The sequence below is a fragment of the Sulfuricella sp. T08 genome (genome assembly GCF_000971475.1).
In the GTDB taxonomy this organism is placed as follows: domain Bacteria; phylum Pseudomonadota; class Gammaproteobacteria; order Burkholderiales; family Sulfuricellaceae; genus Sulfuricella.
Window position 1 is genome coordinate 15819 of the sequence record NZ_DF967553.1, and the last position, 47654, is coordinate 63472.

Below are 47654 nucleotides of genomic sequence, written 5' to 3' on the forward strand. Positions count from 1 at the left end.
TTGGGAAGGCGTGGTCGAGCGTGGCAAGCGCGCCCTGAACGACATGGTGGTCTATGGCGTCAAAACCACCATTCCTTATTACCAGCAAATTTTGCAGCACCCAGATTTTCGCAGTGGCAAGTTCGACACCAGTTTCGTCGAAGCCCACCCCGAACTGACCAATTACACTGTGCGCCTGCCCAAGGAACAACTTGCGGCAGCCATTTCGGCGGCAATCGCGGCCCATGTGGGACTTTAATTTCAACTTTTGAATTGTAACGCTAGGATAAAGCATGGCTAAAGTTTTCATCAGCGATCTGGTACTGCGCGACGGACATCAATCCCTGATTGCGACTCGCATGCGCACTGAAGATATGCTGCCGATCTGTGCCAAGCTGGACAGTGTGGGTTTCTGGTCGCTGGAAGCCTGGGGTGGCGCGACATTCGACGCCTGCGTGCGTTTTCTGCGCGAAGATCCGTGGGATCGCCTGAAAAAACTGCGCAAGGCATTGCCCAATACCCGCATCCAGATGCTGCTTCGCGGCCAAAATCTGCTCGGCTACCGCAATTATTCAGATGACGTAGTGCGCGCCTTCGTAAAAAAATCGGCCGACAACGGCGTGGACGTATTTCGTATTTTCGACGCCATGAACGACCTGCGAAACCTGCGTGTTTCCATCAAGGCGGTAAAAGCTAGCGGCAAGATTGCCGAAGGTGCGATCAGCTACACTACGAGCCCAGTGCACAACATCGGTTACTTTGTTAATTTGGCCAAGGAATTTGAAGCGATGGGCTGCGATACCCTAGCCATCAAGGACATGGCCGGCCTCCTCACCCCCGCCACTACAGCGGAGCTGGTCAAGGCGATTGCCGCCGCGGTAAAGATGCCCATCCACATGCACAGCCATGCGACATCCGGCCTGTCGGCGATGTGTTTCCTGCGTGCAGTGGAAAATGGTGCAGCTATTCTGGATACCTGCAACTCCTCGTTTGGCGAAGGCGCCAGCCATACCTCTACAGAAAGCATGGTTGCCGCGCTGGCGGGCACCGAGTACGACACGGGCCTGAGCCTGCCGCTGCTACAGGAAATCACCGCGTATTTCCGCGAGACCCGTAAAAAATACTGGCAGTTCGAAAGCGAATTCACTGGCGTGGATACCCGGGTGCTGGTCAACCAGGTTCCCGGCGGCATGATTTCCAACCTCTCCAACCAACTGAAGGAACAGGGTGCTCTCAACCGCATGGATGAAGTGCTGGCGGAAATCCCACGGGTACGTGAAGATCTGGGCTTTCCTCCGCTGGTTACGCCGACATCACAGATCGTCGGTACCCAGGCCGTCTTGAATGTGCTGACCGGCGAGCGTTACAAATCTGTCACCACCGAAGTCAAAAACTACTTGCAAGGCCGCTACGGTAAGGCTCCCGGCGAGGTCAATGCACAGGTACGCAGCATTGCCATCGGCAATGCCGAAATCATCACCTGCCGCCCGGCCGACCAACTGGAAGACGAGATGGACAAGCTGCTTGGCGAGATCGAGGGCATTGCCAAGAGCGAGGAGGATTTGCTGACCTATGCCATGTTCCCGGAACTGGCTCGCACCTTCTTGCAGGAACGCGCTGCCGGCACGCTGAAACCGGAGCAGTTGCTACCTATCGGCAGCAATCTTTCCTGCGGCCCGTTTTATGCGCCAAACGAGTTCAACGTTTCGCTGCACGGCGAAACATACCATATCCACATCAGCGGCTCCGGCCATCCCGGCGAGGAGCAGCGCTCCTTCTTCGTCTCCGTCGACGGCGTGCCGGAAGAGCTGATCGTTGAGGCATTGAGTGAAATCGAGGTGTTCGGCGGCACTGGCGGTGTGGTAGCCGGCGGCAGTGCCAAGGCCAAGGAAAGCGGTGGAAAAAGCAGCGGAGGGAAACGTCCTCGCCCGACGCGCCAAGGCCACGTCACCACCGCCATGCCGGGTGCCATCGTCGACGTCCTGGTCGAGATCGGCAAGAAGGTCAATGCCGGCGACCCGGTACTGGTGATCGAGGCGATGAAAATGGAAAACGAAATCCAGGCACCGATCGGCGGCACGGTCATCAGTGTTTGGGTGGCCAAGGGTGACAGCGTCACGCCTGATGAAGCACTGATGGAAATCCAACCGGAATAATATAAGATAGTCCTGAGGTTCGAGTGCTGAGTCCTGAGTAAAAGCACTTTGACTCAGGACTCAGGACACCTTAACTTGAAACTCATTCTAGCCTCCACCTCACCTTACCGTCACGAACTGCTGACGCGCCTGAAAATTCCTTTTGAGGTCTGCTCACCGGAAGTGGATGAAACACCACTGGCCGGCGAAACACCGGAGCAGACCGCCTATCGCCTGGCGATCGCCAAGGCCAAGGCACCTGCCAAGGATTTCCCCGACGCCCTGATCATCGGCTCCGACCAGGTCGCCACTCTGGATGGCCTCCAGCTTGGCAAGCCGCATACACATGAAAACGCCGTCAAGCAACTCACTATGATGCGTGGGCGAAGCGTAGTGTTCCATACTGCGCTGTGCCTTTACAACAGTCGCACCGGCAACACCCAGGCCAGGGAAATTCCGTTCACGGTGCATTTCCGCAAGCTTACCGATGCACAAATAGAACGCTATTTGGTCAAGGAGCAGCCTTACAACTGTGCCGGCAGCGCCAAATCGGAAGGCTTGGGCATTGCCCTGATCGAAAAAATGAGCGGTGACGACCCCAACGCATTGATCGGCTTGCCGCTGATCGCCTTGATTGAAATGCTTGAAAATGAAGGCATGCCGGTAATTTAAATGGCTACCGGCACTCTCTACCTGATTCCGACCACGCTGGGAGAAAGTCCGCTTTCTTCGATTATCCCCGAGCAGGTTCGCAACATTGCGGCGTCGCTAACCGTTTTTGTCGCAGAAAACCCCAAAACCACCCGGCAATACCTGAAAAAGCTGGAGCTTGCCACGCCGCTGCAGGACATCGAAATATTTACCCTGGACAAGCACACCAAGCCGGAGCAGTTGGAGCGGTTTCTCCTGCCTGCACTGGCTGGAAAAGATATGGGACTGGTATCGGAAGCGGGATGCCCCGCTGTCGCCGACCCAGGCGCGCTACTGGTTAGACTGGCGCACAAGAAAGGGATCAAGGTAGTGCCGCTGGTGGGACCATCATCCATTTTACTGGCGCTGATGGCTTCAGGCATGAACGGACAGGCTTTCGCCTTTCATGGCTATCTGCCCATTCAGAAAGCGGAACGTTGCAAGAAGATAGCCGAACTGGAAAAAGAGTCGGCCGTCAGAAACCAGACCCAGATTTTTATCGAAACGCCCTACCGCAATCAGGCGCTGCTGGAAGACCTCGTACAGACCTGCGAACTTGGCACTGAACTGTGCGTTGCTACCGACATCACGCTGGACAGCGAGCATATCGAAACCAGGGCCATCTCGGAGTGGCGTAAAAAACTGCCTGACATCAACAAAAGACCCACCATTTTCTTGCTCTATCGTCCTCGCTCAAGTTAACACTTCCTTGAATGACACAATCCAGTCGAGACGGATTTCTTCCCCACTGTTATCATTGCGGCGGAATTTCAGCCATTCCGCGCCATCACGAGTGGCCACATCCAGCGGCATAACTTTCTCGATCCTGACCTGACCCTCCATCCGGTATTCCAGTATCAGCGGTATCCGGCGCAGAACGCTGAGCTCCAGCCGCTCATGCTGCATGCAAGCAATCGGCAGGTACTCCTGATCCATACTAGCGCAAGCCCAAGCCGCCACTCGCCAATGGATTGACGGCACTCGCCGTGGCCGCGCCAAAGCGTTTGGCAAAACGCTCCGCGATGCCTTCCTGCGGGGTGAAATCGATGATTTCCTCGGCCTTGATGATATCGCGCGCCACATAATCGGCACTGCCAAGGCCATCGGCCAAGCCGAGCTGGATGCTCCTTTCGCCGCTCCAGAACAAGCCGCTGAACATATCCGGCGTTTCCTTCAGACGCTTGCCGCGCCCCTGTCGCACCACGGTGATGAATTGCTGGTGGATTTCATTCAACATCGTCTGGGCGTACTCTTTCTGACTAGCGCTGACTGGCGAAAAAGGATCGAGGAATCCCTTGTTTTCGCCCGCAGTCAGAAGCCGCCGTTCGATTCCCAATTTTTCCATCGTACCGGTGAAGCCGAAGCCATCCATCAGCACACCAATGGAACCGACGATGCTGGCCTTGTCGACAAATATCTTGTCGGCGGCGGCGGCAGCGTAATAGCCGCCCGAGGCGCAGATATCCTCCACTACGGCATACAAAGGGATTTGCGGATATTTTGCACGCAAACGCCGAATTTCATCGTTGATGTAGCCAGCCTGAACCGGGCTGCCGCCAGGGCTGTTGATCAGCAGAATAACCCCCTTGGTTCCCTTGTCCTTGAAGGCTTCGCGCAAACCACCGTTCACCCTGTCGGCATAGGTGTCGCCTCCCGCAGCGATCACACCGCGCAGTTCCACCACAGCGGTGTGCTTGCCGGATAGAGGGGTCTCCCCCTTATTGAACCAACCCATTACCGCGAACAGCGCAATGAACATGAACACTAGGGTCAGCAGCCGGAAAAATATCGTCCATTGCCGCGACCGGCGCTGTTCCTGCAAAGCTGAGAACGCCAGCTTCTCCAAGGTCTTCCGCTCCCAGCTCTCAGGGTCAGCCATGATCATCCTTTCAATTTCAAGTGGTTATAATTCTAGCATTTTCAGGCATGATAGCTCAGCCACCGGCTCAATTCGTCGAAATCATCGGCGCAGGCAAGCGGTGACAGGGCCAACAGGCTATCCCGCGGATGCGCTCCGTAGCACACGCCGACTGCGGACACCCCGGCATTGTTGGCCATTTGCAGGTCATGGCTGGTGTCACCAATCATCAGAGTCTTCGCCTGCGGTACACCGAGTTCGTCCATGATTTCCAGCAACATACATGGATGAGGTTTGGAAAAACACTCGTCAGCGCAGCGCGAAGTGTGAAAATATTGACCCAGGCCGGTTTGCTCAAAAACACGATCAAGTCCACGCCGTCCCTTGCCGGTTGCCACTGCAAGCAGAAACCCCTCTTCATGCAATGCAGCTATGGTTTCGGCCGCGCCGATAAATAGAGGAATTTCAGTGTCCTGCGCAAGGTAATAATGGCGGTAACGTTCCACCAGCACCTCGTAACCCGAGAGAGGCAATTCGGGGAACAGAGCGGCAATCGCCTCGTTCAAGCCCAGGCCAATGATGTGGCGAGCCTCACTTTCGCTGGGCACCGGCAAGCCGACATCACGGCTGGCAGCCTGAATGGAAAAAGCAATGGCTCCAGCGGAATCCATCAGAGTGCCATCCCAGTCGAAAACCAGCAAATCAAATTGTTTCGGCATATCCTTACTTACAACTCCGTATCCAAATGGCGGAGAAACCGTTCTAGGTCTTCCGGCAAGGGCGCCTCCAAGGACAGCAGCTCCCCAGTCAGGGGGTGTTTGATCACCATCTTGAAGGCATGCAAAAACATCCGCTTCAAACCGCGCTTTTGCAACGCCTTATTCAAGGGAAAATCGCCATATTTGTCATCACCAGCAATCGGGAATCCCAGATGTGAGAGATGGACACGGATTTGATGGGTGCGTCCTGTTTTGAGTTCCGCTTCAAGCAGACAGAATTCAGGCCAGGATTTTTTCAGGGTAAAAATCGTGTGCGCGCTTTGCCCTTCCTCGTTCACGCTTACCCGGCGTTCGCCTGAGCCGGTCACGTACTTGTGTAACGGCAACTTCACGCTTTGTTTGGCGTTTTGCCATTGCCCCTTAACCAGGGTGAGATAGCGTTTTTCCGTCTCGCCTTCGCGCATTGCACGGTGCAACTCGACCAGAGCGCTACGTTTTTTCGCCAGCAGCAGGACGCCGGAGGTTTCCCGGTCCAACCGGTGCACCAATTCAAGAAACTTGAATTCGGGATGCTCCAGGCGCATCTGTTCGATCACGCCGCGGCTGATGCCGCTGCCACCATGTACCGCCATGCCGGACGGCTTGTTAAGTGCCAGCAGCGCATCGTCCTGATACAGGATATGCCGGGAAAGCATCTGTGGCGCTGCAGCTTTGGGTTCCCCGTTATCGGTTGGCCGCGATGAACGGACGGGCGGAATACGCAGAACATCACCCAATACCAGGCGACAGGTAGCATCGACGCGCTTGCTGTTGACGCGCACTTCACCGCTACGCAGGATGCGGTAAACATGGCTTTTCGGCACACCCTTAAGATGCTTGAAAAGGAAGTTATCGATGCGCTGGGATTCGCTACTTTCGTCGATCGTTACCCAGGTTACAGATTCTTTGCTTAAATCATTCAATTTGCTTATACTTGAAAATTGCGCTGGAGGGAGCGGACGTTAAATTCGCCGTTACCGAGCCGATTCACGAACGCTAGGATGCGGAATCGGTCGCTACCAGCCTGAAAGTCCTGTCGGTTAATTTCGCTCACCACAAGAAAAAGTAGCGATGGTAAACGAATTGCGCGCTCAAAGCACTCGCAGATTTTCAAGTCTCGTTTCAATAACGGGACTTAAAGTACGACAAACTCGCACCTTAAGGCTTAATTTTAATCGTAAATAAGTTAATGACTAGAATAACAAGATAGTCCGTTCAATTTTACGCCAGCCAGTTTAGCGCAGCGGTTTGTCTCCCCGTGTGAAAAGAGCGCGGGAGAATATACAAATGAAACGCATGTTGTTTAATGCAACGCAAGCCGAAGAGTTACGCGTTGCTATTGTGGACGGTCAAAAGCTCGTTGACCTCGACATTGAATCAGCCGGAAAAGAGCAACGTAAAAGCAATATCTACAAAGGTGTCATCACCCGCATCGAGCCCAGTCTCGAAGCCGCCTTCGTGGATTACGGAACGGAACGTCATGGCTTTCTGCCTTTCAAGGAAGTTTCCCGTGTTAATTTCCTGCTTCCGGAAGGCACGGACATTTCCCGCGCCCGCATTCAAGATGTACTGAAAGAAGGCCAGGAACTCATCGTTCAGGTGGAGAAGGACGAACGCGGCAACAAAGGCGCTGCGCTCACCACCTTCATCAGCCTCGCTGGCCGTTATCTGGTTCTGATGCCAAACAACCCGCGCGGCGGTGGCGTATCCCGCCGTATAGAAGGTGAAGAGCGCAACGAGTTGCGCGACATCATGGCGCAGCTGGATGTTCCCGCCGGCATGAGCATCATCGCGCGCACCGCAGGTATCGGACGCACGCAGGAAGAGCTGCAGTGGGATCTGAACTACCTGATGCAGCTATGGCGTGCGATTGAAAGCGCCTCCCTACAGCAAAGCGGCGCCTTCCTTATCTACCAGGAAGGCAGCTTGGTCATACGCGCCATCCGCGACCTGTTCCAGCCCGACATCGGCGAAATCCTGATCGACACCGAAGCGATCTACGACCAGGCTGTGCAGTTCATGAGCCACGTCATGCCCGGCAATGTGAACAAGGTCAAGCTGTACCGGGATGACGTACCCCTGTTCTCGCGTTTCCAGATCGAGCACCAGATCGAAACCGCGTTTGCCCGGGAAGTCCCCCTGCCCTCTGGAGGCGCCATAGTCATCGACCATACCGAAGCGCTGGTGTCGGTGGACGTCAACTCGGCCCGCGCCACCCGTGGCGCGGACATTGAGCAGACCGCGTTCAACACCAACCTTGAAGCCGCCGAGGAAGTGGCGCGCCAATTGCGCTTGCGCGACTTGGGCGGTCTGGTGGTGATCGATTTCATCGACATGGAAAGCACCCGCAACCAGCGTGAAGTTGAAAATCGCCTGCGTGATGGCCTGCATTACGACCGGGCTCGTGTCCAGATGGGCAAGATATCCCGCTTTGGCCTGCTTGAACTGTCTCGCCAGCGTCTGCAACCCTCGCTCGGCGAAACCAGCCACATCGGCTGCCCGCGCTGCAATGGTACCGGTCACATCCGCGGCACCGAGTCTTCCGCCTTGCATATCCTGAGGATACTGCAGGAAGAAGCCATGAAGGACAGCACGACATCAGTTCATGCCCAAGTTCCAGTGGACGTGGCGACCTTCCTGCTGAATGAAAAACGTGCAGAAATTCACGAAATCGAATCGCGATTCAAGACCAGCATCATGCTGATCCCGAACATCCACATGGAAACACCGAATTATTCCGTGGTCAGGCTGCGTAGCGATGAAATTGGTAGCGAGGAAACACCAAGCTACCGCATGGTTGACATGCCGGCTGAAATTGCCACAGAAAAAACCTTGTCCGCGGAAGACAAGCCGCAACGCCAGATTGCCGCGGTGCGCGGCATCACAACCGGACAGCCGGCACCGATGGCGACCGAGGAAAAAACCAAGCAAACATGGTTTGGCAAGGTCAAGACATGGCTGCAAGGCCTGGGTGGCGCTCAGCCGGAAGAAGAGGTCAAGCCCAAGGCACGTCCGGCAAGAAGTGACAAGCGCCGCGAACCACGTAATGAAGGCCGTGGTGAAGGTCGAAATGAAGGCCGCGGTGAAGGCCGTGAAGTCAAACGCGACCGGGATGCGGAGCGAGGTGAGCCTCGCCGCACCGAACGCGGAGAAGGTCGTGGCGGACAAAAGCCGCGGCCGCCTGCTCAGCCGCAAGTTAAGAGGGAAAAAGAGGCTATCGCCCCTCAGGCGGCTGCCCCGGCAACTGATGTCAAGACGGGAGAAACCGAAGGCCAGGAGCCCAGGAGTAGACGTGGTCGACGTGGCGGGCGGCGTGAGCGCGGTGAACGCACAGAGCGTCCGGAAGCGCCACGCAATCTTCCTGAAAGCACCGAAGTTTCAAGCGAGAAAGCGCCTGTAGCTATTGCTCCAGAGACGGCAAGCACGAAAATCGAAAAGGCAGAAGCCACACCTGAGAAAGAGTCCGAAACCCATCTACCCGTAACCGTTCAGGAGCACACTGCAGTTTTAGTGGTGCCTACCGAGCCATCCAAACCGGTTGAAGCGGAATCCGTTTCTGCCGCCCCAGCCGAAGCAGCACCAGTTGCCCCAGCCGAAGTTGCACCAGTTGCCGTGGCCGAAGTTGCACCAGTTGCCGTGGCCGAAGTTGCACCAGTTGCCGTGGCCGAAAGCAAGCCGCGTGCTCCACGTCGCCGCGCCCCACAAGCCGTGTCGGATGATCAAATCGCTTCCAGCGGATTGGTCATGGTGGAAACCAGCCCGGACAAAATCAAGGCGGTTGTAGAAGAAGCGGTAGCCAACACACCGGAACGGGTACGTCCACGCCGTGCGCCACGCCCAAAAATCGTGGAAGAAAGCACCCCACTGGTCCAGGTCGAAACGCAGCCCAAGTAAACTCGCTCTCGCACCCACCGGGAAGCTACCTTCACGTAGCTTCCCGGTGGATCGTGCAACCTTGCATCACCCCTTTACGATCTTTCTTGCCAGGATTTCTTCCAGCAAGCCCAACCCCGCATCCTCAACCATATTCAAAACGTTTTCAAACCCCTGGCTCCCCCCATAATAAGGATCTGGCACCTCACGTTGGCTGAATTCCCTGCTGAACTCCATGAATAGCTTGAGTTTGTGCTTCTCCTGCGGCGGGCAGATTTGCAACAGATTGGCCAGATTGTCCCTGTCCATCGCCAGGATATAATCGAATTCCTGAAAATCCCCGGGGCCAACCTGCCGCCCGCGCAGGCTGCTCAAATCATAACCCCGTCGCAATGCGGCCTGCTGGGCTCTTCTGTCGGGCGACGAGCCGATATGGTAAGCATGAGTGCCGGCCGAGTCGATAATGATATTGTCGGTCTGAACTGCCTTAGAGACCTGGTGACGAAATACCCCTTCCGCAGTTGGAGATCTGCAAATATTGCCCATGCAGACGAATAATATTTTAATTTTTCCCAATTCCATCTACCCTATAAAAACTTCAAACAAAATATTCACAGCAAAACTTATCATAAATACGCATGGACTAAAATTATATGAAATTTGTGCTGAATAGCGCGATTCAAAATCAATAATAATAGTTGACCAAATAACTAAACTATTATTACAATACCTACACTTTTCTGAAATCGCCGTGGAGAATACTATGTCCGCCAACTTATTCAATGCCGCCGCTACAGGCGACACCAATCAAATCCGCGCCCTGCTGCAAGGTGGCGCGGACTGCAATAGCCGCAACACCGACGGAGCCACATTGTTGATGCTGGCCGCCGGAGCGGGCCACCTCGAAGTGGTGAAAGCACTGATCAAACTTGGTGCGGACGTCAACGCGACAGACCCACTAGGCTGGACCGCACTGATGAAAGCACTGTACAACCACGAGCTTAATCGTGGCTTTCCTGAAATCGTTAGCGCATTGATCGACGCCGGAGCCGATATCGAGACCCAGATTGGCTACGGCACTCGTCCGTTGATGCTTGCCGCGGGCTACGGTGAAGCGGGCGTTATTGATGCCCTGTTAAAGGCGGGAGCGGATGTCCGTGCCAAGAACGAAGGTGGCCGCACGGCGCTGATGATGGCGAAGGACAAGGATTACGTCGAGGTCATTAACCAGTTGCATGAGGCCGAACTGGAACTCAGCGATGATCTGTCCTGCGGTTCACGCACGCCGCCAGGCGTCAACGTAGTCACTTTTATGAAAAATCCGGACCATTGATCTTTCACCCACAGCCAATAGCTCTGGTAATGCTTACGTTTTAAACATCAGCGCCTTGATCTGATTCAATTTGTCGCGTAGCTGCGTGGCACGTTCGAACTCAAGATTCCGGGCGCAAGCCAGCATTTCTTTTTCCAGCTGCTTGATTTCCTTGGTCAGCTTCTTCTCGTCCAGGTGCTTGTAGGCAGCAAGCTCCTGGGCGACCTTCAGCTCCTTCTGGGCGGTATCGATATCGAACACGCCATCGATGATGTCCTTGATACGCTTGGTGACCCCTCTCGGTGTGATGCCGTGAGCGGTGTTGTGGGCAACCTGCTTTGCCCGGCGGCGCTCGGTCTCATCCATTGCACGGCGCATTGAATTGGTAATTTTGTCGCCATAGAGAATCGCGGTGCCATTGATGTGGCGTGCAGCCCTTCCGATGGTCTGGATCAGTGCACGCTCGGAGCGCAGGAAGCCCTCCTTGTCTGCGTCCAAAATTGCAACCAATGATACTTCTGGAATATCAAGGCCTTCTCGCAACAAATTAATCCCAATTAACACATCGAACACGCCCAGTCGCAGGTCGCGGATGATCTCGACCCGTTCTACCGTGTCGATGTCCGAGTGCACGTAGCGAACCTTGATTCCATGGTCAGACAGATAGTCGGTCAAATCCTCGGCCATGCGCTTGGTCAGAGTGGTGACCAGCACACGCTCGCCTAACGCGATCCGGGCATTGAGCTCGGAGAGCAGATCTTCCACCTGGTTGGTCGCCGGACGGACCTCGATCTTCGGATCGACCAACCCGGTTGGCCTCACCACCTGCTCCACCACTTGGCCCGCATGTTGCGCCTCGTAATCGGCGGGCGTAGCTGAAACGAAAATGGACTGCCGCATCACCTTCTCGAACTCGTCGAAGCGCAGGGGCCGATTATCGAGTGCAGAGGGCAGGCGGAAACCATATCCCACCAGATTTTCCTTGCGCGCCCGATCACCCTTATACATGCCGCCGATCTGCGGGATGGTGACATGGCTTTCGTCGAGGAACATCAGTGCGTTAGGCGGCAGATAGTCGATCAGCGTGGGCGGCGGATCACCCGGATTTCTGCCGGACAGATGGCGCGAGTAGTTCTCGATGCCTTTGCAGAATCCCAGCTCGTTGAGCATCTCCAGGTCGAAGCGGGTGCGCTGCTCAATCCGCTGCGCTTCCACCAACTTGTGCTCCTTCTGGAAAAACTCGATTCTTTCGCGCAGTTCGGCCTTGATCGCCTCAATCGCCCGCAGGGTGGTGCTGCGCGGCGTAACGTAATGGCTCGATGGATAAACCGTATAGCGCGGAACCTTGCGTTGAATATGACCGGTCAGCGGGTCAAACAGGGAAATACTCTCGACTTCATCATCGAAAAGACTGACCCGCACCGCTGTTTCTGCGCTTTCCGCCGGATAAATGTCGAGTACATCGCCACGCACACGAAAAGTGCCGCGGCGAAAATCGATCTCGTTGCGATCGTACTGCATTTCGGTGAGGCGCTTGATGGCGTCGCGCTGGGACATCGTCTCACCTTGGCGCAGGTGCAGGATCATACCGTGGTAGTCTACCGGGTCGCCGATACCGTAAATGCACGAAACCGAGGCGACGATCACGCAGTCCTCACGCTCCAGCAGCGACTTGGTGGCGGATAGCCGCATCTGTTCGATGTGCTCGTTGATACTGGAGTCTTTTTCGATGAACATATCCCGCGACGGAACATAGGCTTCCGGCTGGTAATAATCGTAATAGGAAACAAAATACTCCACCGCATTTTCCGGAAAAAACTCACGCATCTCGGAATACAATTGCGCCGCCAGGGTCTTGTTGTGCGCCATAACGATGGCCGGACGGCCAAGACGGGCGATGACATTGGCCATGGTAAAGGTCTTGCCGGAGCCAGTCACGCCAAGCAGGGTCTGAAACGCCAGTCCATCATTCAGGCCTTCGACCAACTGTGCGATCGCATTGGGCTGATCCCCAGCGGGTTCGAAAGGCTGGTGAAGTTTGTAGGGACTATTGGGAAATGTGACGATCACGGGTAAAATTGCTCAATTGACAACTTTAAATTGTATCATGCAGGCACTGGCTCGCATTGCTCTCACTTAAGGATAGAATCTTGGAACTGTCTCAGCGCGTTCAGGCAATCAAACCTTCCCCCACCTTGGCCGTCACCGCCCTTGCCGCACAACTCAAGTCACAAGGAAAAGACATCATCGGCCTAGGTGCAGGCGAGCCGGATTTCGATACACCACAGCACATCAAGGATGCCGCCATTGCGGCGATCAATGCCGGATTTACCAAATACACCGCAGTTGATGGCACGCCCAGCCTTAAACTGGCGATCATCGCCAAGTTTAAACGTGACAACAACCTGGACTACGGCCCCAAACAAATCCTCGTTTCCTGTGGTGGCAAACAAAGCTTCTTCAACTTGGCCCAAGCGGTCATCAATCCTGACGACGAAGTCATTATCCCAGCTCCCTACTGGGTCTCCTACCCAGATATCGTAATCCTGGCAGGCGGCAAACCAGTCATCATTGAAGCGGGGATCGAACAGGGCTTCAAAATAATGCCACAGCAACTAGAAGCCGCCATCACACCAAAAACCCGGATGGTAGTGCTGAACAGCCCAAGCAATCCTACTGGTGCTGTTTACACCTTCGAAGAACTCGTTACTTTGGGAAATGTGCTGCGTGCCCATCCCCATGTACTGATCGCCAGTGATGACATGTACGAGCACATCGTGTTGGATGAGCAACAACCATTTACAAACATACTTAATGCCTGTCCGGATCTCTACTCGCGAACTTTGGTACTAAATGGCGTATCCAAGGCTTATGCGATGACGGGGTGGCGTATCGGTTATGCCGGCGGGCCTGCATTCATCATCGAAGCCATGGCAAAGATTCAGTCTCAAAGCACCTCTAATCCCACCTCCATTTCCCAGGTGGCGGCTGAAGCCGCACTCAACGGCGACCAGGGCTGCATCAAACCGATGCTTGCCGCCTTTCGTGAACGGCACGAGTTCGTGGTAGATAAGCTTAATCAAATTCCTGGCCTGCACTGCCTGCCCAGCGGCGGCGCATTTTACGCCTTCTCCGATGCGCGTGAGGCAATCAAGAACTTGTATGCCAAGAATGTCATCAAGGCGCCAACCGACATCGCACTTGGCAATTACCTGCTCGAAAGCGTGGGCGTTGCCGTCGTGCCAGGCTCGGCATTTGGATCAGAAGGCTATTTCCGTATCTCATTCGCCACTTCGATGAAAAACCTGGAGATGGCCCTGGAACGTATCCAGAAGGCGCTTGAATAGTAAACCCGCTACTGAGTTATTGAAGGGCGCTAGGAACGGCGCCCTTTATTTTTTCTTGCCCCCGAACCAACTTTCCAGTTTGTCAGCAGCCTGCACCCCCAGGGACGTCCCCACTCCGGGGCCGAGGATCGCCGTACCCACCACGGCTCCGGTCACCGCCGCGCCGGTGGGGAACATGACCGGGTCCTGCAGCGTGCCGGAAACCTTGAGCGGGACACTTATCAGGGAAATGCCCTGCTTCACCTCGACATAAACCTTGCCGTCCAGTTGTTTGGAAGGCGAAATATCCACATCCCCGTTGGCATTGAGCACTCCAGAAGAAATGTTCAGCTTGCTCAAGTGGATATTCTTCCCTGCAATGCGATAAATCCCGCCGAATTCATTGAACTCTGTCTGCCCGCCGCGCACTTCCTTGGTCTTGATCGGTTGTGCCGCTCTTGCCAGATCGAACCCGTGCAACACCCCATTGCGGATAGAAAAATCACCATCCACATTCGGACTATCCGCAAGCTGTGATGCGTTCCTGGCCTTCATGGCAAACTTGGCTTTGACGTTGAGTTGGCCGCTCACACGGGCTTTGGAATTGAACAGCGGCAACAAGGATTCCAGCGCCACACGCTGCCCCTTCAGATCGCCGCTAAGCTTCCAGCCCGATTTCCAGTTGAGCTCAGCCGCGCCCTTGAGCGTACCACCATAGAGCTTGCCATCGATATCTCTGAGCCGTAACGCTTCATTATCGACGACTCCGGCAATGTTCAGCACGTCGAACTGAAACGCCGGCCCCACGGGGAAGCGCCATTGCTGAGCTGAGAGCTTTAAATCAAAGTCGCTGCCCGATATGGGCGTAGCACCCAGCTTGAGCTTGCCGTCATCGCTCGCAAGCAGCACATTCTTCAAGTCACCGTCCGAATTCATGTTTACTGCCACACTGAAAAGGGGTAACGCAATGCCTGGAGAATCCAGCGTGACGTGATTCAAACCAATTTTTTCGATTCTTACAGTTTGCGGGCCACCATCCGATTTGAACCAGACTGGCATCTTACCCAGTATGTCCGTACGGATAGAAACCGTGTCCAGCTCGATATCGCGCAAAATCTTGACCGGGCTAAACAACGAACTTAAATTCGGGCTGACCTTGATCGAAGCTATCCTGACTTCCTGTTGAGCGCCGATGGTGATTCTTTCTAGCGCAACATGTAGCAAGGGAACCAGCGAGAAACGCAACGAGCCGATCTTGACCGGTTCATGCAGCTTTTCTCCCGCCTGCTTCTCGATTTCAGGAATATACGTATTCAACGGAATGAGAAAAGGCAGACCGATTATAGCCAGAAAAATAACTAAAATAATAAACAGGCGCTTAGTCCACTTCACAGTATCCACCATCAAAATTAAGCCATCATAAGACAACATCTCAGATAGGAATTGACCTTTTTACCACAGCAAAGTAAAATCCGCAGCTTGTTAATTCCCTGATAGCTCAGTCGGTAGAGCGACGGACTGTTAATCCGCAGGTCCCTGGTTCGAGTCCAGGTCGGGGAGCCAGAATTGTAGTAGCGACAGAGGGTTACCGTTTAGGCGGTAGCCCTTTTTCTATTCCGGCTCTGTATAAACCTCTTCGGGCTCGGCATCGAAGTGGCTTTGTTCACTTTGGACAGTTAAATCGGGAAAATTAATGCGTAAATTTTGGACCCTCTTTACAGTAGCGCTGCTCATTTTTAGCGCCTCGGCACAAGCAAACGAATCCAAGGAAGGTGGCTCATCTCCCTATGCCAAACTGGATATTTTTACCGTAAACCTTCAGGGTTTAACGCATTACTTACAGGTCGGCATAGCCCTTAAGGTCTCAAAATCCGAAGTTGGTGAAGAAGTCAAAGTTTGGAATCCCGTAATTCGCCATGAATTGATCCTGCTACTCAGCAGTCAAAATAGTGAAGAACTTGCCACGATCGAGGGCAAGAAAAAAATAATGGCTACCATCAAGACTGCCGTCAACAAGATTCTGAAACTAGAAGACAAAGAAGGTGTAACGGACGTTCTGTTCGAGTCCTTCGTCATTCAATAGATAACGCCCTCCCTTTTTTCTATTTCAGGGCTCGGCATCGAGCACTGAGGTCTTTATAAAGTCGCCAATACAGGAAGCAACCCATGACTACAATGCCCAAATGCCCGCAATGCAATTCGGAATTCACCTATGAAGACGGTGCCATGTTTGTCTGCCCGGAATGTGCGCACGAGTGGCCGAAGGAAGCTGCAGAGATTACTAATGACCGGCATATCGTGTGCGATGCCAATGGGAACGTGCTGATGGATGGCGACACCGTGGCGATTATCAAGGATCTGAAGGTCAAAGGGTCTTCCTTGGTGGTCAAGGTCGGGACGAAGGTGAAGAACATCCGTCTGGTGGAAGGCGATCACGACATCGACTGCAAGATCGACGGGATTGGCGCGATGCAGCTGAAATCTGAGTTCGTGAAGAAGATTTAATCGGTTGGCGTTACATCAGGGAGCCGAATACTTTTCAAGCACTAGGCTATCTTTCGGGGTGGCCTTTTACTTTTCTAGGGCTCGGCATAGAGATACTGGGGTCTGTATAGCTTCGGGGTTGAACAGGTCGATCACAAGACGCTCCAGACAGCGAGTGCGAACAAGCCACCCAGCGTCGTTGCAAGCCAGTCAAAGAAATCACAGGTCTGCAAATCAGGATGGAAGTGGTCGTAGATTTCTTTCGCTGCGCCGGTGAGAGATACTATGCCCACAGCAAGTAATGTAGGTGCTCCGCAAGCCGCCAGCAAGAAGAACAGAACCGCACCTACGATAAAATGCGCCTGCTTGTCTTTGGGTACGCCGATCCGTGGCAACTTTTCGACGTAGGCGCTGAGGAACTTGAGGATGGATTCGATCATTACCGTTCTTCAGGCGGGGTTTATACCGAGTTTATGCCGATTTGGGCTATGCCGACATTGTGCCAGGATCACGTTAGGGTTTTCGCCTGTTTAATCTCTAGTTATGGCGCAAAACGGTCAAACACCCTTCTGTCCGTCCTTCTGTGTGTAACTTCAGTTCAGTGGCCACACCACTGCGATTCACACGGAATGCCATCACCGTCACCATCTATTTCCACTCCAGGACAGTTCTTTAGATAGAACGTCGCTTCCTCGCAGGATGTCATCTCTGAGCAGTAGCGTTTCCCCTGGCACTCGAACTTCGCAGTGGCGCTGAGCTGGCTGCTTTCTGTGGGGCTAAGAGGCAACGTGGAACCACTTCCCTCGGTGGCACCATGAGGCAACACGGGCTCGCTGCCTACGAGGTGTTCAACTTGAGTTGTTATCAGGGTGAAATGCTGCCAACCATAGAACCCAATTCCTGCCACGATAATCGCAAAAATAACTGGAATCAGGAATCTTGGCAGTTCAATGCGTGCGGGAGCTGGGCGAGACCCGACGTAAAGGACGCTCTCCGCGCGGCTGCCTTTCTTCTCATCATTCACAAGTTCGTATGTGACGAGTTCATTCCCAACAGGACGTTGCTGCCCCTTTCCAAACGCGCGGATATGTACGAAAACCGTGTCACCACCACCGTTCTGGGTAATGAATCCGAAGCCCCTACTGTCTTTCCATTCTGTGATTCGCCCTTGATAGCGCATGTTGACCTTGGCATGATATCAATTGATAAACAATAAGTAACCGAACGCCTGAATCCGGAGATTTTTTAATAAAACCGACAGGCTCAATGCCTTTGCGCGGATTCAAGTTTGAAATTCAACGCCTGAAGAATACCTGACTGGCTGTCTGATATCCAAGTCGCTTTCTGGGCCGATTGTTCAATCGCTCCATCGCTGTATCGATTTCCTCTTGAGTAATGGTGGCGAAATCCCGGTTTTTGGGGAAGCACTACGGATTTTTAGATTAGTGCAGCGTTCTTTCCTTGCCGCAGCATTGCTTGAATTTCAGACCACTCCCACACAGACAAGTCTCATTGCGCCCGACTTTAGGCGTTTCTCGCTTGGTTGAAACAGGCTTCGTTCTGGAATGCCAATAGTGATATATCCCAGCAACTACCTTGGGAAGCATGTCAGCACATTCCTGCTGCAATTTCACATATTCATCATCAGGCAGGTATTTCTTTCCCCTTCTTTCAGATTCTTCTTTAAATGCACCGGACAAAAGCAGAATTGGGAAAGTCAGCTTCTTCAGAGGTTCGTTTCCCGGACTCAGCCATTCCTCTGCGGAAAGCCCCCACCCCAGAATGTAGCCCTCGCACCATGTTTGGTAATCAGGCCTCTGGTCAGTGGTCGAGAGGGATTTCAGGATAAAGTTGATGGGCTGGTTTTCGCCGAGCGTTGCGGCCACGCCGTTATAGAAACGCATCATTAGCGTCATGAATTCCTGAGCCAGCTCCATCGCTTCGTGTTCCGGCCCGATCTTGAAAACTTCATGCATCCATTGGCCCGGCGCGATGGCATCCGGCGCGCTGACAACAGCGCACAGGAATCCCTGCAATTTGTCCAGGCTCATGCCCTTTCCATTGAAAATGGGCGAGGCCAGCAATTCCTCCAATCTCGTGAGTTCCTGCTTCGTTAGTGCGTTTGTTAACATGAATGACCTATATGTTCAATTGGATAAGCTTTTTTCTGTGCGTTTTGATTGTATCAAGGGCAGTGCCGATTGTCGGTATACGGCGCAATGTTATACCGGAAAATCCTTTTATATCAGGCAAAATCAACTGCCCTGTGAATGTGCACATGAATTTTAGGCAATAAACTCAGCCTCAGTTACCAGATTATTGCTGTCGCAACTTGCGGGTTCCATCTGTCAACCATCTAAAATTCACTCGTTTCAGGGTAAAATACTGGTTTTTCTCAAGTGCAGATGCACGTACAAGGTAAAGCGCATTATGGATCTGAATCAATTTCTGGGGCTAGGGGACGATTCTGAAGACCCTAAAGAAACCCGCAAACGCCTTCAGCTTTATATCAACCTGAAGCTGTCCTCGTCGGGCCAGCCGCCCTGCCTGGAGGGCGAAAGTAGCGATTTCCTGGCCGTTGCGCACAATCTTCTGCAAAGCTACCGGGAAAAATCCCGCTTGTTGAGCGGTTACCTCTGCCCACCCGATCAACGTATCCAGACGTTCCTGGACGATTATCTTGCTGATGCTGCAGATGGTGCTGTGCCCCGGCTGCCAGAAAACACGCTGATACTCGACCGCCATGGCGTGGCCAGGGAGCTTTCCCTGCCAGTGAACGAAAATGTGTTCAAGGGCGATTATGTCAGCAGTTATCGCATCCGCAACGGTGTGCTGCACAATCCGGTAAGCGACCGTCGCACGACCAAGGGCTTATTCCACGTAACCGAGGGCGGCCTGCCGATCCCCGGCGACAAGAAGGCGGTTCCAAAGGTTGCTTTTGCACGTCTGCTACGTGAGGCATTCACCCCCCCGGAACATTTGCTGCGCTTGCCGTTCTCCGCTGGACAGCCTCAGGAAGCATCGATGTTCGTTTCGCTGCTGCTACGCCCGGTAATCTGCCCCGAAATCCCCGGCAGCGAACCAGAAAAGATCATGGAAATTCGCTTCTTCGCACCTGGTGGTCTGGTGAGCAATCTGGATTTCGTAGAAAGCATCTTCGGCAATGGCGGCAACCCTGTCCTTGCGTCGAACGATGTCGGGCTGGACGTGGATCACTGGTCCGGCCACACCGGTTGTGTGATTCTGGCACCCCACCTGACCCGGTTTACCAAGAAAGAGCTTGGGCTGCCCCACCGGGATGCCGCAACGCCTCGCCAACAGGCGGACGGTATGTGCTGGGTCAATGAAAAGGAACTGTATAACGACGGCTCCGCCTTCAAGATCACCGCTCGCGACGAGCGCGGGGTGATTGTCACCATTCTGGCTGACAATTACTTCGGATACTGCAAGAAAGAGGTCAAGACCCAGATCAGCTATGCCACCAACCTTTTCGGGCTGGCCGAAGAGGAACATGCGGGCGGCGCACTGGCATTCCCGCGGCACAACCACGGCGAGGAATTCGGCGTGGACAGCATCACGCGAGTGCCGGGCTACAGCTTCGAGGAAATTGTAACCCAGTATGGCAAATTGATTAACGTGCAACCGGAAGGCTACGGCATAGACAAGCAGCATCCGGAAGTCATTTACGTGCCGCAGGATCTGCGCATGGATCTTCCCGCTCAAACCATCAGCTGGGTGAAGGATGGCGCACCACAGACCATCAAGCTGCGTCCAGGCCATATCTACGTGCAGCCCAACGGTTACAAGGTCGAGATGTGCAAACATCCGGGCGCGCCATCATGGCGTCTGGTGGGCACTGATCCTGAAGGCACTTTCTGCCACAAGCCCTGCACCGTATCAGGTGGAGGAAAGTCGGAGATTTCCAAGTCGCTGAATGACGCGGTGATCTACGGACCGCTTTTCGTTGCGGATCTGGAGAAGGACCTCACCCAAGTTGAAAAGATCATCAAGAAAAATTACTCTGGCCGCTTCAAACCGGGATTCGAGCATGAGGACCGGGATGCGGCCCGTACGTTACTCAGCGCCGAACGCAGCCTGGGATCGGTGATCAAGGTACTCACCCCATCCCCCGCCCACACCGAGGAATACAATGCCTGGCTGGAAGAAATTCCCGACCGTATTCTAGCGCTGGTGTTCATCATCAAGCGCATGTATCGCCCGGAATGGGGCGACGACTGGCGCAACCAACTTTCGACGGATTTCGTTAACGGCCATCCCGGCCATGAACTCAAGCTCGGTGATAGAAAGCTGGTAGGCTCCTATTTACGGATAGGTTTTGCGGAAAATGGGGCGTGGCGCGTGTTCAAATTACGCCAGGACTTCATCGCTGCCGACAAGGTACAGATGGAGGACGACATCAGCGCCTCGGTTGTCGTTCCCGCTGCATCCCTGCCCAATTTATCGCCGAAAAGCAATGATCCTTCCGTCAAGCTCGTCCGCAATTGCGAATACCGCCTGTTCCAGCGCCCGGACGAGGCGGTTCATCGCGGATTCGATCTCCAGACCGAGCAGGACATGTCTCTGCGCGACAATTTCCTTGCGAATTTCGAGCCGCTCCATGGCGAGACATTGTCGAAAATTATCGATGACGTGGTGGGGTTAGACCAGTACACCGAGCCCATGCGCAAGACTCTTCGCGAGGCCCATGAAGCAAACGAATATGTGGTGTCCTCGGCACATCCTCGCTTGGTGGATGGCAAGCCGAGCAAAAATCCTCGTTATCTGCAACTGCGGTCTGATATTGCCAACCCGGTAGGACGCTATGTGGCGGAAATCGGCGCCAGATTCAATCGCCGAATCCCCTTGGGCACGCCCGTCATTGAACCCGTCAACGCAGTGCTGGTAGGCCGACGCAACAACCCGCCGGAACCCGGCATCCGCCCTCTGGCAGTATATAACCCGATTCACTTTCAGGAACTGCCCGAGCTGTTCATGGACTTCATCTGCAGCCTCACCGGCAAGTCGCCCTCCACGACAGGGGCAGGCAGCGAAGGCGCGCTCACCAAAGGGCCGTTTAACGCCCTCCGGCCCACTGTGGATCTGAACAATACGCTGGTATCTTTCATCCTTACGGGTTACGCCGGCTATTCCACCGCGGCGGGTTATATCGGCCCGAATCTCCGCGTCGACCACGACATCAGCCTGCTTGTGCCGGAAATCTGGTCGCGCCTGAAGCCACAGGAACGGGATCCGCGTTTCCTGATCGAAAACGGCTACATGGAAAAGATAGCAGATTTCCAATATCAGGGCCGCCTGATCCAGGCTAGCCGCCTCGGCTATCGCATCACGGAACGCTTCGTGCACGGCTTCATGGGCAAGATGTTCGATGCGCCTCGTGCGGTATTCGGCGAGCAAATCCTGCGGCCCGAAACCCAGGATATGGCGGTATTCGTGGATGGCGTTGAAAATATCGTTGAAGCGCAGCAAATTGTGGCAGCCCGCTATCTGGAGGATGGCAGCGTGGAAGATGCCTGCCCACCGCTCAAGGCCCTGCTCCACATCATGGCTAATGGACAGCATGAGGAAAAAGACGTGCATGACCCCACCATCCGTGCCTTGTTTACCCGTGAAGCATTGCTCGCGTCGGACTGGTACCAGGAACGGCTAATGACAAAGCAGGTGCGGGACATCCATCTTTGGGAGCGCCATATCACTTATCTGGATACCTTCGCCCACCGTACAAGCCATCAAGATCTGGCCGAACGGCTTGACATCCTTGAACGGCTAGAAAGTGCCAAGACCAAGCTGGCGTGGGTAAAGAGCACGGCATACCTGCAAAGCCTGAGCGGCACTATCGGCGCCGACCCGTTGCGACCGATGCAGTCAAGAACCTAGATTCGATAAGTGGCCACAACGCACTGCTGGCCACTCTAAAATTGACGAGTCTGACAATGAAATGGCTAGTGCCTGGGCACTAGCCATTTTTTATTTCGGGATATGCAGCTCCATTCTCCTGTCCGTCCTCCAAGCCCTGCGCTTGCCACGATCCAGCCATTCAGCTATTCTCGAATCGCGAAACTTAGACGCATATATTAATAAAATCAGGAGGAACAACGACCATGGGCAATAAAGTCAAAGTTGCATTGCTAGGCTTGGGTAGCGTTGGCGAATCTTTCGCCGAACATTTTCTGGAGAAAATCCAGGAAGAACATGTCAACGTGGAAATCGTGGCCGTGGCAGACCGCCATCTGGACTCCCCTGTCGCTCTGGGCTTTGCTCACAGCAACGTACCGGTTTTCAAGGATGCCATGGAGGTGATCAAACTTGGCGATCAGGTCGATATCATTTTTGACCTTACCGGCAATGCTGAACTGCGCAAGAGCTTACGCCTCAGACTTCAGGAAACCGAAAACCGCCACACCGTTATTGCCCCAGAGGTTTTTGCACAACTGCTCTGGAACTTTTTCGGTGATGACACCGCTTTGCCTGAACACACCCGAACCGGCTACTAGCCAACCGCCAGAAAAGGCCGCATTGGACTTGCTAGCCAATGCGATCCTGAACTTGGCACCACTTGGCAGTATTGATGCCCTCCCAATAAGGCTAGTCTGAAAATGCAGTCACCTACCCAAGACTTTGTCACTTCCGCTATCGCCATCTTGCTGGGAGCAGCCATCGTTTTGTCGACAGCAGTTGCTGCTGCTTCACCTGCAACGCCGGAAGAAGGGTTTGATTACCAGGTACTGAGTTCTCCTCAACCAACGAAGGCAGGCGGTAAAGTAGAAGTTATCGAGTTTTTCTGGTACGACTGCCCACACTGTAATGCCATGGCGCCGCTTATAGAGCCATGGGCCAAACGCCATCGGAACAGTATCGCTTTCAAACGCATTCCTGTGGCGCGGAATAAAGGGGCAATTCTGCAACAACAGCTTTATTACGCACTGGAGAGTTTAGGCAAAGTGGAGGAGTTGCACAGCCGGATATTCAACGCCATTCATGAGGAATGGATACCCATGAAAACAACAGAACAGATGGCAGCTTTCCTCGAAAAACAGGGCGTCGGGAAAAATGAATTTCTCAAAATTATCAACTCTGCTGCCGTAATGAAAAAAGTTCAGCGCGCACAACAGCTGACTGTAGCCTACGGCGTAGATTCGGTGCCGACAATCGCGATAAATGGACAATACGTGACTTCAGCCAGCATGTTGGGCGGCAACCAGGCGGATGTGCTGTCGGTCGTCGACTATCTTGTCACCAAATCAAAACGAAGCTCACCCTGAAGAACAGTGCGCTGGTTCCAATTTTAGACCAGAGTATAGTGCAGGAGTTAAGCGGGGGTTATTGCTCGACTTCCAGAGCCCACAGCATAGAGTCGATATGTGCGAGATTCACTTTCTGTACATCCAGACCGCAATCAGCTGCGAGCTCGGCAATTCTTTCAGGTTCGAATTGCTCGCAGGCAATGGCAAGCTCCAGATAAGGCGCATATTTCCCTTCTTGGTGCACCAGAGCCAGAGTCAATTCCTCAGACAGATTAAGGTAGGCCAGCGCCTTTCCCATCGGCACCCTGAGCAGCACGTCCAATAGCGAAAAGAAACCGACGATAAACAAGTTATCCAGTTCTCCAGGCGGGAAAGCTTCCCGCCCCAGCGTTTCCGTCATCCGTCCACGAACCATCGCATTTTCCATCAGCGCCCTATCCTGCGGATGGGCTGTTCCGCCACTGTACAAAAGCAAGGTCAACCACCGATAGAGTTTTTTCTGGCCCAACACGGCAACAGCATGTTCGATGGCGGCCACTTTCATCACCAACCCGCCACCCACAGAGTTGATGTAGCGCAGAAATTTATAGGTCAGCATAGGATCAAGCTTGAACACGTTAACCAGTTCAGTTATATCGGCATCTTTCTGAATCAGGTTCAGCAGTTCGAACAGCCTGATGTGATTAGAGCTGACCCTGGGCTGCTCCAGTTCCTCCAACCGTGTCAGGAAAGACCCCTGGAAATAATCGAAACGCAATTTCCGGCAAGCTTCATAGGCCTCCGTGGATTCGACATTTTTTGCGATCAATCTCATCCATAGATACTGGCTGCATAGAGAATCCACCATGTAGCTTAGTCTCTGCGAATCTTCCGAGGAAACGTCAATGATCGCCAAATCGGCGACCTGAAGAAACTGGCTCATCTCTGGCACATACGAAAAATCCTCCAGCGCAATCAGGAAACCTTTTTCCTTAAGTGCCATCAGATATGCCAATGTTTCTTCAGGTTTGTCGATCAATTCCGATGCAGAGCGGATAACCAGCACCACGCCTTTTTTCGGCAGGTCTTCAAATAAGCGACAACCGAGGGAAGCCGGGGAAATACCGATAAAGGCCAACCGGCTGCCCAGTAATCGGCCAATTTCCATGTCCATCATATTGCGGAGCAAAACCTCGTCGTACAGGCGCAAAACCGCACGGGTTTCAAGGCGAACTTTGTTCCTGGGAGATTTGCGCAACATGAATTCATAGCCCGCCATGCGCCCGCTGCTGTCCAGCATGGGTTCTCGGCAAACAAAAGACTGAACGGTTTCGGCCTGGGCTGCGCCCTCTTCCGCAGAGGGTTTAACCGATGAGACAGTGAGTGAAGAGGGAGAGAGACCTTGCCCGAATACAGCGGAATGGTCGATTTCCTTTAGCGGCGCAAAGCCATCGAGCTTGCTCTCGTTCAGGCTCGTGGTAGATGCTCGCTGAGCCTGCTTGCTAGATGCGTGGGAATGTGAATCCTGTTGACCGAACATCCATTTCAAGAACCTGCCTAACATCTATAATATTCCATCTGGTTATGTCCAATGATCAAACAAGGATATAACAAACGCCCTGACTTGTAGTTAGGGGATTCCACTAAATTCTAATATAGGAATGACACTAGGCTATTTGGGTTGACACACATACTTAAGCACCGCTTCCTCGATACTGTCTGGAGAAACAAGGGTTTCTTCCGGATTTTGAATGGCCTGCTTGCTGACCAGCGACATGTTTTCATCGTAAGCATCTACCGTCAGCCTCGAGGTGGTCTGGCGGCGGCAATCAGACTTGCTCGATATCACCAGATATTTTATGCCACGCCTGCCGACGCGGTATTCCAAATCCCCAAAAACGTGGCGAGTTGTATAAGTGAAAACCGGCGCCGTGCCCACGATACTGGATGTATCTATCTCACGCACGCTGTCGCCGACCTGAGTGACCGGTGCCCAGTCAGCTGCCTGTGCGGAGAAAGCGACAGCCACGCCGAGAACGGCTACGCCGATATGAAATCTGAAAACGTTCTGCATCAATTTACTCCTCATTGGATTCACATTAAACTTGCCGCCACTATCATCATACCAAACGCCATCCAGATAACGAATCAAAAGGAATCCAGCAATGAACAGAAGCTCTAAAATCATCGGTGTCGCCATTTTTCTGCTGAGCGTAATTGGAAATTCTCACGCGGCAGGTACGATTTTCGAAGCCGCCCGGGATGGCACACCGCAAGAGGTGGAAAAAATTCTGGCCACCAACAAGAATCTCATCAACGCACGCACCGAACTCGGCTCTACGCCGCTTCACATCGCGGCCTCCAGTTCCAACCCGGGAATCGCCAAACTGCTCGTAGCCAAGGGTGCCAATGTCAACGCCAGAGACAACAACGGCTCGACACCGCTGCACATTGCCGCTTTTACCGGGAAGAAGGAACTGGTCGAATTTTTCCTGAGCAAGGGTGCCGATCCCTACGCCAAGGACTTCAAGAACGAAACTCCGCACGACAAGGCCTACCATTCCCTGAGTCATGAAATTGAGGGCATTCTGGCTGTGTGGATGCTTAAAAACCCTCAACCGGCGAAAAAGAAATAAACATCTGGCAGCTTCAGCCGGCTTCTACTCCTGCTGCTGTGAGGCCTGTGCATATCGCCAAAACCGGCAAGAATGAGGGGGGTTGAATTCTGCAGCAAGCTCAGGAATCTTCCCCGGCGATTGGAACGTCGCCAAGAACTTCCAAAACCGGCACGCCTGATTCATCCAGTTGTACATGCTCGATCTGGGCAAAACGGCGGCTGATCTTCTGGCTGGTGACATGTACTTCCTCGGCATCCTCATGGGCCAGGCGAATATGATCCGCCAGCTTTTTCATGCGTGTGTCGAAGCGGGAAAACTCCTTACCCAGCTTGCTCAGCGCATCCTTGATGATATGCACCTGCTTGCGAGTTTCCACGTCCTTGATCACGGCCCGGGCGGTGTTCAGAATCGCCATCATGGTGGTTGGCGAAACAATCCATACGCGCTTCTGCATCGCGTAATCCACCACGTCATCCTGATGATGGCCGTGTATCTCCGCAAATACCGCCTCAGCAGGCACGAACATCACCGCGCCATCGCTGGTTTCACCGGGAATGATGTACTTCTCGCTGATCGCATCTACATGTTTTTTTACGTCCGACTTGAACTGCTTAAGCGCTTGGGCACGGTCACCCTCTGAAAGCTCGGCAGCGAACATGCGGTGATAGTTTTCCAGAGGAAACTTGGAGTCTACCGCGACATTGCCAGTCGGCTCGGGCAGCGTCAACAGGCAGTCCACGCGGTTGCCATTGCTCAGGGTTTGCTGGAAGGCGTAAGCCGAAGGCGGCAGAATATTGCGCACCAGCGCCTCAAGCTGAACCTCGCCGAAGGCGCCGCGCGAACGCTTGTCACCAAGCAGTTCCTGCAGGCTCACCATGTTGGTGGTGAGTCCGTCGATCTTCTTCTGCGCCTCGTCGATAGTCGCCAGTCGTGCCATGACGTTAGCGAAGGTCTCGTTGGTTTTCTTGAACCCCTCGTCCAACCGCTCCGTCACCTTGCCGCTGATCTGCTCAAGGCGACCATCCACCGATTTGGTCAGAGATTCAATGGCGGTAGTCAGTTGTTGAGTGGTGTTGCGCAGAGTGGACTGAATCAGTTCCTGATTGGCGCGCACCTGCTCTGCAGACTGTGCCAGCATGGCTTCGCGGGTCTGTGCCAGGCTTGCGCTCTGAGACAGTTGCAATTTTTCCAGCGCATCCCGGTTTAACTGGAGTTCCTGAGAAATCGATCCGCGCAGGCGCTCGGCATTTTCCGCTGCAGCTGAATTCATGCGGTCGCCCTGCCTGGTCAGCCCATCGTGCAAGTCGGACAGCATGGCACGGTGCTTCTCCTCCATGATTTGCGCCACCAGGGCCGGCAGTTCATTCTGCTGGCGAACCAGCCCGCTGAATCCGAACCCCAGCCACAAGGCGGCGGCCAGGATAAACAACAACAGAATGCCGATCAGGATTTCAGGCATGGCTTTCTCTAATTAAATGGAGGGAAGATTATAACGCATCACCGATGGCGCCGTTACTCGGTCGGGATCTGGGTAGACAGTCACCAAATAAAAATCCCCCGCTTCCCGATATGTATATCGGGAAGCGGGGGATTTTTATGAAGCCAGGCCGTTAGGACCGCGATGCCTTTTTGCGCTCGTGCTCAAGCAGGAAGCGCTTGCGGATGCGGATCGACTTGGGCGTGATTTCCACCAGTTCGTCGTCATCGATGAACTCCACTGCTGATTCCAGCGTCATCTTGATTGGCGTGGTAAGGCGTACCGCCTCGTCCGTGCCGGAGGAACGCACGTTGGTCAGTTGCTTGCCCTTGATCGGATTCACCACCAGATCATTGTCGCGACTGTGAATGCCGATGATCATGCCTTCATACAGCTTGTCGCCGGGGCTCACGAACATTTTGCCGCGATCTTCCAGTTTCCACAGGGCGTAGGCGACAGCCTCGCCATTATCCTGGCTGATCAGCACGCCGTTGCGGCGGCCAGGAATGTCGGCCCTGACCTCGGCATACTCATCGAACACGTGCGACATCACGCCGGTACCGCGGGTCAGGGTCATGAATTCGCCCTGGAATCCGATCAGTCCACGCGCGGGAATGCGGTACTCCAGACGCACCCGGCCATGGCCGTCGGGTTGCATGTCCTGCAAATCGCCGCGGCGGCGGCCCAGTTCCTCCATCACCGCGCCCTGGTTTGCATCCTCCACATCGAGTGTAAGCGCCTCATAGGGCTCGCACTTGACGCCGTTGATTTCTTTCATCACCACACGCGGCTTGCCTACGGCCAGTTCATAACCTTCGCGGCGCATATTTTCCAGCAGCACCGTAAGATGCAGTTCGCCTCGCCCGGAAACGACAAAAGAGTCGGCATCCTCGGTCTCTTCAACCTTTAACGCCACGTTGATCAACAGTTCCTTCTGCAGCCGGTCGCGCAATTGGCGGCTGGTGACGAATTTGCCCTCGGTGCCGGCCAGCGGCGAAGTATTAACGCGGAAGTTCATGTTCAGCGTCGGCTCATCCACCAGCAACAGTGGCAGCCCCTGAGGATTTTCCTTGTCGCAGATGGTAACGCCGATACCCACTTCTTCAATTCCGGTAATCAGAATAATATCCCCGGCCTGCGCTTCATCCAGCTGCACGCGCTCCAGACCATGGAATCCCATCACCTGGTTAATCTTGGCGTTTTTCGGGGTGCCATCCGGTCCGTTCATCACGACAACCTGCTGGCCCGGCTTGATGCGGCCATTGGCAACGCGGCCGATACCGATACGACCGACGAAGCTGGAATAGTCCAGTGCGGCAATCTGAAGCTGCAACGGAGCATCCGGATCCCCCTTCGGCGGTTCCACGTGCTTGAGAACGGTATCGAACAGGGCGCGCATGTGATCGCAAGGCTTGTCCAACTCCAACATGGCGTAGCCGTTGATTGCGGAAGCGTAGACCACCGGAAAATCCAGTTGATCATCGGTTGCACCCAGCTTGTCGAACAGTTCGAAGGTCTGGTTGACGACCCAGTCCGGGCGCGCGCCAGGACGATCGATCTTGTTCACCACGACAATCGGCTTGAGACCCAGCGCAAGCGCTTTCTTGGTCACGAACCGGGTTTGCGGCATCGGGCCTTCCACTGCATCCACCAGCAGCAACACGCCATCGACCATGCCCAGCACCCGTTCCACCTCACCGCCGAAGTCTGCGTGCCCGGGGGTATCCACGATGTTGATGTGAACACCTTCATATTCCACAGAAGTGTTCTTGGCGAGAATGGTAATGCCACGCTCCTTTTCCTGATCGTTGCTGTCCATCACCCGTTCGGCGATATGCTGGTGCGAGGCAAAGGTGCCGGCCTGGTGCAGCAGCTTGTCCACCAGCGTGGTCTTGCCGTGGTCGACGTGGGCGATGATTGCAATATTGCGTTGGGCGCGTGACATGTATTGATTCCTGCTATGTAAAAAAGTCAGCGATTGTAGCATAAATATCTGGCTTTTCTGGAAAATCTCCGTATAATGCGCCGCTTGGCTGAAGCAATGTATGATCAGCCTTTGTTCATCGCTCCTGACCCTTCCTTCTCAGAATTTCCTGAGTACGATACACCCCGGTTAGCGACGATGTTTTAGCGCCGCGTGGTGTTTGGTACTTGACCCCTTAACTATCGGGTCACCCCTGCTTATTGCCTGCTGCGCGTTATTTTTACCTTAACTTTAAGGAAATATACGTGTCTTTTGAAAAACTGAATCTGAATCCCGCCATCCTGCAAGCAATCGCCGATAGCGGTTACACCGAACCCTCACCGATCCAGGCTGCGGCCATCCCCGAAGTTCTCGCCGGTCATGACCTGATGGCGTCGGCGCAAACCGGCACCGGCAAAACTGCCGCCTTCATCCTGCCTGCGCTGCAATATCTGACCGAGCCTTCACAGAGCAAAAGCAAAGGCCCGCGCATACTGGTATTGACCCCGACACGCGAACTGGCGAATCAGGTTAACGACGCCGCGCGTAAGTACAGCAAGCACATGCGCGTCAAAACCGTCAGCATCCTCGGCGGCATGCCCTACCCGCTGCAGAACAAGCTGCTGTCGCAGCCTGTGGATATCCTCGTCGCCACGCCTGGCCGCCTGATTGACCATCTTGATCGCGGCCGTATCGATTTCTCGCGCCTGGAAATGCTGGTACTGGACGAAGCCGACCGCATGCTGGACATGGGTTTCATCGACGACGTCGAGAAAATCGCTGCTGCTACCCCTGCCAGCCGCCAGACCCTGCTCTTCTCGGCGACACTGGAAGGCACTATCGCAACCTTGGCGAAGCGCCTGCTGAAAGATCCAAAGCGCATCCAGATGACCGCGCAACAGGCCAAGCACGAGAATATCGAGCAGCGCCTGCACATTGTCGACGACATGGCGCATAAAAACCGCTTGTTGCAGCACCTGTTAACCGACATCGATGTCAAACAGGCAATCGTGTTCACCTCTACCAAACGCGACGCCGACATGCTGGCTGAAGACCTTTTCGCACTGGGCCATCAGGCTGCAGCGCTGCATGGCGACATGAACCAGGGCGCGCGCAACCGCACTCTCACCCGCATGCGCAGTGGCGCCATCAAAGTACTGGTCGCCACCGACGTGGCAGCTCGCGGACTTGACGTGGCCGGCATCAGCCACGTAATCAACTTCGATCTGCCCAAGTTCGCCGAGGACTACGTTCACCGCATTGGCCGTACCGGCCGTGCAGGCAGCACGGGGATTGCAGTATCCTTCGCTTCCGGCAAGGACGTGATGAACCTGAAGAAGATTGAGCGTTTCACCGGCCACGCCATCACCCCGCACATCGTTCCTGGCTTTGAAGCGAAACGCCCGATGCGTTCCGGTGCGCCCAGCCCTTCTGGCAAGCGTCCTGGATTCGGCAACAATGACCGTCGCCCTGGCTACGAAGGTAGGCCTAATGGAAACCGCGAAGGCTATGCCGGTCGCGGCGGCCCGAACAAGAGTGCTACCGGAACCGGACGTCCCGTCAGTCGCGGCAGGTAATCCTGACAGGTAACACCATGAAAAAAGGCGCTCAACTGAGCGCCTTTTTTTGTCACCTCACCCCGACTCAATCGTCGTGGTGACCGTGCTTGTTCTTGTAGTGGCCGAGATGCCGGCCATTGTCATGATGATCGTGGTCATCAACGTATACGACTTCCTTTCTCACCCGGATGTTTTCACGTTTGCGGTCAGACGTTGCCACCGCTACACCGGCCGCACCGCCAACAGCGCCACCAATAATTGCACCATCGCGCCCACCAACGGCCGAACCAATTGCAGCTCCCGCGCCACCGCCAAGTGCCCCACCCAGGATAGCACCACTATCCATGGCTTTTGCTGTAGTCGCAGAAATCACCAGTACACCCATCGCCAACAACATCAAGATTTTCATTTTTTTCTCTCTAGCAAACATTACGTTTTGGATTATAGATTCTTGGCAGAACACGATGGGTTACAGTTTTGTCATTTTCGAGCACAAATCATCCCTCCTTGTTGCGCATAAAATCAGCCGTTTTCCAGAAGGCGCGTTTTAATTCTTCACTCAAATCCTCTTCGAGACCCAGATCCTGCATCGCCTGGATCATGCAGGTCATCCACTGATCGCGCTCCAATTCGCTAATGGCAAATGGCAGGTGGCGCTGGCGCAGGCGCGGATGACCGTATTTCTCGACATACAGCTGCGGCCCGCCAAGCCAGCCGGACAGGAACATGAACAGCTTCTCGCGCGAAGCTTTCAGGCTTTTCGCATGCAGTTCGCGGATGTCCTGAAAATTCTGCTGCTGGTCCATCAGGTCGTAGAAGCGGTCGACCAGCTTGCGCACCACTTCCTCGCCGCCGATTCTTTCGTAATGTGTCTGCATGCCTAGCCTCGCACCGGCCTGACTGTGCTTGCCACGAGCTTGGCTCGAGCACGCGCCTCATCCACGTCCTTGCCGTTGGCGAGCCCCACGCCCATGCGGCGTCGAGTAAAGCTTTCCGGCTTGCCGAACAGACGCAGGTCGCTCTGCGGCACGACCAAGGCTTCCGCCACGCCTTCAAAGGCAATGCCGGTCGCCTCCATGCCCCCATAGATCACTGCACTGGCACCAGGCGCCCGCAGGCATGTGTCCACCGGAAGACCGAGGATGGCACGGGCATGAAGATCAAATTCACTCTGGACCTGGCTGCACATGGTCACCATGCCGGTATCGTGCGGTCGCGGGCTGACTTCTGAAAACCACACCTGATCGCCCTTGACGAACAATTCCACGCCGAAAATGCCGCGGCCTCCCAGATTATCCGTCACCGCCCTGGCGATTTCACGCGAACGGGACAGGGCCACGTCGTTCATAGTCTGCGGCTGCCAGCTTTCGACGTAATCGCCCTTGACCTGGACGTGGCCGATCGGCTCGCAGAAAAAGGTTTCCACCTGGCCCGAAGCGCCCACCGCACGCACGGTGAGCAGCGTGATTTCGTACTCGAAGGCGATGAAACCCTCGACGATTACCCGCCCCTGGTTCACCCGGCTGCCGCTGGCGGCATAATCCCATGCCGTTTTGACATTGGCAGGGCCATCCAGCCGGGATTGGCCCTTGCCGGAGGAGGACATCACCGGCTTGACGATACAGGGATAGCCGATGCCGCCATCGATCGCCGCCTGAAGTTCCTCCAGGCTGTCGGCGAAGGCATAGGGCGAAACAGGCAGTTGCAGCGTTTCTGCCGCCAGTCGGCGTATGCCTTCGCGATTCATGGTCAACTGCGCGGCGCGCGCCGTGGGTATCACCTCGGCCAGTCCATCACGTTCGATTTCGACCAGCATGTCGGTGGCGATGGCTTCGATCTCTGGCACGATCAGGTGCGGCTTTTCCTGCTCGACCAGGGCGCGCAGCGCGGCGCCATCGGCCATATTGATGACGTGCGCGCGATGCGCCACCTGATGGCCGGGCGCATTCGCATAACGGTCCACCGCAATCACTTCCACGCCAAGGCGCTGCAAGGCGATGATCACTTCCTTGCCGAGTTCGCCGCTGCCGAGCAGCATGACGCGGGTTGCGCTAGGGCTTAACGGGGTGCCGAATTTCATGGGGTTTCCTACAGACAAAGTAAAAAACGAATTCTAGCCGCTATCCCTGATCATCTGCAAAGGATGACCCATAGGGGGACTGACCCGATATGGCGATCAACGCCTTACGGCCCCTACCCGAAAAACGCCTGTTCCGCGTCCTCAGGCAGCTTGATGCCGGTGACCTTGGCTTTTTGCAGCACTTCCCAGTAATAGCGGTAGGTGGCGCGGTCGTGCAGCTCGCCGGCGTGCTGGATCGGTCCCCAGTCGGCTTTTTGTGCGGAGAGCAGGATGGCCGCGCCGGCTGACACTTCGGAATGGTCAGGCTTCATGGCATCGACGATGGGCTGGATTTGCGTGGGGTAAATGCTCCACTGCCGCAGGAAGCCGAATTCGGTACGCGCCCGACGGGCATCCTGGTAGGCAGCGTAGGGGTTTTTCAGATCGAGGGTGACGTTGTGCGCCGGAACGATTCCATTTCCCAGTGCTGCCGCGACCACTTCACCCTTGGCGCGAGCAATCAGGCGATGCTCGAACTGGCCGGGGCTGCGCATGCAACTGGCGGAAATGGCGCCGTGGTGGCCGGAGACGAAATCCATCAGGCCGAAGTCAAGCACCTGCAGCCACGGCAGGGCGGCGATCTCATGGACATCGCGCAGCGCGCCGTGGGTTTCAATCAGTGCGTGGATTGGGATGTCGCGTTTCACGCCACTCTTTGCCGCTCGTTTCTGGATGTATTCGATCATGTCGGCGATCTGCCTGGTTTTGGTCGCCTTCGGGATGGTGATGTAGGCGGTAGTCTCGCCGACTCCCTCCACCAGAATATCCACGTCTTTTTTCCAGTGGCCGTGGCTCGGGTCGTGGATGCGCACGCCGGCCATCTTGTGCCGGTTGGCTGCCGAATTCTGTACCCGCACGATCATTTCGGCGTGCTCCTGCTCGCGGCCCGCCGGTGCACCATCCTCGCAGTCGCAGGTAATGTCGAAGATCGGGCCGAGCTTGTCCTGCAATTCCAGCGCCTTGAGGATCAATTTTTCGCTGCCGGCAAAATGTTCGCAGGCGGGGATCGCCGGGAAGGGTCGCTCACCCTTGAACAGGGCGTCGCTGGGGTGAACTGAATGGCTCATGGGGTCTCCTTGGTTAGCGGCGCGGAATCAGTACCGTATAGTCCAGATCCAGCACCACGCTGGGGTGATAGCGTTGCATGCCACCCTCCTCGACTTGCGGCGCGACCAGTTCGGCTGGGGGGAGATTCTTCACGCCCACCATGCGCAGCCTTAAGGCTCCAAGATCGCTACGGCCCGGCAGTTCCCACTTGTCCAGCACTTCGGAATAAGCATACAGGGTGTCGCCGCCGAAAGTCGGGTTGCAGTGGCTGCCTCCGTTTATGGCAGCGATGGTCAGGGCGTTCTCCAGGCCGTCGTAGGCCAGTGCCCGGCACACCGAGATGACATGGCCGCCGTACACCAGCCGCCGCCCAAACTGGGTATCCTTCATGGCATGGGCGTCGAAATGCACCCGTGCATTGTTCTGATAGAGCTTGGTGGCGAGGGTGTGGTCGGATTCATCCACCGTCATGCCGGCAAGGTGGTCGATGCGCTCGAGCGGCGCGTAATCGTCCCATAGCCAGGGGCCGCCGGTGACCTCGGTCTCGAAGCCTTGGGCGTCGAGGGCTGCGGGCACCATCAGCCGGTCCGGAGCGACGAACGCCGGCGCTTCGGGGACGACGGGAGTCGGTGCGGGGCTGTCCGGGCTTTTCTTGTGCACCATCACCCAGCGCACCCAGGAGAGTATTTCCTCGCCGTTCTGGTTGAGTGCGGTAGAGCGCACCCAAACGATGCCACTCTTGCGGTTGGCATTTTCCCTGAGGCCGACCACCGTGGACTCCGCCGAGATGGTGTCGCCGGCATGGACGGGCCTGAGGAAGCGCACATCGGCGTAGCCCAGGTTGGCCACGGCATTGAGGGAAATGTCCGGTACGGTTTTGCCGAAGGCGATATTGAATACCAGCAGATCGTCCAGCGGGCGATCCTTGTAACCCAAAGCATGGGCGACGGTCTTCGCGCTATGCAGTACTTGGCGCGCGCCGGTAAGAGCGATATAGAGAGAGGCCTCTCCCTCGCCGACGGTGCGCGGCGTGCCGTGAACCAGAGTCTGCCCGAGACTGAAATCTTCGAAATAATTGCCGGTGCTGGCCTTGTTCATGGTTATTCCTCCGCCTGCATTTTTTCAATCATCTCATGAATCATCAGGGTGTGCTTGGCCGCCTCCACATGCAGGTTCTCCACCAGACGCCCATCCACCACTGCCACGCCCATTCCCGCCGCATTGGCCTCGGTGAGAGCGGCGATGATGCGTTTTGCCGACTCCAGGCTAGCTGGACGGGGGGCGAACGCATCGTTGGCGTAGGGGATCTGGAACGGGTGGATCAGACTCTTGCCGTCGAAGCCCAGGTCGCGCGCCAGGCGACAAGCATACTCGAAGGAATGCATATCGTTCAGGTCGAGGTGGACTCCATCAACGATGGAAACCCCATAGGCGCGGGCCGCCAGCAGGCAGTGGGAAAGGCTGTGGAGCATGGGTAGCCGGTCCTGAGTGATGCGGGCGCGGAGTTCATTGGTGAGATCGGAAGTGCCCATCACCATACACACGATGCGATCCGAGGCGCCGGCTATTTCCTCGGCGCGAAGCACCCCGAAAGGGGTTTCGATCAGCACCATGATCGGCAATTCCGGCGCACCGACCGCATCCAGGGCGGATAGCGCGGCGAGCACGTCCTGCCGGCTCTCGATCTTGGGAAACAGGATGGCGTCGGCGCCGATCCCAGCCACCGCGGCAAGATCGTCCTTGCCCCAAGGCGTGGCGAGGGCATTGACCCGCACCACGATCTCCCGGTAACCGAAGCCGCCCTGGCGGATTGCCTCGACCACGTTCTTGCGCGCCTCGGTCTTGTGTTCTGGAAGCACCGGGTCTTCCAGGTCGAGGATCAGCGAGTCCACCTGCAAGGTGCGCGCCTTCTCCAAGAAGCGCGGCACCGAGCCGGGCACATAAAGCATGGAACGGCGCGGGCGGTAAGGATTGCGCATGATAGCTACTCCCTTCGGTCAGAGGGTGGAGCGCGCCACGGCCAGGGACGGGACGAGATGCTGGCGCATCACCTTGCCGTTCTTGGTGCGTGGAAGGTCGCTCACGAGATAGACGATCTTCGGCGCTTTGTAGGCGGCAAGATGCTCCCGGGCATACACGACAAGGTCATCTGCGGTCGCGACGCTGCCGGGATGCAGGATGGTATAGGCCGCCACCAGCACCTTGTCTTTGGATATCTCCTCACCGGTGGCGGCGCAATCTGCCACCTGGGGATGGTTTTTCATCACCCGTTCGATTTCGTGGGGCGAAACCCGGTAACCGAAAGTGTTGATGATGTCGTCCTTACGCCCCAGGAACCAGATGTAGCCGTCCTCGTCGAACCTGGCATAATCGCCGGTGAGGAACCAGCGCCCCTTGAACGCCTTGGCGGTTTCCTCGGGCAGGTTCCAGTAGCGCATGAACAGGCCCGGATCGTCGTCCGGGATGCAGATCATGCCTTCCTCACCCTGTGCTACTTCCTCGAGGGTCTCGGGATCGAGCAGCCTCACCTCGTGGCCGGGCTGCGGAAAGCCCGCCGAACCAGGGCGAATGGGGCGGAACTTGTTCTCGGAAAGATAGTAGGAACACTCCGACATCCCCACCGCCTCGTAGATATCCATGCCGAAGCGTTCCCGCCACTGGGCAAGCACTTCGTCGGAGAGGTGCTCGCCGGCGCTCATGCAATGGCGCAGGGTAGGCACGTCGTCACGGCCGGAAGCGGTTTTTTGCAGGATCTGCCGGTAGATGGTGGGGACGCCGATGAAAATGGTGGCGCTATGCTTGGCGATCAGTCTCAACCAGCCGGAGGCATCATTCCTGCCCTCGTGGACGATCACGGTCTTGCCCCGATACAGGGGGTCCATCAGGGCAGATCCCAGGACATAGGTCCAGTTGAACTTGCCGGAATGCACGATGCGGTCGCCTTCCACAGCGAAATCGAACCAGTGCCTGGCCGCCGGCTCGCGGCCGATCATGGCCCGATGGGCGTGGAGCACTCCCTTGGGGTAACCGGTGGTGCCGGAGGTGTAAACCAGGTACGCCGGGTCGTCGGAGCGGGTTTCCCGCGAGGGCGGGCACTGGCCGATTTTCGCCAGTTCCGTTTCCAGGTCGAGGACATTTAGCCCCGCCGCGGAAATGACTGCGCCTGTTCCGGCGAGCAGCACGTGGCGCAGGCTGTCGAGGCCGGTCAGCTTGTCCTTCAGGCCGTCCCACATGGCCTTGTCGGTGACCAGCAGCATCGCCCCCGAATCTTTGGCGAGATATAGCACCTCCTCGGCGGTGAGCAGGGTCGAAGTGGGTACGGCGATCGCCCCCTGTTTCATGGCGCCGAAGAAAGCGGTGGGAAAAGCAAGGCTGTTGGGCAGGCGGATCAGCACCCGATCCCCCTTTTCCACCCCCAGGTTGCGCAGCAACTGGGCGAAACGGCTGGTGCTCGCGGCGAGTTCGCCGTAAGTGGCCTGGCTGGTACCGAGGGCGTCGTCCTCCACGATCATGGCCACCCGGTTTTCCGTGAGCGTGCCGAGGTGGGCATCGGTGCAGGCAACGGCGATGTTGAAGTATTCCGGGAGGTTCCAGGCATGGTTCTCGAAATGCGTAAAGGGCATGGGTTCTTACTCCTGATTTGTTGACCGACAGAACGGTTAATCCGGCTTCTATCTGTTACGGCTAACTCTTTTTATGAGCAAGCTTTTCCAGCTTATCCGGCCTGGGGTTACAAAATCACCCCGTACGGCCAGTTTTCCCGGATTACCTGGGCCGGCAGCATTCCCAGCACGGTCAGGGCGAAACGCGTATCCTCCTCGGACAATGCGCGCAGGGCATGGGCTCGCAGCAGCACTTGCAGCGCCTTGCCGAACATCGGCGGGTCAAGCATTTCACCCTCGAACTTGATTGCCCCACCCAGCAGCGCATCTGCCTCCACCGCTGCCTTGAGGATGCGGATGTTGCGGAGGATCTCGGTGGGCGATGGGGTGTAAGCCACCTTGCACAGGTGGATATGGCTGGGGTGGATCGCCTGCTTTCCGGTGAGTCCCAGCGCCGCTTCCTCGCAGGCATGACGGAACACCACGCGCGATTCGTGATCGCCGTGCAAGTCCAGCCAGCGCCGGATATCGTGGGGCTCGACGAAGTTGTCCGGCATGGTGGAGTCGCCGATCAGCACTTCCACCCCCCCGATCACCCCCTTGCCGGCGATGCGCGCCTCGAACAGGATCTGATTGAGGAAGAACTTGAGTTCCTCGGTCCAGTGCTCGGGGGTGATATGGATGCCCATCGCCTTGGAGAAATCGTGGATGCCGAACACCACGTGCCGCACCGTGGGATAGGCCATGATCTCGGGAGCGATCTTCAACGACTTGGGATGCTCGATGATGGGCTGGATGGTGATACGCCCGTTCACCCCGGCCAGCCATGCCGAGAGATCGCGGATTTCGGCGGCGCCGTAGGCTTCTCCGGCTTTCGCCAGCATCACCACGTCGATGTGGTCGGCGAGGTCGCGCACCATCTGAATATCCTTGTCGTATTCTTCGGTACGGAAGGGATTGATGCGAACCGCCACGGTGACGTCATCGCGTTCGAGGTCCGGCAGCTCCTGGCGCAGCAGGTCGCGGCTCAAGGCTTTCTGGCGGCAGCCGTCTTCCAGATCGAACAGCAAAGTGTGGGCGTTGGTGTTGCGGGCGTGCTTCTTGAAGCGCAGCGCTGCCGCCTCCAGGTCTTCGTAAATGCCAAGGGACGGCGCATACTTCACCGGCGGGTAATAAAGCTGTATGCCAGGCCAAAAATCCCCGAGCACCGAGGTGGATATCGTCATGCCTGCCTTCCCCTTGATCAAACTTTGCGGATGAGAGCTAACTTAAACCGATAATAGAATTTCCGACGAAAATAGTAAAGAATTGCTAGCTGTTATCCCTGATCGTCTGCAAAGGGGGCTGATTCAGCACGCTGTAACAACCGGCGACGCCGGCAACGCCGATAGCGGCGGCTCCGGCCAGCATCCCCACCGGCAGCAGCCAGAAATTGAACACATAGGGCAACGCCAGGATTCGGGTGCTCAGGAAGTAGCTCGTTCCGCTCGCGCCGAGCGCGGCGACCAGCCCAGCCAGCATGCCGATCCCGGCAAACTCGGCAAACAGGCCAGCCAGCAACTGCCGCCTGCTCGCTCCCAGAGTGCGCAATATCGCGGTTTCGTATACCCGCTCGTCACGGGTAGCGGCAATCGCGGCATACAGTACCGTGAAGCCCATCAGCCAGGTAAACAGGAAAACGAACTCGACCGCGCCGGCGACCCGATCCATGATGGTGCGCACTTCGTTCATTACGGCGGCCACGTCGATCACCGTAAGATTCGGAAACGCCTTGACCATTTCGTCGAGCAGGCTACCCTGCGCATCAGGCAAATGAAGGCTGGTGATATAGCTGGCGGGAAATTTTTCCAGTACACCGGGTGAGGCGACCACGAAGAAATTGACGCGAAACGAATCCCAGTTGACCTTACGCAGACTCGCCACCCGTGCGCTGAAAGTCGCGCCACCGACACCGTAGGTCAGTTGATCGCCCAGCTTGATGCCGAGCGTACTGGCTATCCCCTCTTCGACTGACAGTTGAGCCGCGCCATGATCTTCCCTGGCCCACCATTTCCCGGCGACAAGCTGATTGTCATCAGGCAGGCGATCCGACCAGGAAAGGTTGAATTCCCGCTCAAGCAGCCGTTGCGCGCGCTGATCGGCATATTCCCCGGTGGCTACCGGCTTGCCGTTGACAGCCAGCAACCGGCCACGCACCATAGGGTAAAGCGCCGGCGGAGGGATGTGGCGGCCATGGAAAAAACCTCGTAGCAACTCAACCTGATCGGGCTGAATGTTGATAACGAAACGGTTGGGTGCCTCGGCAGGCAGTGTGGATTGCCAGCTTTGCATCAGATCGCCGCGCACTACGGTCAGCAGCAGCAACATCAGCATTCCCAGGCTGAAGGCACTCACCTGCGCCACGCTTCCACCCGCCCGCCGTGCAATGTTGGCCAGCCCATAACGCCATGAAGCGGCAGCCTGGCGACGCATCCCGGACAATGTCCTGATCAGCAACAGCGCCAGCAGTGCGGCAACCAGGATGGCTGCGCCCATGCCCGCCAGCACATAGCCGCCCAGCTTGGCATCCCCCGCCTGCCACAGCACCAGCCCGGAAATACCGGCAAGCCCGAGGGCGAAGCCGATCAAGCCGAAGCGTCCGGGAGGGCCGAGTTCGTGGCGCAACACGCGCAGGGCGGGAACATGTTTCAGCTGCTGCAGGAAAGGCAGTGAAAACCCCAACAGCGTCACCATGCCGGTCAGAACCCCTTGCACAGCGGGCAGCATTGACGGCAGAGGCAGCTCGGCAGCAACCATACTGCCCAAGCGTTGCGCCAGCACCATCTGCCCGAGATAACCGAGCAGACAGCCGATCAGGCTGGACAGTATGCCGAGCAGAAGAAACTGGATCAGGTAAAGACGGAAAATCAGCCGCTGCTGGGCACCCAGGCAGCGCATCACGGCACAGTTGTCGAGATGGCGGGCCATGAATCTGCGTGTCGCCATGACCACCGCCACCGCTGCCAGAATAATGCTGGTGAGCGCAGCCAGGCCGAGAAAACGCTCTGCCCGCGCCAGCGCAGCGCGGATTTCCGGGCGCGCGTCCGACACGCCTTCCAGACGCTCACCGCGCTTCAGCCCTGCCGTAGCCCAGGTGCGGAAAAGTTCAACCGTGCCGACCTCTCCTGCAACCAGCAGACGATAGCTGACGCGGCTGCCTTCCTGGATCAGCCCGGTTGCCGGGATATCCTGAATATTCATCAGCAGGCGCGGCGCAATATTAAACAGGACGCCGGCACGATCCGGCTCCTGAGTCAGGACGGCAGACATGGCCAGATGACTTGTCCCCACTTCCAGGTCTGCGCCGGGCCCCGCATCCAGCTGTTTAAACAGGCGCTCGTCCAGCCATGCCGTACCCACTTCAGGAATCTCGCTGCTGGCGCGATCCGGGGCGTAGGGCTGCTGCGTCACTCGCAGCTGCCCGCGTAGCGGATAATTGCGGCTCACCGCCTTGATTTCCGCCAGTTGGGCGCGCTCCCCATGCAGCACCATGCTGGGAAAACTCAGGGTATGAGCCGTGCGCAGACCACGCCGCAACGCCTCACGCTCAAAACCCGCATCCAGCGGATGGTCCGAGATCAGCACTAGATCTGCGCCTAACAGCATATTCGCCTGCTGCGCCAGCGCCCGTCCGACCCGGTCGGTAAAAAACCCGACCGATGTGACGCTGGCTACGGCAATCACCAGTGCAGCTGCCAGCACGCGCAGTTCCCCGGCACGCCACTCGCGGCGCAGCATACGCAGAGAGAGGGCAAAGCTGTTCATGCCTGTTCCTGGACGAGAACACCTCGATCAAGGTGCAAACGCCGATGGCAGCGTTGTGCCAGCCGCTCGTCGTGGGTCACCAGGATCAGCGTGGTGCCGTGTTCCTGGTTTAACTTAAAAAGCAGATCGATGATGCGCTCACCCGTCGCGCTGTCGAGGTTGCCAGTCGGCTCGTCGGCCAGCAACAGGCGGGGATTGACAGAAAAGGCACGGGCAATTGCCACGCGCTGCTGCTCGCCGCCCGAGAGCTGGCGCGGGTAGTGGGAAGCCCTCTGCGCCAGCCCTACCCGCTCCAGAGCAGAACTCGCTTCAACGCGAGCGCCATTCACCCCGGCAAGCTCCAGTGGCAACATCACGTTTTCCAGCGCAGTCAGCGCCGGCAGGAGTTGAAACGACTGGAACACGAAGCCGACCAGGCGTCCGCGCAAGGCCGCACGCCCATCCTCATCGAGTGCAAACAGATCGGTGCCATCAAGCAGGACCTTGCCGCCGGTTGGCACATCCAGACCCGCCAGCAAGCCGAGCAGGGTGGATTTTCCCGAACCGGAAGCACCCAGCACGGCAACCGATTCGCCCGGCGATGCCGAGAAATCGAGCTGATCGAGGATGATCAGCGGCGCCCCCTCGCTTGTCACTTGCTTGGTTAGCGCAATTGCCTGCACAATAAAATTTTGATGGGATGCGTTCATGTTTATACGCCTGCTGCTGATTGTCTGTTTCCTGTTCTGGGGTGTCGCTGCCCAAGCCACACAATCCGCGCCAGTCGTTCTGGTATTCGGCGACAGCCTTTCCGCTTCCTACGGCATTCCTGCCAACAGCGGCTGGGTGTCTCTCCTCGAGCAGCGGATACACCAGAAAAAGCCCGGCTTTCGAGTGATCAACGCCAGCATCAGCGGTGAAACTACGAGCGGCGGCCGTTACAGAATCGAACAGGTTTTGGCCGAGCACCGGCCAGCGTTGGTAATCCTGGAACTGGGAGCGAACGACGGGTTACGCGGACTGCCGCTTGATGCCGCCGCATCCAACCTTAACGCCATCATTACTGCCTGTCGCAACAGCAAAGCCCGTGTACTGCTGATCGGGATGCGGCTTCCTCCCAACTATGGCAATGCCTACGGTGCCAAGTTCCAGTCTATTTACCAGCAGGCGGCGCAGCGTCATAAAATCCCTCTACTCCCATTCCTGCTTGAAGGAGTTGCCGACAATCCGGAACTATTTCAGGCTGATGGCCTGCATCCCACTACAGCTGCGCAACCACTGATCATGGAGAGGGTTTGGAAACTTCTGCAGCCGATGCTGGCAAAGTCAGGATAAATGCCGCCCCACCCAAACTGCTTTCCACTACGCGCACTTCGCCTTGAAGCAGCTGCGCGAAAGCCTTGACCAGGGAGAGTCCCAGCCCAGATCCACCAGACAGTGTTCGACTTGGATCAAGACGGGCAAAGCGCTCGAAGATCTTGTCACGCATTTCAACCGGAATACCCGGGCCATCATCCTCCACCCGGATTTCCACATGTGGTCCACTGGCGAGTGCTGTCAGCAGGATGGTACCGCCGGCTGGAACGTACTTGAGCTCATTGTCGAACAGGTTGGCGAAAATCCGTGCCAATAACTGGCGGTCGGCTTCGATGTTAAGATTTGGGGCAATCCTGCCTTGCAGAGTGAGCTGCCGTTCTTCGGCAGAAGGTATGTATAGTTCAATGAGCTCTTCCAACAGCCCGGACAGGTCCACGGTCTTTTTTCTCACCCGCATGACACCCGCCTCGGCTTGGCTGAGAGCAAGCAAGGCATTGACAATATTCTGCATGTTCTGGATTTCGTCGAGCACTCTTTCAAGAGTTGCACGATGCATCTCGCTATCGTCATGTCGCAATGCATCTTCAACATCAGCGCGCAAGCGCGTCAACGGCGTTCTTAAATCGTGAGCGATATTGTCACCCGTCTGTCGGGAGCTTTGAGTCACCGAAACCAGTTGGCGACGCAGCAAGGCCTCTTTCTGCTGCTGCCGCCGACGTTGTAGCCACCAAAAACCGGCAACCCCACCAAGCAGGCACAGCAGAAGAACCAATGAAAGCCACACCCCGAACACTTATGCTTCCGGACGCAAGATATAGCCCCGTCCCCGCACTGTGTGCAGCAGGGGAGTAGCAAAGGATTTGTCGATTTTCTGACGCAGCCGGCTGATGTGGACATCCACGACATTAGTCTGAGGATCGAAGAAATATTCCCAGACATTTTCCAGCAGCATGGTGCGCGTCACCACCTGACCAGCGTGACGCATCAGGTATTCCAGCAAGCGAAATTCGCGCGGCTGCAGATCGATTTCCTGGCCACCGCGGGTCACACTGCGACTGAGCAAGTCCATTTTAAGATCAGCAAGTTCCAGCATGGTTTCCGGACCACTGCCAAAGCTGCGCACACGTCGCAGCAGCGCCTCGATCCGCGCCAGCAATTCGTCAAAAGCGTAAGGCTTGACCACATAATCATCGCCACCGACACGCAAGCCTTCCACCCGGTCGTCCACCTTGCCGAGTGCGCTCAGGATCAGAGCTGGAGTACGTCTACCCTGATCCCGCAACGCCTTCAGAACCGACAGCCCATCGCGTCCGGGCAACATGATATCGATCACCCACAGGTCGTGATCCCCGGCCTGAGCCTGCTGCAAGCCACGCTCGCCGTCATGGGCCAGTTCGACGGCGTAGCCGGCTTCCGCCAGCCCGCGTTTCAGAGAACCCGCTGCAGCCTCATCATCCTCAATAATCAGCAATTTAACCATGATCCACCCGCTTGATTATCTAGAATTAACATTAACAATAGTTAATACCCATCTGTTTAATAATTACTTTACTGATATACAAGGCTTTCCAGCACACAGTGAACCGATCACACTTGCGTAGCCGAAACCCTGCTGGTTGAATATCTCCAGCACGTTTTCCACCTCTTCCTGGGCGCAGGCTACCAGCAAACCGCCGCTGGTTTGCGGATCGCTCAGCAAATTTCTCTGCCATTCTGGCATGGCTTCCGGCAAGGCCACCTCGTGTCCATAGCTCGCCCAGTTGCGCGCAGCTGCACCTGGCGCATAACCCTGTTTTGCCAGGTTCAGCGCTGCAGGGAGCAAGGGCAAACGATCGAATTCGACCTCGGCAGCCAGTTTGGAACCGTGGCAGATCTCCAGCAGATGGCCCAGTAATCCAAAACCGGTGACGTCGGTCAACCCATGCACGCCCGGCATGGCAGCCAGCACCGACCCCGGCGTGTTGAGCTGGGTGGCGCTGGCTATCATCTGCTGATAACCCTCCTCTGACAGCTCGCTTTTCTTCAGCGCCGCGCTCATGATACCAATACCGAGACCTTTCCCAAGAATCAGCGCATCGCCCGCCTGGGCCCTGTCGTTACGCTTGACCCGATCGGGGTGGACAATGCCGAGTGCCACCAGCCCATAAATCGGTTCCGAGGAATCAATCGAATGGCCGCCCCCGATTGGAATACCTGCTGCCGCACACACCGATTCACCACCCTTGAGGATTTCACGGATCACCTCGACCGGCAGCTTGCCGACCGGCATGCCGACGATGGCGAGCGCCATAATCGGCTGGGCTCCCATGGCGTATATATCGGAAATTGCATTAGTGGCGGCAATGCGTCCAAAATCGAATGGGTCGTCCACGATCGGCATGAAGAAATCGGTTGTCGCAACAATCGCCTGCGCCGCATTCAAGCGGTAAACTGCGGCATCGTCGCTGGATTCGATCCCGACCAGCAAATCTGGAAAAATCGCGCGCGTTGGCATGGTAGAGAGAATTTCGCTCAAAACTGCCGGAGAAATTTTGCAGCCGCAGCCCCCACCATGCGAGAACTCTGTTAACTTGATATTCATATTATAATTTTTAGACCTTTAAATTTCTCTTGATATCCAATGAATTTCACAAGCAATGATCGCGGGCATAACACCCTTGCAGCCGAGGGCTTAACCCTAGCACAGTTGGCCCAGTTTGACGACATCATCGATGTACGCTCACCCTCCGAATTCCGTGAGGACCATATCCCGGGAGCCGTAAATTTTCCGGTGCTGAATGACGAGGAGCGCGCACGGGTCGGCACTATTTACAAACAGACTTCAGCCTTCGATGCCAAAAAAATCGGCGCGGCGCTGGTTGCGCGCAACATCGCCGACCATGTGGAGCAGCATTTTTCCGACAAGACGAAAAACTGGCGGCCCCTGGTCTACTGTTGGCGCGGCGGTAGCCGTAGCGGCGCGATGACGCACATTCTGAACCAGATCGGCTGGCGCGCCCAGCAGTTGAAAGGCGGTTACAAAGCCTACCGCACCATGGTGCTGTCAACGCTGCAAACCCTGCCCGGTCGTTTCCGCTACCGGGTCATCTGCGGGCCTACCGGTTCCGGAAAAAGTCGCCTGCTGGCCGCGCTGGATGAATTGGGCGCGCAGGTGCTGGATCTGGAAGGACTCGCCGCCCATCGCGGCTCGATCCTGGGTAACCTGCCAGACGCTGATCAGCCTCCACAAAAGCTGTTCGAAAGCCGACTCTGGGAAGCGCTACAGAAATTCGACCCTGACCAACCGGTTTATGTGGAAGCGGAAAGCAAAAAAATCGGCAATATTCGGGCGCCCGATGCCTTGCTGGAGGAAATGTGGCAACGTGGTCAGTGCGTCCGTGTCGAAATGGCACAAGAACAACGCATCGCACTGCTCAAGGAGGAATACGTCCATTTCCTCGAGAATCCTGAAGCTCTTTGTCAAAAGCTGGATCACCTGACCGGAATACACGGCAAGGGCGTAATTCAGAAATGGCAGGCGCTTTCCACCGGACTGGCCTGGGACGAACTGGTCGGGGAACTACTCGTAAAACACTACGACCCCGCCTACAACAAATCCACTGCAAAGCATTATGCCCAGTTCGACGAGGCCCTCATTCTTCGCCCCGCAGACATCAGCATGGAAGGCTTCCGCGAAGCTGCCAAGAAAGCAATGCTTGAGTAAGATCAAGCCATACCTTGACTCAATGGGATAAGGTGGTACGCTTAAAATTGGTCTTGTTCATCCACTCAAAGAGGGCAATATGACTACCACTTGGATTCTTGTCGCAAACGCCAGTGAAGCACAACTCTACGCCAACACGGGAATCAGCAAGGGGCTGGAAAAGGTCGCCGCCTTCGACCATCCCGACAGCAGAAAAAAGAACTCGGACCTGGTAACCGACCGATCCGGACACATGCAAAGCGCAGGAAACGGCCACGGTGCCCACCAGCCAACCACCTACCCGAAGCAGCACGAGCACGAAATTTTCGCCCGTGAAATCGCGCACCATATCGAGCAAGGCCGCACCGGCAACCAGTATCAGCGCCTAATCGTGGTCGCCGAGCCCCATTTCCGCGGCCTGCTCAACAACACTTTCAGCACCCAGGTACATAGCCTGATCAGTGAAAGCCTGGACAAGGACTACACCAAGGCCACCCAAAAGGAACTAGCAGCCCACTTGGGAAAACTCATCTACTTATAACAACAGCCAGCGGCCCGCCACTTCGCAGACAAAGGAGCGCCGGTCAAATAAAAAAGCGGGCGAAATCATTCGCCAGCTTTTTTTGAACCTATTTACAGTCTTACAGAATCTTGAATCTGTACACGACACCGATAGTGATGAGGCTGGCGTCGATTTTTCCGGTAGTACCCTCGTGGCCCATGTTATTAATACGTTCTGAATCGCCCCGTTCCAGCTAGACACCTTTAAGCCTTAAACTTGAGGCAACAAGGAGGTGTTATGAGCAGCAAACGTTACCCGGAAGAATTCAA

Annotated in this window: 43 protein-coding genes, 1 tRNA gene and 1 pseudogene; 18 read left to right on the forward strand and 27 right to left on the reverse strand. The window is 55.9% G+C overall.

Annotation, left to right across the window (positions count from 1 at the left end; translation table 11 throughout):
- The 4 genes and pseudogenes from SCT_RS17710 to SCT_RS13415 all read left to right on the forward strand — a co-directional run.
- Positions 1-238 (forward strand): annotated as a pseudogene (locus SCT_RS17710) (acetyl-CoA carboxylase biotin carboxylase subunit); the annotation flags it as partial.
- Between the two features lie 34 nt (positions 239-272).
- On the forward strand, positions 273-2135 hold the full coding sequence (oadA, locus tag SCT_RS13405; RefSeq protein WP_059423905.1) for a sodium-extruding oxaloacetate decarboxylase subunit alpha: 1863 nt from the start codon (positions 273-275) through the stop codon (positions 2133-2135).
- 75 nt (positions 2136-2210) lie between these two features.
- Positions 2211-2786, forward strand: coding sequence for a Maf family nucleotide pyrophosphatase (locus SCT_RS13410; RefSeq protein WP_059423907.1), 576 nt, complete (start codon positions 2211-2213; stop codon positions 2784-2786).
- Positions 2787-3506, forward strand: a complete 720-nt coding sequence (locus SCT_RS13415) for an SAM-dependent methyltransferase (protein WP_059423912.1) — start codon at positions 2787-2789, stop codon at positions 3504-3506.
- Here SCT_RS13415 and SCT_RS13420 read toward each other — a convergent pair.
- Genes SCT_RS13420 through SCT_RS13435 form a run of 4 tightly spaced genes read right to left on the reverse strand, consistent with a single transcriptional unit; the run spans position 3498 to position 6343 of the window.
- Positions 3498-3740, reverse strand: coding sequence for a hypothetical protein (locus SCT_RS13420; protein ID WP_059423914.1), 243 nt, complete (start codon positions 3738-3740; stop codon positions 3498-3500). The genes SCT_RS13415 and SCT_RS13420 overlap by 9 nt on opposite strands.
- A gap of 1 nt (position 3741) precedes the next feature.
- On the reverse strand, positions 3742-4683 hold the full coding sequence (locus SCT_RS13425; protein WP_059423999.1) for a S49 family peptidase: 942 nt from the start codon (positions 4681-4683) through the stop codon (positions 3742-3744).
- Between the two features lie 41 nt (positions 4684-4724).
- Positions 4725-5381, reverse strand: a complete 657-nt coding sequence (locus tag SCT_RS13430) for an HAD-IA family hydrolase (RefSeq protein ID WP_059423917.1) — start codon at positions 5379-5381, stop codon at positions 4725-4727.
- An 8-nt stretch (positions 5382-5389) separates the two neighbouring features.
- On the reverse strand, positions 5390-6343 hold the full coding sequence (locus tag SCT_RS13435) for an RluA family pseudouridine synthase (RefSeq protein ID WP_059423920.1): 954 nt from the start codon (positions 6341-6343) through the stop codon (positions 5390-5392).
- A 364-nt stretch (positions 6344-6707) separates the two neighbouring features.
- On the opposite strand from SCT_RS13435, the gene SCT_RS13440 reads away from it, so the two are divergent.
- The gene (locus tag SCT_RS13440) at positions 6708-9314 is read left to right on the forward strand and encodes an Rne/Rng family ribonuclease (protein WP_059423922.1); all 2607 of its coding nucleotides are present in this window, start codon (positions 6708-6710) and stop codon (positions 9312-9314) included.
- 66 nt (positions 9315-9380) lie between these two features.
- Here the strand turns inward: SCT_RS13440 and SCT_RS13445 are convergent, their stop codons facing one another.
- Positions 9381-9875, reverse strand: coding sequence for a low molecular weight protein-tyrosine-phosphatase (locus SCT_RS13445; protein ID WP_189799671.1), 495 nt, complete (start codon positions 9873-9875; stop codon positions 9381-9383).
- 181 nt (positions 9876-10056) lie between these two features.
- Between SCT_RS13445 and SCT_RS13450 the strand changes: the two genes are divergently transcribed.
- Positions 10057-10626 carry an ankyrin repeat domain-containing protein gene (locus SCT_RS13450; protein WP_059423924.1) on the forward strand — a complete coding sequence of 190 codons (570 nt, stop codon included), beginning with the start codon at positions 10057-10059 and terminating at the stop codon, positions 10624-10626.
- A gap of 33 nt (positions 10627-10659) precedes the next feature.
- On the opposite strand, the gene uvrB is transcribed toward SCT_RS13450, so the two are convergent.
- Positions 10660-12675 carry an excinuclease ABC subunit UvrB gene (gene uvrB, locus SCT_RS13455; RefSeq protein ID WP_059423926.1) on the reverse strand — a complete coding sequence of 672 codons (2016 nt, stop codon included), beginning with the start codon at positions 12673-12675 and terminating at the stop codon, positions 10660-10662.
- 80 nt (positions 12676-12755) lie between these two features.
- Between uvrB and SCT_RS13460 the strand changes: the two genes are divergently transcribed.
- A complete protein-coding gene (locus SCT_RS13460; protein WP_059423928.1) occupies positions 12756-13952 on the forward strand; it encodes a pyridoxal phosphate-dependent aminotransferase in 1197 nt (398 codons plus the stop codon).
- Positions 13953-13997: 45 nt separating this feature from the next.
- On the opposite strand, the gene SCT_RS13465 is transcribed toward SCT_RS13460, so the two are convergent.
- A complete protein-coding gene (locus SCT_RS13465) occupies positions 13998-15323 on the reverse strand; it encodes an AsmA family protein (RefSeq protein WP_159107913.1) in 1326 nt (441 codons plus the stop codon).
- 95 nt (positions 15324-15418) lie between these two features.
- On the opposite strand from SCT_RS13465, the gene SCT_RS13470 reads away from it, so the two are divergent.
- The 3 genes from SCT_RS13470 (at position 15419) to SCT_RS13480 (ending at position 16436) form a co-directional block, all read left to right on the forward strand.
- Positions 15419-15494 (forward strand) — tRNA-Asn (locus SCT_RS13470).
- A gap of 130 nt (positions 15495-15624) precedes the next feature.
- The gene (gene fliL / locus SCT_RS13475; protein WP_059423932.1) at positions 15625-16014 is read left to right on the forward strand and encodes a flagellar basal body-associated protein FliL; all 390 of its coding nucleotides are present in this window, start codon (positions 15625-15627) and stop codon (positions 16012-16014) included.
- A gap of 83 nt (positions 16015-16097) precedes the next feature.
- Positions 16098-16436, forward strand: coding sequence for a zinc ribbon domain-containing protein YjdM (locus tag SCT_RS13480; protein ID WP_059423934.1), 339 nt, complete (start codon positions 16098-16100; stop codon positions 16434-16436).
- A gap of 131 nt (positions 16437-16567) precedes the next feature.
- Here SCT_RS13480 and SCT_RS13485 read toward each other — a convergent pair whose 3' ends face one another.
- The 3 genes from SCT_RS13485 to SCT_RS13495 all read right to left on the reverse strand — a co-directional run bounded on the left by SCT_RS13485 (position 16568) and on the right by SCT_RS13495 (position 18547).
- On the reverse strand, positions 16568-16855 hold the full coding sequence (locus SCT_RS13485; RefSeq protein ID WP_059423937.1) for a hypothetical protein: 288 nt from the start codon (positions 16853-16855) through the stop codon (positions 16568-16570).
- 158 nt (positions 16856-17013) lie between these two features.
- Positions 17014-17595: an excalibur calcium-binding domain-containing protein gene (locus tag SCT_RS16850; protein WP_082098359.1), complete on the reverse strand. Its 582-nt coding sequence runs from the start codon at positions 17593-17595 to the stop codon at positions 17014-17016.
- 262 nt (positions 17596-17857) lie between these two features.
- A complete protein-coding gene (locus tag SCT_RS13495) occupies positions 17858-18547 on the reverse strand; it encodes a UPF0149 family protein (protein ID WP_082098361.1) in 690 nt (229 codons plus the stop codon).
- 298 nt (positions 18548-18845) lie between these two features.
- Here SCT_RS13495 and SCT_RS13500 point away from each other — a divergent pair, with 298 nt between their 5' ends.
- The 3 genes from SCT_RS13500 (at position 18846) to SCT_RS13510 (ending at position 23695) form a co-directional block, all read left to right on the forward strand.
- Positions 18846-22310 (forward strand): hypothetical protein, encoded by a 3465-nt coding sequence (locus SCT_RS13500; protein ID WP_059423943.1) that lies wholly within the window; start codon positions 18846-18848, stop codon positions 22308-22310.
- Positions 22311-22534: 224 nt separating this feature from the next.
- Positions 22535-22927, forward strand: coding sequence for a hypothetical protein (locus SCT_RS13505; protein WP_059423945.1), 393 nt, complete (start codon positions 22535-22537; stop codon positions 22925-22927).
- A gap of 102 nt (positions 22928-23029) precedes the next feature.
- On the forward strand, positions 23030-23695 hold the full coding sequence (locus SCT_RS13510) for a thiol:disulfide interchange protein DsbA/DsbL (RefSeq protein WP_059423947.1): 666 nt from the start codon (positions 23030-23032) through the stop codon (positions 23693-23695).
- 58 nt (positions 23696-23753) lie between these two features.
- Here the strand turns inward: SCT_RS13510 and SCT_RS13515 are convergent, their stop codons facing one another.
- Both SCT_RS13515 and SCT_RS13520 read right to left on the reverse strand, forming a co-directional pair.
- Entirely contained in the window at positions 23754-25220 is a 1467-nt protein-coding gene (locus tag SCT_RS13515) for an EAL and HDOD domain-containing protein (protein ID WP_082098360.1), read from the reverse strand.
- A 108-nt stretch (positions 25221-25328) separates the two neighbouring features.
- The gene (locus SCT_RS13520; protein WP_144408276.1) at positions 25329-25844 is read right to left on the reverse strand and encodes a surface-adhesin E family protein; all 516 of its coding nucleotides are present in this window, start codon (positions 25842-25844) and stop codon (positions 25329-25331) included.
- Between SCT_RS13520 and SCT_RS13525 the strand changes: the two genes are divergently transcribed.
- Positions 25822-26292 carry an ankyrin repeat domain-containing protein gene (locus tag SCT_RS13525; RefSeq protein ID WP_059423953.1) on the forward strand — a complete coding sequence of 157 codons (471 nt, stop codon included), beginning with the start codon at positions 25822-25824 and terminating at the stop codon, positions 26290-26292. The two genes, SCT_RS13520 and SCT_RS13525, sit on opposite strands and share 23 nt — an antisense overlap.
- A gap of 100 nt (positions 26293-26392) precedes the next feature.
- Here SCT_RS13525 and SCT_RS13530 read toward each other — a convergent pair whose 3' ends face one another.
- Together SCT_RS13530 and typA are read right to left on the reverse strand one after the other, a co-directional pair.
- On the reverse strand, positions 26393-27733 hold the full coding sequence (locus tag SCT_RS13530) for a DNA recombination protein RmuC (RefSeq protein ID WP_059423955.1): 1341 nt from the start codon (positions 27731-27733) through the stop codon (positions 26393-26395).
- Positions 27734-27884: 151 nt separating this feature from the next.
- Complete coding sequence (gene typA, locus SCT_RS13535; RefSeq protein WP_059423957.1) at positions 27885-29696, reverse strand: translational GTPase TypA; 1812 nt, start codon at positions 29694-29696, stop codon at positions 27885-27887.
- A gap of 284 nt (positions 29697-29980) precedes the next feature.
- Here typA and SCT_RS13540 point away from each other — a divergent pair, with 284 nt between their 5' ends.
- Positions 29981-31291, forward strand: coding sequence for a DEAD/DEAH box helicase (locus SCT_RS13540; RefSeq protein ID WP_189799672.1), 1311 nt, complete (start codon positions 29981-29983; stop codon positions 31289-31291).
- Positions 31292-31358: 67 nt separating this feature from the next.
- Here SCT_RS13540 and SCT_RS13545 read toward each other — a convergent pair whose 3' ends face one another.
- From SCT_RS13545 to SCT_RS13590, 10 genes are all read right to left on the reverse strand, one after another.
- On the reverse strand, positions 31359-31682 hold the full coding sequence (locus tag SCT_RS13545; protein WP_088178668.1) for a hypothetical protein: 324 nt from the start codon (positions 31680-31682) through the stop codon (positions 31359-31361).
- An 88-nt stretch (positions 31683-31770) separates the two neighbouring features.
- A complete protein-coding gene (locus SCT_RS13550) occupies positions 31771-32151 on the reverse strand; it encodes a group II truncated hemoglobin (protein WP_059423962.1) in 381 nt (126 codons plus the stop codon).
- 2 nt (positions 32152-32153) lie between these two features.
- On the reverse strand, positions 32154-33353 hold the full coding sequence (gene purT, locus SCT_RS13555) for a formate-dependent phosphoribosylglycinamide formyltransferase (RefSeq protein ID WP_059423963.1): 1200 nt from the start codon (positions 33351-33353) through the stop codon (positions 32154-32156).
- Positions 33354-33466: 113 nt separating this feature from the next.
- Complete coding sequence (locus SCT_RS13560) at positions 33467-34459, reverse strand: CoA ester lyase (RefSeq protein ID WP_059423965.1); 993 nt, start codon at positions 34457-34459, stop codon at positions 33467-33469.
- A gap of 13 nt (positions 34460-34472) precedes the next feature.
- Positions 34473-35537, reverse strand: coding sequence for a MaoC family dehydratase (locus SCT_RS13565; RefSeq protein ID WP_059423967.1), 1065 nt, complete (start codon positions 35535-35537; stop codon positions 34473-34475).
- Positions 35538-35539: 2 nt separating this feature from the next.
- The gene (locus SCT_RS13570; RefSeq protein ID WP_237759699.1) at positions 35540-36418 is read right to left on the reverse strand and encodes a CoA ester lyase; all 879 of its coding nucleotides are present in this window, start codon (positions 36416-36418) and stop codon (positions 35540-35542) included.
- Positions 36419-36436: 18 nt separating this feature from the next.
- Positions 36437-38062 (reverse strand): acyl-CoA synthetase, encoded by a 1626-nt coding sequence (locus SCT_RS13575; RefSeq protein ID WP_059423971.1) that lies wholly within the window; start codon positions 38060-38062, stop codon positions 36437-36439.
- Positions 38063-38169: 107 nt separating this feature from the next.
- A complete protein-coding gene (locus SCT_RS13580; RefSeq protein WP_059423974.1) occupies positions 38170-39267 on the reverse strand; it encodes a CoA ester lyase in 1098 nt (365 codons plus the stop codon).
- An 85-nt stretch (positions 39268-39352) separates the two neighbouring features.
- On the reverse strand, positions 39353-41845 hold the full coding sequence (locus tag SCT_RS13585; protein ID WP_059423978.1) for an ABC transporter permease: 2493 nt from the start codon (positions 41843-41845) through the stop codon (positions 39353-39355).
- Positions 41842-42534 carry an ABC transporter ATP-binding protein gene (locus tag SCT_RS13590; protein ID WP_059423980.1) on the reverse strand — a complete coding sequence of 231 codons (693 nt, stop codon included), beginning with the start codon at positions 42532-42534 and terminating at the stop codon, positions 41842-41844. The genes SCT_RS13585 and SCT_RS13590 overlap by 4 nt, the downstream gene beginning before the upstream one ends.
- Between SCT_RS13590 and SCT_RS13595 the strand changes: the two genes are divergently transcribed.
- Positions 42533-43159: an arylesterase gene (locus SCT_RS13595; RefSeq protein WP_059423982.1), complete on the forward strand. Its 627-nt coding sequence runs from the start codon at positions 42533-42535 to the stop codon at positions 43157-43159. The genes SCT_RS13590 and SCT_RS13595 overlap by 2 nt on opposite strands.
- Here SCT_RS13595 and SCT_RS13600 read toward each other — a convergent pair.
- From SCT_RS13600 to selD, 3 genes are all read right to left on the reverse strand, one after another.
- On the reverse strand, positions 43107-43934 hold the full coding sequence (locus tag SCT_RS13600) for a sensor histidine kinase KdpD (protein ID WP_059423984.1): 828 nt from the start codon (positions 43932-43934) through the stop codon (positions 43107-43109). The genes SCT_RS13595 and SCT_RS13600 overlap by 53 nt on opposite strands.
- Complete coding sequence (locus SCT_RS13605; protein ID WP_059423990.1) at positions 43935-44621, reverse strand: response regulator transcription factor; 687 nt, start codon at positions 44619-44621, stop codon at positions 43935-43937.
- 63 nt (positions 44622-44684) lie between these two features.
- Positions 44685-45722, reverse strand: coding sequence for a selenide, water dikinase SelD (gene selD / locus SCT_RS13610; RefSeq protein ID WP_059423992.1), 1038 nt, complete (start codon positions 45720-45722; stop codon positions 44685-44687).
- Positions 45723-45761: 39 nt separating this feature from the next.
- Between selD and mnmH the strand changes: the two genes are divergently transcribed.
- Together mnmH and SCT_RS13620 are read left to right on the forward strand one after the other, a co-directional pair.
- Positions 45762-46844 (forward strand): tRNA 2-selenouridine(34) synthase MnmH, encoded by a 1083-nt coding sequence (mnmH, locus tag SCT_RS13615; RefSeq protein ID WP_059423994.1) that lies wholly within the window; start codon positions 45762-45764, stop codon positions 46842-46844.
- A gap of 79 nt (positions 46845-46923) precedes the next feature.
- Complete coding sequence (locus SCT_RS13620) at positions 46924-47364, forward strand: host attachment protein (RefSeq protein ID WP_059423996.1); 441 nt, start codon at positions 46924-46926, stop codon at positions 47362-47364.
- Positions 47365-47654 lie beyond the last annotated feature (290 nt).

What these genes read in the sequence shown, in the direction of transcription:
- SCT_RS13450 (WP_059423924.1), top strand. Translation starts at nt 10,057, where the DNA reads ATGTCCGCCAACTTATTCAATGCCGCCGCTACAGGCGACACCAATCAA.
- fliL (WP_059423932.1), top strand. Translation starts at nt 15,625, where the DNA reads ATGCGTAAATTTTGGACCCTCTTTACAGTAGCGCTGCTCATTTTTAGC.
- SCT_RS13620 (WP_059423996.1), top strand. Translation starts at nt 46,924, where the DNA reads ATGACTACCACTTGGATTCTTGTCGCAAACGCCAGTGAAGCACAACTC.
- SCT_RS13485 (WP_059423937.1), bottom strand. Translation starts at nt 16,855, where the DNA reads ATGATCGAATCCATCCTCAAGTTCCTCAGCGCCTACGTCGAAAAGTTG.
- oadA (WP_059423905.1), top strand. Translation starts at nt 273, where the DNA reads ATGGCTAAAGTTTTCATCAGCGATCTGGTACTGCGCGACGGACATCAA.
- SCT_RS13425 (WP_059423999.1), bottom strand. Translation starts at nt 4,683, where the DNA reads ATGGCTGACCCTGAGAGCTGGGAGCGGAAGACCTTGGAGAAGCTGGCG.
- SCT_RS13570 (WP_237759699.1), bottom strand. Translation starts at nt 36,418, where the DNA reads ATGCGCAATCCTTACCGCCCGCGCCGTTCCATGCTTTATGTGCCCGGC.
- SCT_RS13500 (WP_059423943.1), top strand. Translation starts at nt 18,846, where the DNA reads ATGGATCTGAATCAATTTCTGGGGCTAGGGGACGATTCTGAAGACCCT.
- selD (WP_059423992.1), bottom strand. Translation starts at nt 45,722, where the DNA reads ATGAATATCAAGTTAACAGAGTTCTCGCATGGTGGGGGCTGCGGCTGC.
- mnmH (WP_059423994.1), top strand. Translation starts at nt 45,762, where the DNA reads ATGAATTTCACAAGCAATGATCGCGGGCATAACACCCTTGCAGCCGAG.
- SCT_RS13495 (WP_082098361.1), bottom strand. Translation starts at nt 18,547, where the DNA reads ATGTTAACAAACGCACTAACGAAGCAGGAACTCACGAGATTGGAGGAA.
- SCT_RS13505 (WP_059423945.1), top strand. Translation starts at nt 22,535, where the DNA reads ATGGGCAATAAAGTCAAAGTTGCATTGCTAGGCTTGGGTAGCGTTGGC.
- SCT_RS13445 (WP_189799671.1), bottom strand. Translation starts at nt 9,875, where the DNA reads ATGGAATTGGGAAAAATTAAAATATTATTCGTCTGCATGGGCAATATT.
- SCT_RS13590 (WP_059423980.1), bottom strand. Translation starts at nt 42,534, where the DNA reads ATGAACGCATCCCATCAAAATTTTATTGTGCAGGCAATTGCGCTAACC.
- SCT_RS13565 (WP_059423967.1), bottom strand. Translation starts at nt 35,537, where the DNA reads ATGAACAAGGCCAGCACCGGCAATTATTTCGAAGATTTCAGTCTCGGG.
- SCT_RS13415 (WP_059423912.1), top strand. Translation starts at nt 2,787, where the DNA reads ATGGCTACCGGCACTCTCTACCTGATTCCGACCACGCTGGGAGAAAGT.
- SCT_RS13560 (WP_059423965.1), bottom strand. Translation starts at nt 34,459, where the DNA reads ATGAGCCATTCAGTTCACCCCAGCGACGCCCTGTTCAAGGGTGAGCGA.
- SCT_RS13520 (WP_144408276.1), bottom strand. Translation starts at nt 25,844, where the DNA reads ATGATTTTAGAGCTTCTGTTCATTGCTGGATTCCTTTTGATTCGTTAT.
- SCT_RS13605 (WP_059423990.1), bottom strand. Translation starts at nt 44,621, where the DNA reads ATGGTTAAATTGCTGATTATTGAGGATGATGAGGCTGCAGCGGGTTCT.
- SCT_RS13575 (WP_059423971.1), bottom strand. Translation starts at nt 38,062, where the DNA reads ATGCCCTTTACGCATTTCGAGAACCATGCCTGGAACCTCCCGGAATAC.
- SCT_RS13430 (WP_059423917.1), bottom strand. Translation starts at nt 5,381, where the DNA reads ATGCCGAAACAATTTGATTTGCTGGTTTTCGACTGGGATGGCACTCTG.
- SCT_RS13585 (WP_059423978.1), bottom strand. Translation starts at nt 41,845, where the DNA reads ATGAACAGCTTTGCCCTCTCTCTGCGTATGCTGCGCCGCGAGTGGCGT.
- typA (WP_059423957.1), bottom strand. Translation starts at nt 29,696, where the DNA reads ATGTCACGCGCCCAACGCAATATTGCAATCATCGCCCACGTCGACCAC.
- SCT_RS13530 (WP_059423955.1), bottom strand. Translation starts at nt 27,733, where the DNA reads ATGCCTGAAATCCTGATCGGCATTCTGTTGTTGTTTATCCTGGCCGCC.
- SCT_RS13545 (WP_088178668.1), bottom strand. Translation starts at nt 31,682, where the DNA reads ATGAAAATCTTGATGTTGTTGGCGATGGGTGTACTGGTGATTTCTGCG.
- SCT_RS13595 (WP_059423982.1), top strand. Translation starts at nt 42,533, where the DNA reads ATGTTTATACGCCTGCTGCTGATTGTCTGTTTCCTGTTCTGGGGTGTC.
- SCT_RS13515 (WP_082098360.1), bottom strand. Translation starts at nt 25,220, where the DNA reads ATGTTAGGCAGGTTCTTGAAATGGATGTTCGGTCAACAGGATTCACAT.
- SCT_RS13510 (WP_059423947.1), top strand. Translation starts at nt 23,030, where the DNA reads ATGCAGTCACCTACCCAAGACTTTGTCACTTCCGCTATCGCCATCTTG.
- SCT_RS13580 (WP_059423974.1), bottom strand. Translation starts at nt 39,267, where the DNA reads ATGACGATATCCACCTCGGTGCTCGGGGATTTTTGGCCTGGCATACAG.
- SCT_RS13440 (WP_059423922.1), top strand. Translation starts at nt 6,708, where the DNA reads ATGAAACGCATGTTGTTTAATGCAACGCAAGCCGAAGAGTTACGCGTT.
- SCT_RS13420 (WP_059423914.1), bottom strand. Translation starts at nt 3,740, where the DNA reads ATGGATCAGGAGTACCTGCCGATTGCTTGCATGCAGCATGAGCGGCTG.
- SCT_RS16850 (WP_082098359.1), bottom strand. Translation starts at nt 17,595, where the DNA reads ATGCGCTATCAAGGGCGAATCACAGAATGGAAAGACAGTAGGGGCTTC.
- SCT_RS13550 (WP_059423962.1), bottom strand. Translation starts at nt 32,151, where the DNA reads ATGCAGACACATTACGAAAGAATCGGCGGCGAGGAAGTGGTGCGCAAG.
- SCT_RS13525 (WP_059423953.1), top strand. Translation starts at nt 25,822, where the DNA reads ATGAACAGAAGCTCTAAAATCATCGGTGTCGCCATTTTTCTGCTGAGC.
- purT (WP_059423963.1), bottom strand. Translation starts at nt 33,353, where the DNA reads ATGAAATTCGGCACCCCGTTAAGCCCTAGCGCAACCCGCGTCATGCTG.
- SCT_RS13480 (WP_059423934.1), top strand. Translation starts at nt 16,098, where the DNA reads ATGACTACAATGCCCAAATGCCCGCAATGCAATTCGGAATTCACCTAT.